Here is a 54,824-nt window from a genome sequence, read left to right on the forward strand (position 1 = left end):
TCCTCACCGTGCTCGGCCGCCAGACCCGCCATGATCCGGGCGAAGACGCCCCGATCGCTCCACCGCTTCCACCGGTTGTAGAGTGTCTTGTGGGGGCCGTACTCCCTTGGGGCGTCGCGCCACCGCAAACCGTTGCGATTGATGAAGATAATCCCGCTCAAGACACGCCGGTCGTCGACGCGGGGCTTGCCGTGCGACTTCGGAAAGTAAGGCTCCAGACGCGCCATCTGTGCGTCGCTCAACCAGAAAAGATCAGACATGATCACCGCTCGTTTTCGAACCGTGAAACATGCCAGTCAGACCAAATCAATGGGTCCTGACCCTAGGTCGCTCATGATTTTCCGTCCATGTCACACAGCGCTATTAATACCATTGAGTACATGGGTGGGCGCACAGGTTTTGCGCTGTCCATCTTGTGGATTGAATTCGCTATATAATTTTGCCTCCTGAGAGCGGCGAAAAATCAGCGATGTCACAGTGGCCATGCCCGATAGGCCCGCATCGCTCAAAGCTGTGCCAATTTGTGCCCCTCGTGTGGGCGCCAAAGGCACGGCTGGTTGGCTGTTCGACCGTGTTTGCCGAAGCGGCCTGGCATGCCACATTCAGGCCGCTGTTTGCCCTCACGGTTGGCCCGAATGCTCTTCGCTGCGGTGCGCCCGAACGGCTGCTACTATTCTTTGCCGCGCCCGTCATGCCGCGCAGTCATCCGGCCGCTCACCGCCCCCCCCTGTGTAGGTCGTGCCACATCAAAGGGCGCGATCCTAGCTGAATGTCCGCTTCCACGTACTGACAAGGTTCGTTCGCGCTTGCGACTAACTTCCGGAAACCGCCCTTTCCGGCAGTGCTTGGAAAGATGCTGCGCTGCGGAAACTTCAGTGCTTCGATACATGCCGGACGATCAGCGAATGTTCGATTTCCGTTCCATCTCAGCGAACGCGACTCCGGTCGAAGTGCTCAGGCCGCCCTTCCGGAAAGTTATTTGGTTACAGTGCCTTGCAAAGAATTCACCAAATCAGCGCAGTCATCGGGTCCGGAGAAAATCCGGCTCAGAGAACGGATTTTGGGTCAACAGACGGCGCGGCAGTGTTTAGCCTGTCCGACAAACCCCTTTGAAAACACGGGAAAATTCGACCGCCGCCGTATCAAGAGAACGCTTTCGCGAGGGCAAGTGGCGGAGACGAAGGGATTCGAACCCTCGAGACGGTTTCCCGCCTACTCCCTTAGCAGGGGAGCGCCTTCGACCACTCGGCCACGTCTCCGCCGCCGTGTCTATGCGCGCGAAACGGTGGAAACAAGTCGAAATTGACAGCCAGACGACAAAACCCGCCGGTCTTCATTCCGGGCGACAGATCTCTCCGCGCGTCATGCCAAGAAGTGTCCGCCCCACGAGGCCCGTCACGATCACCACCAGCAGCACCAGAAGTCCCGCGCCCATCGCTCCATGCAGGCCTGAGCCGGAAAGCTGTGCGTAGCGCAGACAGGAGATCGTCAGGGCCGCAACCGGAAAGCTCAGCGCCCACCACGACAGGGCAAAGGGCGGGCGCATCGCCTGTGCCAGAAGAACCGTCGCAAGGGCACCGAAGGCCAGCCCGCCGTTGAACAGCACGCGCGCAAATCCGTCCAGCTCGCCGCCATTGAGCAGGAGCCAGGACAGGAAGGCCACAGAGGGGGGCGCCACGAGGATCGCCAGCGTCGGTTGCAATCGCCCCGGCAGGGCCGGTTGCGTGACCAGGCGCATCAGCAGGATCGGCAGCAACGCGGCCCAGAAGATCACGCCCGTCGCGAAAAACAGCCAGGACAGGTCCACGAAACCCAGCGGCACACCGGCCACCGGCACCACCACGTTGCCCACCGCCGGGATGAACCAGGCCGGGTTCACCTGGCCCAGACCGAAGGTCCGCGGCCCCATCCAGGCCGCGATCACCGCAAGGGCCAGCCCCGCCTGCAGGGCCGCGCCCGCCCCCCAGAGCCAGAGCGCCGCAGCAGGCAACTCGAACCTCAAGGCTGTGGCCACCAGCATCAAGGATATCGGAATGGCAGGAAAGAAGTTCAGCTTGACCGGGTGCGCCCATTCCTGCGCGATTGCCTCCGGGTGGCGCAGCGCCTTGAGCGCATAAACCAGCGTCACCGCGACAAGATCCGCCGCAGCCACCGCCAAGGCGAACCGTGACAGCCCCTGCCCCAATCCGAAATACCCCGCCGCCGCATGCAGCGCCAGCGCGAGGCCGGACAGGCCCATCACGCTGGCAAAGAGGGTGATCGGGAAATGTGCCAACCACTGCTCGGGCATGGATGCGGCGTGAGGGGTGGATTGATCGGTCATCGCGGGCCTCCGGGAACACATGGCCCTATTGGAATGTCTGATCCGGCTTCGCGTTGACCTGCATCAAATCCGCCCAAGCTCAGCGCCATGACAGCACAAAGGCCCCCTGCCCGGCGGGGCAGAGGGCCTTGGCATCACGTCCAGCCGACCAGGACAGGTCAGGTGTTGAAAAGGAAATGCAGGACGTCGCCGTCCTTGACCTCGTAGGCCTTGCCCTCGGCGCGCATCTTGCCCGAGTCCTTGGCCCCGGCTTCGCCATTGCAGGAAACATAGTCGTCAAAGGCGATGGTTTCAGCCCGGATGAAGCCTTTTTCGAAATCGCCGTGAATCACACCCGCCGCCTGCGGCGCCAGCGTACCGCGCTTGATCGTCCAGGCGCGGGCCTCTTTCGGGCCGACGGTGAAATAGGTCTGCAGGCCCAGCAACTCGTAGCCCGCCTTGATGAGGCGGTCGAGGCCCGCTTCTTCCAGCCCCAGTTCCTGCAGGAACTCGGCGGCTTCCTCGGCGTCCAGCTGGCTGATCTCTTCCTCGATCTTGGCGGAAATCACCACGTGCGAATTGCCCTGGGCCGCCGCCATCTCGCCGACCTTGGCGGACAGGCTGTTGCCCTCGGCCGCGTCGCCCTCGTCAACGTTGCAGACATAAAGCACCGGCTTGGAGGTCAGGAGCTGCAACATCCGCCAGGCCTTGGCGTCCTCGTCGTCCACCTCGACCACGCGGGCGGGCTTGCCCTCTTCCAACGCGGCCAGCGCCAGTTTCATCAGGCGTTCCTGCTGAACCGCCTCCTTGTCGCCGCCGCGCACCTTGCGCACGATGTTCTGCAGGCGCTTCTCGATGCTTTCCATGTCGGCGATGATAAGCTCTGTCTCGATGGTCTCGGCATCGGCGACCGGATCGACACGCCCGTCGACATGGGTCACGTCGTCATCCTCGAAACAGCGCAGGACATGGGCGATGGCGTCGACCTCGCGGATGTTGGCCAGGAATTGGTTGCCCAGGCCTTCGCCCTTGGAGGCGCCTTTGACCAGGCCCGCGATGTCGACAAAGGTCATGCGCGTCGGGATGATCTGGCCCGACTTGGCGATCCCCGCCAGCTGCGTCAGCCGCGGGTCCGGCACCGCCACGTCGCCCACGTTGGGCTCGATGGTGCAGAAGGGGAAGTTCGCCGCCTGCGCCGCGGCCGTCTTGGTCAGCGCATTGAACAGCGTCGACTTGCCCACGTTGGGCAGCCCCACGATTCCCATCCGAAAGCCCATCAGGCACACTCCATCTTGAATGACGGGCCGCTTCTAGTCGGGCAACCCCCTGCGTGCAAGCGGCGAGGCGCCCCCTGAGACGCAAAACCCCTCTTCCCGGGGGAAGAGGGGTGCGTGCGTGCCTTGAACTGACGAGGGGATCAGCCGAAGCGGTTCGGACCCGGGGTTGGCTTCTGGATGAAGAAGTAGATCAGCACGAAGAACCCGATGACCGGGATCAGGCCGATCAGCAGCCACCAGCCGGACTTGTCGATGTCGTGCAGGCGGCGGACGCCGATCGCGATGCCCGGGATCAGGGTCGCCAGCGAAAAGATGGTGCCCAGCACCATGATGCCCAGCATGCCGTCGATAAGGCCCAGAACGAAGGAGATGATGATGATGGCCAGGAAGGCCCACCAGTATTCACCGCGGTTCGAACGCCCTTCGAACTTGATGTAATTGGTAAAGAAAAGCTTGACCGCTTCTCCCATCCCGACCTGGCGGTCATAACCGCCGGCGCCTGCGTCCATTGTATGGGCCATAATCTGTGTCTCCTGAAAACTGTCCGTGGTCCCTGAGTGGCCCGGATGGTGTCCCCGATCCGGTAGGCGCAATTAACCACCGGACATGCACTCCCTCAATGGTGGAATACCCCCAGTCACCCGAAAAGCGTGCCAGATCAGGTGTCTGCCGTTTGCCGCGTCAGAATCGCGGGGCTGTGCATCCAGAACCGCCACATCAGCAGCCCCGCCGCCGCCGCAAGGCCCACGACCAGCCCGAACCAGATGCCCTCGCCGCCCCAGCCCAGGCCAATACCGAAAGCCCAGGCGCAGGGCATCCCGATGCCCCAATAGGCGATCCCCGCCATAATCATCGGCACGCGCGTGTCCTGCAGTCCGCGCAACAGGCCGATGTGGATCACTTGGGTCGCGTCGACGACCTGGAACAGCGCGGCCATCAGCAACAGCCCCCGCCCCGTGGCGATGATCGCGTCCCGCTGGGGATCGTGCGGATCGACAAAGAGGCTCATCAGCGTTTCGGGCAACGCGACAAAGACCGTCACGGTCAGCGCCGCCGCCACCGCGCCCAGCACCGCAACCACCCGCGCCCCGCGCAGCATGTGTTCCAGGTCACCCCGGCCCAGCGCGTTGCCCGCGCGCACCGTGGCGGCATTGGACAGGCCCAGCTGCACCATGAAGGCCGCCGTCGAGATCTGCAGCGCCACGCCATGCGCCGCCAGCGGAATCGTGCCCAGCCACCCCATCAGGACGGCGGTGGCCGCAAACAGCGCGACCTCGGCCAGGGTCGTCAGCCCGATGGGCCAGCCAAGGTGAAAGACCTGGGCGAACATCTCCCAGTCCGGGCGCCAGAAGCGCACCATCAGTTCATGTTCCGGCAGCTTGATCAGCGCATAGGCCGCCACCAGCACCAGCGAGATCACATGCACCGTGACAGAGGCGATGGCCGCCCCGGAAATCCCCAGTTCGGGCGCCCCCCAGTTGCCAAAGATCAGCGCGTAGTTGGCCAGCGCATTGGCGCCCGCGGCGGCCAGCGTGATCCAGAGCACCACGCGCGTATGTTCCAATCCGGCCAGGTAGTTCTTGAACACCATGACGCCAAGCGCCGGCAAAAGCCCGATGGACGCGATGCGCAGGTAGGTCTGCGCCAGCGCCGCCACCTCGGACGTCTGGCCCATGCCGCGCAGGAGCGGTCCCGAGAACCAGAACAACGGCAGAGTGACGAAGAAATAAAGGATCGACAGCCACAACGCCATGCGCGTCGCCCGCCGCACCAGCACCTCGTCCTCCTGCGCGGCATAGCGCGCCACCATCGGCATGATCGCCCAGGCAAAGCCCGACCCGAACAGGAAGACCGTGAAGAAGAACGATCCCGCCAAGGTCAGCGCCGCCAGTTCCGGCACGCCGTACCAGCCGATCATGATCGTGTCGGTCAGGCCGATGGCATATTGCGCCAGGTGCCCGCCGATCAGCGGCAGGCCAAGGCGCAGGATGGCGCGCCTGTGCTCGGTGTAGGACATGGGCTTGGTCATGCTCCGCCCATAGTGCCGGCCTCCGCCGGAGGCAAGGGCGCGGGGTGCGCAACTTGCCGACCTGTGCTAGGCTGTTCACAGGCGCCTTGATGGAGCTTTCCAATGGCCGACCCCGTTGATCTTGACCGGCTTTTGCCGGACGCTCGTGCATTCCTTTCGGAACTTGCGGACAACAATGACCGTGACTGGTTCCGGGACAACAAGGCGCGCTACGACAGCCAGCTCAAGCGTCCGTCGGAAAAATTGCTTGCGCGGATTTCTGCCTGGCTGGGAGAGACCCGGGGCACACCGCCCCGGACCAAGCTGTTCCGCCCGCACCGCGACGTGCGCTTTTCCGAGGACAAGACCCCCTATCACACCCATCTGCACATGATGTGGTCCCTGCCGGACGGGCGGGTCTGGATGCTGGGGATCTCGCCAGACTATGCCACGCTGGGCGCCGGGCTGATGCAATTCGAACCCGCCCAGCTTGACCGCTGGCGCGAGGCGGTGGCCTCGGACCGGGGGACGGACCTGGCCGCGCTGGTGGCGGAGGCAGGATGGCGCGTCGATCCGCCGTCGTTGCAGCGGGTCCCCGCCCCCTACCCCGCCGATCACCCGCGCGAGGACATGCTGCGGTGCAAGGGCTACGTCGCCTGGCGCGACGACCTCGACGAGGCGCTGGCCGCGGATCCCGCCGCCAGCATCAGGGAGGTCATCACCGAGTTCGCCCCGCTGATGGACTGGCTGGGCGAGATCGCCTGAGCCTCAGGTCCGGCGCGTGTCCGGGTGCAGCATCTTGCCAAGGATGTGATCCGACCGATGGATCACATGCCCGGCTCCGCCCACGATCAGCGGATCGGGCGCGCGGACGATCCTGTGATCCTTGTCCGGGTAATCCAGCGTCGACAGGAAATGCCGCATGCAGTTCAGCCGCGCGCGCTTCTTGTCGTCCGACTTGATCACCGTCCAGGGCGCATCGGCGGTATCGGTGTAAAAGAACATCGCCTCCTTGGCCTCGGTGTAATCGTCCCACTTGTCCAGGCTGGCCTTGTCGATGGGCGACAGCTTCCACTGTTTCAGAGGATCGGTCTCGCGGCTCTGGAACCGGGCCAGCTGCTCTTCCTGCGTGACCGAGAACCAGTACTTGTACATCCGGATGCCCGACCGCACCAGCATCTGCTCGAGATCCGGGGTCTGGCGCATGAATTCCAGGTAGTCGTTCGGCTCGCAAAAGCCCATGACCCGCTCGACGCCCGCGCGGTTGTACCAGGACCGGTCATACAGAACGATCTCGCCAGCGGTGGGCAGGTGCTCGATGTAGCGCTGGAAATACCACTGGCCGCGCTCCTGCTCCGTCGGCTTGTTCAGCGCCACGACACGCGCGCTGCGCGGGTTCAGGTGTTCGGTGAACCGCTTGATCGTCCCGCCCTTGCCGGCAGCGTCGCGGCCCTCGAACAGCAGCACGAATTTCTGCCCGGTCTCCTGCGCCCAGAGCTGCACCTTCAGCAATTCGGCCTGCAGACGCGCCTTGTCCCGCTCATAGGCGCGGCGCGACACCTTCTTGTCATAGGGATATTCGCCGGTCTCGAAGGCGCGGCGGATTTCATCCGGGGTCGGATGATGGCGCTCTGCCCGCGCGGGCAGCGGCACGGCGACCGGTTCGGCGGCGGGAACTTCGGCTTCGACGACAGGCTCGGGCTCGGGCGCGGCAACGGCATCGACGGCATCGGCAACAATCTGGTCTTCGGCGGGAGCGGTCTGGGATGGCGGCATGGGGTCTCCTTTACGTCATGGCCCCATCATCGCATGACCCCGACCAACCCGCCTTGCGACACGTCAAGAAACCGTCACGAAAGCTTCACCTTTTTCCATTTTCCGGGCGCCATTGATTTTCCCCCGCACATCCGGCAAGAGGCAAAAGCCTTGCAGGGAGTGAGCCATGACACGCATCGATTCCACCTTCGCCCGGTTGCAAGCCGAGGGACGGAAAGCCTTTGTCGCCTATATCATGGCGGGCGATCCCGACATCGAGACATCGCTGGCGGTGATGAAAGGCCTGCCATCGGCAGGTGTCGACGTGATCGAACTGGGCCTGCCCTTTACCGATCCGATGGCCGATGGCCCGACGATCCAGCTTGCCGGTCAGCGTGCGCTGGAAGGCGGGATGACGCTGGACAAGACCCTGCAGATGGTGCGCGACTTCCGCGCCGGGGACAATGACACCCCGATCGTGCTGATGGGCTATTACAACCCGATCTACTCGCGCGGGGTCGACACCTTCCTGGCGCAGGCCAATGAGGCCGGGATCGACGGGCTGATCATCGTCGACCTGCCGCCCGAGGAAGATGACGAGCTCTGCATTCCCGCGCAGAAGGCCGGGCTGAACTTCATCCGCCTGGCCACGCCCACCACCGATGACCGGCGCCTGCCCAAGGTGCTGCAGAACACCAGTGGCTTTGTCTACTACGTCTCGATCACCGGGATCACCGGCGCGGCGGCAGCCGAGGCCACGGATGTCGGCCCCGAGGTCGCGCGCATCAAGGCCAAGACGGACCTGCCGGTGATCGTCGGCTTCGGCATCCGCACGCCCGAGACCAGCCAGGCCATCGCCTCGGTCGCGGACGGCTGTGTCGTGGGCTCGGCCATCGTGGGCGAACTGGCCTCCGGCAAGCCGGTCGAAGAGGTCCTGTCCTTCGTGTCGGGCCTCGCCGGCGGCGCTCACTCTGCCTGAGCCAGCAACAGCCGGGCCATGACCGCGATCAGCTCTTCGCGGCGGACCGGCTTGGCCACATGGGCATCCACCCCCTGCCGCAGGTAGCTGGACACTTGGTGCGTCATGGCATTGGCGGTCAGGGCGATGATCGGCACGGTGCGCAGCTCGCGCGCCGCCTCGACTTCGCGGATCATGGCCGCCGCCTCCAGCCCGTTCATGACCGGCATGTTCACATCCATCAGGATCAGGTCATAGCCTTCGGCAAAATGTGCCTCGACCGCCTCTGCCCCGTCGTCCACCATGTCGATCCGCAGCGGGTAGCGCCGCAGAAGCAGGCGCAACACGCGCTGGTTGGTTTCGCTGTCCTCGGCCACCAGCACGCGCCAGTCCCGCGCCATCAGCACCGCCTCCGCCGCCGACGACGAGGTATCGACAGAGCGTGACCGCGGCCGCGCGTCGCGCACGGTCACCCGCGCGATGAAACACGCCCCGCCCCCGGGGGCGGGCTCATACAGCAGGTCACCGCCGAGCAGCCGGCAGATGCGCCTCGAAATCGTAAGGCCCAGCCCGGTGCCACCGAACTTGCGCGTGATCGAGGCGTCCGTTTGGGTAAATGCCTCGAACAGGCGGTCGCGCTTTTCGGGCGGCACGCCGGGGCCGGTGTCGCGCACCGCTATCTCAAGCACCTCGCCCTTGCGTCGCAGGTCGATATAGATCCCGCCCGTGGCGGTGAACTTGAGCGCATTGGACACCAGGTTGTTGATCACCTGACGCAGGCGCGTCGGGTCGCTGCTGAACCAGCCCCGCGCCCGCGCATCCTGGCGCACCCGCAATTGCAGATCCTTGGCTTCGGCGCGTGGCTCGTGGACCTGCCGGACCTCGTGGCACAGCGCATCCAGGTCGAAATCGCGCTCTTCCATCTCCATCTTGTCGGCTTCGATCTTGGACAGGTCCAGCAGATCGTTCAGCAGTTCCAGCAATGACAGCCCGCAGGACTGGATGATCTCCGCCATCTCGCGCTGTTCACCCTGCAGTTCCTCGCTTTCCACGAGGGCCGTGGCCATGCCGAGAACGCCGTTCAGGGGGGTTCGGATCTCGTGGCTGATCATGGCCAGGAACCCGCTCTTGGCGGCGCTGGCGCTTTCCGCCGCGGTCTTGGCCTGTTCCAGTTCCCGGGTCCGGTCCTGAACCGCCTCTTCCAGCGCGGCGGCCTGGGCCTGCAGTGCCGCGTTGGCCTCGAACAGGGCGCGGCTCTTGCCTTCCAGCAGGCGCTCGGCCTCCTTGCGCGCGGCGCGTTCGCGGTCATAGCGCCGGCGCAGGACCCTGCCGTCATCCGGCGCGCTGATTGCAGGAGAGCCCATGCCTCATGTCTCCAGCCGCACGTCAAAGACCGCCTCGCGCGGCGAGACGCGTTCCAGCCCGATCTGCGCGCCCTGCCCGAAGTGATCTACGCAGGCCTCTATCAGGCCGTGGCAAAAGGCGACCAGCGGGCGTTCGGACCGATAGGTCATCCGCAGGTGATCCGGGCCGATCCAGGCCGTGTCGAAACGCGGCAGCTCCGCGTCGGAATAAAGCTTGCGCACCTCGACATGCACCTCGCTCTCGATCGCGGCCAGCATGTCCAGCACCGTGGTCTTGTCCGCGAAGAACTGCGGATAGGTCTGCACGAAACGGCCATGCATCCAGGCACCGAACTTGCGTTGCAGGTCGTCTGTGGGGATGCCGGTCAGGTCGCTGACGGCCCCGACGATACGCATCAGTTCCGCGCAGGGGTAGTTCCCGACCGAGGTATAGGCGGCGCCGGAGTCCAGGTCGAGCTGGTCCAGGATGTCATCCACAGCCTCTTCGCCGATGGCCTGTTCCGCCATTTCCAGCAGTTCCGTGAACACGATGCCCTTCATCGGCCTGTCTCCTTGACCTGTTTGATCTTGCGTAGCGCAGGTCGATGAAGAGGGTCTTAAGAGTCGCATTGCATGAATGTCCCGGCATTGGTAATCGCTTCTTACCAATTCCCACGAAAGCGCCCTGCCATGCCCGTCATTACCGAAATCGAGGATCTCAAACGCATCTATCGGCGCCGGGTCCCGAAAATGTTCTATGATTACTGCGAGTCCGGCAGCTGGACCGAGCAGACCTTTCGCGAGAATTCTTCGGATTTCGACGACATCTACCTGCGTCAGCGGGTGGCGGTGGACATGGCGGGCCGGTCGACAAAGACGCAGATGATCGGCCAGGACGTCTCGATGCCCGTGGCCCTGGCGCCGGTCGGCCTGACAGGGATGCAACACGCCGACGGCGAGATCCTCGCCGCCAAGGCGGCCGAGAAGTTCGGCGTGCCCTTCTGCCTGTCCACCATGTCGATCTGCTCGATCGAGGACGTGGCCTCGAACACCTCGGCGCCGTTCTGGATGCAGGTCTACACGCTACGCGACGACGAATTCATGCAGAACCTCTTTGACCGCGCGAAAGAGGCGAAATGTTCCGCCGCCGTGATCACGGTGGACCTGCAGTTGCTGGGACAACGCCACAAGGACCTGAAAAACGGTCTCTCGGCCCCGCCCAAGCTGACGCCGAAATCCGTGGCCAACATGATGACCAAGGTCGGCTGGGGCCTGAACATGCTGCAGACGAAACGGCGGTTCTTCGGCAATATCGTGGGCCATGCCAAGGGCGTGACCGACCCCTCGTCGCTGGTCACCTGGACGGCGGAAAGCTTTGACCAATCGCTGAACTGGGACCGCATCCGCGAGTTCCGCAAGATGTGGGACGGCCCGCTGATCATCAAGGGCATCATCGACCCGCGCGACGCGCTCGAGGCCTGCAATGTCGGTGCGGATGCCATCGTGGTGTCCAACCACGGCGGGCGGCAGCTGGACGGGGCGCTGTCCTCGATCCGCGCGCTGGAACCGATCGTCGAGGCCGTGGGCGACAAGATCGAGGTCCACATGGACAGCGGCGTGCGGTCAGGGCAGGACGTGCTCAAGGCGCGCGCGCTGGGGGCCAAGGGCGCCTGGATCGGCCGCGCCTTCGTCTATGGCCTTGGCGCGATGGGCGAGGCCGGCGTGACCCGCGCGCTGGAGGTCATCCACAAGGAGCTGGATCATTCGATGGCGCTATGCGGACACACCGACATCGAGACGGTGAACCGCGATATCCTGATGGTGCCCCGGGGCTTTTCCGGCGACTGGGCCTGACGGATTAACCCACTGTTAATGAATGAAAATGTTTCGCGCGCGAAACAGGGCCCCGGCGGATCATTCCGCCGGGGTCAATGCGGTTGACGTCGCCCGGCGGACCATCGGCACCAGGACCAGCGGGATCACCAGCATCAGGCCCCCGACCACCGCGAAGGAGGCGCCAAGGCCAAAGCCCTCGGCCAGGCCACCCATCAGCGGCGGGCCGACGAAGAACCCGGCATAGCCCAGCACCGCGACCCGGCTGATCGCCAGCGCCTTGAACTCGGTCGAGACCAACCGCCCGCACCAGGAAAAGGCCATCGGCGCCACCACCGAAACACCCAGCCCCAGCACCGCGAAACCGGCGTAGGCCACGGCCAGCCCCGGCGCAAAGGCCGCCGTCACGGCGCCCGCACAGGTCAGCACGGCCGCCAGCCGGATAACCGCCGCCTCGCTCACGCGCTGCGCCACCACCTGGCCAGAGAAGCGCCCCAGCGCCATCGTCACACCCAGGATCGCCGGCCCCAGCGCACCCTGCGCCGCCCCTGCCCCCAGCGTGCGTTCGAGGTGCAGAGCCGACCAGCCCTCGGTCCCCTGTTCCGCCAGGAAACCCAGCAGGACGATGGCCCCCAGCGGCGCCAGCACCCACCAGGACAGCGGCGCGGCGGGCGGTGCGCCGTCCTCGGGCGGGGTCTCTCGCACCGGGGCCAGCGCCATCTGCAGGCAAAGCGCAACCACCGGCAGCGCCAGCGCGGCGAAGACGGCAAAAGGCGACCAGCCCGCTTCGCGCGCCAGCCCCGTCATCAGGGCCGACACCGCGTAAGAGGCAGAATAGATCCCGTGGTTGAGGTTCATCAGCGACCGCCGGCTTTGCCCCTCCAGCATGGACAGGCGGGCGTTCATCGACACGTCCAGCGTGCCAGAGGCCATCGCCGCCGCCATCATCGCCAGGGCAAAGCCGACCCCGCCGCCGGCCAGCCCCGGCAACAGGAAGGCCAGCGCCATCAGCAGGCCGGAAACCGGCAGATCGCCGCTGCCCAGCCGCCGCTGCGCCAGGGGCGCCAGCCACATGGCCAGCACCGCGCCCGCGGCAGAGACCAGCATGGCCAGGCCGAACCCGCCATCGGACAGGCCCACCTGCGGCTTGAGATCGGGCACCAGCGCCGCGAAGGCGCCCCAATACAGACCCACGGCCACGAAACCCGCCGCTGGCCCCCGGCTGATGATAAGATCGCGCAACATGGGGATCGCCTGCCACGGTCCGCCGCCCTCGTCCAGCGCGAAACAGACCGGGCCAGGGGCGAATCCGCTTGCCAATCGGGACGATCCGGTTTACCGGCACGGCTTCACGCGGGGTGACAGCCTTGGAGGCACCCTGCCTTTTTAGATGGAGATACAATATGGCTGGTGAGATTCCTGATCTCAACGCCCTGGAACGGACGGGGACGGGCAAGGGCGCCGCTCGTCAGGCACGCCGCGATGGCATGGTTCCGGGCATCGTTTTTGGTGGCGACAAAGAACCGCTGCCGATCAATCTGCCGTTCAACGCCCTGCTCAAGCGCCTGAAAGACGGCCGCTTCAAGGCGACGCTTTTCAACCTCAAGGTCGATGGCCACGAGGACGTGCGCGTGATCTGCCGCGACGTGCAGCGCGACGTGGTCAAGGACCTGCCGACCCACGTCGATTTCCTGCGCCTGCGCCGCACCACCAAGATCAATCTGTACATCCCGGTTGAATTCGTGGGCGAAGACGTGGCCCCCGGCATCAAGAAGGGCGGCGTTCTGACCGTCGTTCGCCCGGAAGTCGAACTGATCGTGACCGCGGGTGACATCCCCGAGAAGATCACCGTCGACCTGTCGACCCTGAAAATCGGCGACATCGTCCACATCTCGGACGTGACCCTGCCGGAAGGCACCAAGCCGACGATCGACCGCGACTTCGTGATCGCGAACATCTCGGCACCGTCGGGCCTGGCCGCACAGGAAGCCGAGGAGGCCGAAGAGGCCGCCGCGGCAGCCGCCGAAGAAGCGACCACCGAAGAAGCCTGACAGGCCCTTCGCTGAAACGATTTCGAACCCCCGCCCCTTCGGCGGGGGTTTTGCTTTGCCGGACCGGGGCTCAGGCAGGTTTGCGCGCCGCGTGACAGGCAAAGAGGATCGCACCGTAAAAGCGTCCAGCCTCTACCCGCGCATCGGTTTCGTCGCGAAACCCCTGCGCCAGCGCCTCGGAACAGTCCCCGGCCACCGCGGCCGCGGTGACACCGCGCGCCATCAGCGACTGGATATAGGCGGGCCGCCCGGTCTGAACGAAACCGTAGGCCCGGCTCTCGGGTGCCTCGAAGCCTGCCTCGCGCATCATCCTTGGCAGGTGCCGCATGATATAGGGGTCATGGATCAGGTTCCGTTGCGTCGAGACCATCGCCGCTTGCAGCGGGTCACCCTCGAAGAGCGCCACGGTATTGGTGGCGTAGTCACCGTCGAAGACCGCCAGAATGCCGCCGGGCCGCAACAGGCGCCGGGCCTCGGCCAGGGCAGCCGCCGGATCGGCAAGGTGGGAATAGACCGTGTGGGCCACGACCACGTCGGCCCCCTCTCCCGGCAGTCCCGTCTGGACCGCATTCCCGGACGCAAAGCTCAGCTCGTCGCGCGCTGCGAACCTCTTGCGGGCGCGGGCCAACAGCCCCTCTGCCGGGTCGATCCCGACCAGCCGCCCGGGCCGGAGATGGCGCAGGATCATTTCCGTGCTGGACCCGTTGCCGCAGCCGATTTCGACCACCTCGGCGCCCGGGCCCGGCAATCGCCCCAGGTAATCGGCGCAGATCTCCTGCATGGCCGGATCCGAGATCCTGTCCTCCATCGACGCCGCGATGGCCTCGAGGACGCTGTCGGGCTGGTCGGCAATCTGCAGGTAGAGATCGGGCATCGGATGTCCTTTCCTTGCCCTATCCTACATCAAAACGGCTGTTTCTCCGACGCCGTTCAGGCGGTCAGCACCTGCACCGCCTCGAAGATCTCCAGCTCGGGCGGTTCCAGGTACATATGGGCCGAACTCTTGGCCCCGCCGTGTGCTGCGCGAAACGCCTCTGATCTGGTCCAGTTCGTGAAGCTGGCCTCGTCCTCCCACAAGGTGTGCGAGGCATAGAGGACGTGATCCTCCCGCTCAGGGCCCTTCATCAGGGCAAAGCTGCGAAACCCGGGCACGCTTTTCAGATGGCTGTCGCGGCTCTTCCAGAGAGTTTCAAAGGCCTCGACTTCGGATTTGACCACCTTGAACCGGTTCATGGTCAGGTACATTCCGCTCTCCCGTTGTGATCCATGCCGCCTCTGGCCTACATAGGGCGCAGGCGATCTCGGAGGGCACAGTGCAGATATTCGTTGGTCTCGGCAATCCCGGCACGAAATACGCCGGCAACCGGCACAACATCGGCTTCATGGCGCTGGACCGGATCGCAGAGGATCACGGGTTCGGCCCCTGGAAGGCCAAGTTCCAGGGCCAACTGGCCGAGGGGCGGCTGGGCAGCGAAAAGGTGCTGCTGCTGAAGCCCGAGACCTTCATGAACCTTTCCGGCCAGTCGGTCGGCGAGGCGATGCGCTTTTACAAGCTGGAACCGGGCGACGTGACCGTGTTCCACGACGAGCTGGACCTGGCCCCGGGCAAGTGCAAGGTCAAGACGGGCGGCGGTCACGCGGGCCATAACGGGCTGCGCTCGATCCATGCCCATATCGGCGAGGCCTATCGCCGGGTGCGGCTGGGCATCGGCCATCCGGGCCGCAAGGAGTTGGTCGCAGCCTACGTCCTGCATGATTTCCACAAGGCCGACCAGGACTGGCTGGACGACCTGCTGCGCGGGCTGTCGGACGGCGCGCCGCAGCTTGCGGCGGGCGACACGGCCAAGTTTTCCAATGCTGTCGCGCTGCGAACGACCCCGCCCCGGTCCTCGAAAACACCGGAGAAACCCAAGCCCCCGCCTGCCGCGAAAACCGCCCCGCCCGAGGATACGGTCGGCGGCGAAGAGGCCCGCAACCCGCTGCAACGGCTGGTGGACAAATTCCGATGAAGGGCAAGCGCATAGCCGCCATCGGTCTTGTCGTCCTGATGGGACTGGGCGCTGCGGGCTTTGGGTATCGCGACGAGCTGGGGCGCCTGCGGGCCACCATGACGCTGTTCGACGAGGGCGAAATCGTCGACAACTTCAGCCACATGGACCGGCTGTTCGAGACGGTCCCGATCCCGGTCACGACGCGTGCGGAACCGCTGCCCGAAGGCCCGGCGATGGAGATGCCCGCCGAGTGGCAGGACTGGCTGGACCGGCGTGCCGTCACCGGGGCGATTGTCCTGCGTAATGGAGAGGTTGTTCACGAGAGCTATCACCTGGGCACTGGCTCCGAAGACCTGCGCATCTCGTGGTCTGTGGCCAAATCCTATTTGTCCGCGCTTTTCGGGATCTTGGTGGCGCAGGGTCATGTGGACAGCCTGGACGACCCGGTGGTGAAATACGCCCCCCAACTAAAGGGCAGCGCCTATGAGGGCGCCACGATCCGCAATGTCCTGCAGATGTCCACAGGAGTCGTTTTCGACGAGGACTACCTGGATTTCTGGAGCGACATCAACAAGATGGGTCGCATCCTTGCGCTTGGCGGGTCGATGGACGGTTTCGCCGCAGGACTGACCGAAACCGATCAGCCGCCCGGCGAGCGCTGGCGCTATGTTTCGATCGACACGCATGTCCTGTCGATGGTTGCGCGGGGCGCCACCGGAAAGCAGCTGCCCGACCTCTTGGCCGAGAACCTTCTGGACCCGATGGGGACATATGGGAAACCCTATTACCTGTCAGATGGTTACGACGTGGCCTTCGCACTTGGCGGGCTGAACCTGATGCTGCGCGACTATGCACGGCTGGGCGAGATGTTCCGCGATGGCGGGCGCCTGCAGGGCAAGCAGATCGTGCCCGAGGACTGGGTGATCGAAAGCACGACTCCCTCGGCCCGCACCGCGCCGGGACGGTTGCAATACGGCTATCAATGGTGGATGCCGTCCGACGCGCGCGACGGCGAGTTCATGGCGCGTGGAATCTATGGTCAGTACGTCTATGTCGACCGGCAAAGCGGCACGGTGGTGGCCGTCACGAGCGCAGATCGCCGCTTTCGCGAGGCCGGGGCCTTTGACGACGCGCTGCAAATGTTCCGCCGCCTCGCCGGCTTGTAAGGGAGAGAGGAAATCATGGAGAAAGACCCTTCTTTCAATGTCCTCGGCGGCCCTCTTGAGTCCTGCTCTCAAGACCCGCTGACCGGGTTCTTTCGCGACGGGCACTGCAACACCTGCGTCGAGGACCGGGGAAGTCACACCGTTTGCGCGGTCATGACGGCAGAGTTCCTGGCCTATTCGAAATACGTCGGAAACGACCTGTCGACCCCGCGTCCGGAATTCCATTTTCCGGGTCTGACCCCCGGTGATCACTGGTGTCTCTGTGCCGGGCGTTTCTTGCAGGCCCATGACGAGGGTTGCGCGCCGCTGGTGAACCTGGCCGCGACCCATCGGGGCGCCCTGGACATCGTGCCGCTGCGGATCCTGGAGACCTATAGCTGGACCAACCAGGGCTGAGACGCGCCAGGCCGCGGGCCAACAAATTCTTTGCGCTAGGTTGCGCGCTTAACCCGCCCTTAACCATTGACCGATCACGATGGTTTCAGGGGCTGGTTGCCCGAAATCTCCTGTTTGCTTTCAGGAAAGCGATCTGTCCCCAGACCCCTCCGATCTGGTGGGCAGATCGCGAAACTGCCGCCCCGGCGCGACCGGAGCGGCTTTTCTTTTGGAACGGATCAGTCGCGCAGGCGCGCGATCTCCTGCATGAGGCCCTTGGTGCCGTTGTGCACCGTGAGGTGATCCACCTTGGCGGCAATCGCCTCCAGCGCCTCCAGTTCCTTGAGACGGAGCATCACCGGGTTGTCCTCCATGACCTTGGCGGTGTTCAGAAGCGCACGCATCGCGTTCGTTTCCTCGCGCCGCAGGATCACGTTGGCCTCGGCCTCCTTCTCGGCCTCGACCACGCGGTTCAGGATCTCGCGGATCTCACCCGGCAGGATCACGTCCTTGAGGGCGATCTCCTTCAGCTCGATCCCGATCCCGGCCATTTCGGCCCGCAGGCTGTCCCCCGCCTCGACGTCGATGGCGCCTTTCTCGGCCAGAAGCTGGTCCAGCGTCAGCGCGCCAAGGCGCCGGCGAAAGACCAGCTGCACCGCCCGATGCAGCGTTTCCTCGAAGTCGCTGACCGCGCTTACGGCCCGCTCCGGGTCCGTCACGCGGAAGATCGCGGTCAGGTTGACCCGGATCGTGACCCGGTCCTTGGTCAGGATCTCCTGGCCCGCGACCTCATGGGCCCGGGTGCGCATGTCCACCAGCCGCGCCGTGATGCGGGGGCCGACCGCCCAGAAGCTGTGGACGCCCGGCGGCAGACGGCGGACAAGAACCCCGTCGAAATGCAACATCCCGACATGGCCTTCGGCCACCGTCACCGTGGTCAGCGCCCGGCCAAGGCTGGCACGATCAAGGCGCCGCGCCAGAGCGGCATCGACACCGGGATCGCTGGCCAGGTCGAAACGGTCCACCGTGAAGGGGCCCGCATCGGTCCAGAAGACCTCGCGCTCTTCGGGAAAGAGCACCTGTACGGGCCGCCCGTCGCGCAGGACGACGGCGATCTCCTCGGGGCCGGTCCGCACTTCCGTCAGGTGGCCTTCGGCAAGGTCGGGGCGGCTGCGGAACAGCGCCCGGTCAAAGGCAGTGATGAACCGGAGACGGTCGATGCTGTGGATCTCGCGCACGCAGTTGTCGCGCGGGACAAGGTGTTCGCCCGGGCCGAGCAGCGCGTCGAAGCGCCCGTTGACCAGGACAAGCATCCGCTGGGTCTCTGTCAGGGTGACACGTTCGCGCCCGGTAAGGGCATGTATCATTCGGGTCAGCACATGGGTCATCTTTCGTCTCCTTTTCCTCGTGCCTATCGTCGTCGCAAAGCGATGTTCCTTTGTTTTCAGTGGGCTGGAGGCGAAATGCCCCGCAGGTGTCAAAGGGGTGGATCCGGACCGCCCCCATGCCGCGACCGCGGGCGGGGGCCCGGAGAGAGGGGCGCGGAGTACCGGCGCGCCCAGGGTCGTCAGACCCGTGGCGGACCGGCACCCGGCGGAACCGTCATCCGATGCCCCGGCCCTGGGCCGGAGCAGGCGAAACCTCTGCCGCCCCCATCGCGTTGCCGCGCAGAGTTTGGCGCGGGTCGCCTGCAAGAGACGCCCCGGATCCTGTGAGGTGGACCACTCTCGTGGACCGGCACCCGAAGCCGGTGCCCTCCATCAAGGGCGTTTTGGAGCAAAAGGCAGGAATCGAACCTGCTACACTTCGATTAAAGGTCGAATGCTCTACCCATGAGCTACATTTGCATGGCGACACAGGTGGGATTTGAACCCACGCCGAACGGAAGAAGATCCGCTGCTCTGACCTGGCTGAGCTACAGTGTCCGTTCCAGACCACCCGTCCCCGCCCTGGCATACAGTCTCGGCAGCGCCGCCTGCACCGGGGGAGAGATCACCTCCGCCCGCTAGGGTCAGTTCCGGAATGTCCGGAGGTGTTGAATAGCCGCGCGGGGCCGAGTCGCTCTACAAAAGTTTTTCGGCCCGATTATCGCCGTGGCGTAAGCGCAACATTATTTCAAGGTTGCGCAACTTTTGAAAAGACCGACGAGCAGAGATGCGCAAATCGACCGGCCAAAGCGGTTCGGAATTTGCAGGGAATCACGAGGCTGCGGCGGTCGAGGAAGGTTCGGGCGGGTCCGCTGCGATCAGGTCGTCGATGAAAAGGCTCAGCAGCTGTGGCCGCCCCGTGACCTGGGCCTTGCGGTAGATGGCATTGGTCTGCGCCTTGACCGTACCTTCGGAGGTCTTGCGCACCTCCGCGATCTCGGCGGTGGACAGGCCCTTGATCGCCATCAGCGCCACGTCGCGTTCGGCGGGCGTGAGGCTCCACTCGTCGAAATGTTCGTCCAGCACTTCCATGAAGGCGCCCCGTGCCAGACGCAGGCTGTCCTCGGCCTGGGCCCGGGCGCGCAGGCTGCGCGCCAGCAGGGTGGCGGTGACGCCAAGCCCCAAGATGAGCCCGATGGCGGCGCTGATCTGAATCAGTTCGTAGATCGCCCAGGGAATGGGGACGCTGCGCAGGCCAAGGCGTGTCGACAGGATGTCGTTCAGAAAGAACCCGGCACAGCAGAGCTGGAAGGAAAACAGCATACCGATTCCGATGCGGGTCTTCACGCCAGAAGGCTCCATTGGCGAGACGGCATGACCGCAAGGATCATGCCGGATTGCAGGGTTGGGGATGGTTACGCGTCTCGGGACAAGAATGCACCCGCAGCGACCGGACAGGCAAGCCCGGGAGGTGGCGGGAAACCGCCTAGTTGAGGCCTGGCGCCCCGTCGCGGCCCGGAGGATCTGCCCCGGGCTTGTCGTCGGACCGTCCGGGGGGATCGCCCTTGTCGCCCTGGCCCGGAGGGCCGTCCTTGTCCGCCTGGCCCGGAGGGCCGTCCTTGTCCTGCTGTCCCGGGGCGCCTTCGTTGGGCGGGGCGGTATCGGGTTGGGCATCGGGCGGAGCCGTGGTGCCCGCATCCGCCGCCTCTGGCGGCGTTGAACCGGCAGGCGGTGTACTGCCGCGCGCCAGCGGCGCACTGCCAGAGCGGGGCGTCTCGGAGGTGTAGAGATAGTCGCGCAGGATCGCCCCCGTCGAGGGGTTCAGCACCACCTCGCGCCGGCCATCGGGACCGAGCGCGATGATCTGGTCATAGCCCAGCCAGGTGCGGCGGACGCGGAAATTGGAAAAGCCCTGGTCGGTCAGGCTCTGTATCACGCGGTCGCGGTAGGACTGCGCCATCGCGGGAGGCGTGCAGAGCAGGCTGACGAACAGTCCGATGCAGATGAGGAATAGACGCATGGCGCAGCTACACAGCCACGAACCAGGCACCCGTGCTTGTCTTGCGCGTCGTCTCCATGTCGCTGGTCTGGCGCGGGCGGCGGTGCTTGGTCATGAGCTTGAGCTTGGTTGTGGGCGTGACGAGGGTGGTCATCGTCATCATGAGGGTGGTTGTCGGGGTCATGGCCATGACAGTCTGGGTTCGTGTGATCCGGGTCTTCATCATGACATTCATTCGCTCCGGGGTCATCCCCTGCGGGGAGACAGTGGAAAATGTGTCGGCCACCTGCCGAGGCCTTACACCGATGACCGCGTTCCGTGAGTGTGCCTTGACCCGGTACGGGGAACCGGACGGGGGCGGTCGGGGACCGGTGTGGGACATCAGGCGACGGCAGGTGACCGACGAGTTTGACCGATCAAGTCGGCAACCTCGGACAATCTGCCCGCAGCGCACCGGGGGTGGAACTCAACAGGGGTTTATCAAACACCCCCTAAACCACATGCAGACGCCCATAAACCGAAGTTTATGGGCGCCAAGCCATTGATTCAAAAGGATGTGTCCGGAAGGGCCCCGAAAACGCCGGATCAGCCCGCACTGCGCCCCTCGGTGCCGGACATGTCGACACCCAGATGCTTGGCGACGGTGAAGATGTCCTTGTCGCCCCGTCCGCACATGTTCATGCAGATGATGTGATCGCGGGGCAGCTCGGGCGCGATCTTGGCGACATGGGCCAGGGCGTGGCAGGGTTCCAGCGCCGGGATGATGCCCTCGGTCTCGCAGCAGAGCTTGAAGGCTTCGAGCGCCTCCTTGTCGGTGATCGAGACATATTTCGCGCGGCCCACGTCATGCAGCCAGCTGTGTTCCGGGCCGATGCCGGGATAGTCGAGACCCGCCGAGATCGAGAAGCCTTCGAGGATCTGGCCGTCGTCGTCCTGCAGCAGGTAGGTGCGGTTGCCATGCAGCACGCCCGGGCGCCCACCGGTGAGAGAGGCGCAGTGCTCCATCTTCTCGTCGACACCCTTGCCGCCAGCCTCGACGCCGATGATGTTCACCTCCTTGTCGTCGAGGAAGGGGAAGAACAGGCCCATCGCGTTCGAGCCTCCGCCGATGGCGGCGATGATCGTGTCGGGGTTGCGGCCCTCGGCCTCGTGCATCTGTTCCTTGGCTTCCTTGCCGATGATCGACTGGAAGTCACGGACCATCGCCGGGTACGGGTGCGGGCCCGCGACGGTGCCGATGCAGTAGAAAGTATCGCGCACGTTGGTCACCCAGTCGCGCAGCGCGTCGTTCATCGCGTCCTTGAGCGTGCCGCGTCCGGAAGTGACGGGCACGACCTCGGCGCCCAGCAGTTTCATCCGGAAGACGTTGGGCTGCTGGCGCTCGACGTCGTGGGCGCCCATATAGACGACGCATTTCAGGCCGAACTTGGCGCAGACGGTCGCAGTGGCCACACCGTGCTGGCCGGCGCCGGTTTCGGCGATGATCCGGGTCTTGCCCATGCGGCGGGCCAGGATGATCTGGCCCAGGACGTTGTTGATCTTGTGCGCGCCGGTGTGGTTCAGCTCGTCGCGCTTCATGTAGACCTTGGCGCCGCCCAGGCGTTCGGTCAGCCGTTCCGCGAAATAGAGCGGGCTGGGCCGTCCGACGTAGTGCTTCCAGAGGAAGTCCATCTCGTCCCAGAAGCTCTGGTCGGTCTTGGCCTTTTCGTACTCGGCCTCGAGATCGAGGATCAGCGGCATCAGCGTCTCGGACACGAAGCGCCCGCCATAGATGCCGAAACGGCCCTTTTCATCGGGTCCGGTCATGAAGCTGTTCACGAGATCGTCCATAACACCTCTCCTCTGTCTGGCCGCCTGAATAGGGCATTTGGGGCGGAAAAGGCCAGAGGCAAAAGCAGGTGGCGCGTGGCGGGGGGCCAGCGGCAAGGCGGTTCGAAGCGCCTTGGACAAGCGTGTTCGAACGCGCTTGGGCAAAGCCATTGGAATGGCGTTGTCAAAGGGCCTTCGAAGGCCCCTTCAGCGCACGCGGCGGATCGGCTGTCCGTTGCAGAAAATGACGAAGTAGCGGTGGTTCTCCACCACCTGAAAGCCGCGCCGGGCCGCCGCCGAGACGAAGGCGTCGCGCCCCACCAGCCGTTCGACATCGCGGATCTTGCGCTTGACCACGCCGCCACGCATCGCCACTTGGGAGGCGAAGATCTGTGCCAGCCAGCGGTCGGGCGTGATGTGAGCGGGCAAAATGGCCATGAGTGCCATCTCACCGCATCGCGGTTAGCACCGCGTTAAGCTGCCAGCGTCGCCCGTTCCAGCGCCGGATAGCGCAGCGCAAGGGTGACCGCGCGGGTGACATAGGCAATCATCAGCGAGGCCCAGAGCCCATGCGCACCCCAGAGCGGGATCAGCACTGAAACGGCAATGAAATAGACCACCACGGACACCGCCATCATGTTGCGCATGTCGCGGGTGCGGGTCGCCCCGATGAAGATCCCGTCCAGCATCCAGGCCGGCAGGCCCAGCACCGGCGCCGCCACGATCCAGGGCAAAAAATTGCGCGCCATCTGCTGCACCTCCGGGTCCTTCGTCATCGCGTCGATGATCGTGCCCCCCAACAGGGCAAAGCCCAGCGCGAAGACCAGGTTGGACAGGAAGCCCCAGAGGCTGGTCAGCCGGACCGCCCGGCGCAGCCTGCCCAGCGCGCGTGCGCCAAAGGCCTGGCCCACCAGCGCCTCGGCGGCAAAGGCGAAGCCGTCCAGCGCATAGGCCATGATCTCGATGAAATGCAGCAGCACCTGGCTGGCGGCCAGGGTCACCACGCCGAACCCCGCGCTGTAGTAGAAGATGAAGGAGAGCATGATCGCTTCGAACAGCAGCGAGCGGATCAGGATATCGGTGTTCACGGCCGCCATGTGGCGCAGGCGTTCGCGGTCGAAGACCCGAGGCCAGTCGCGCCAGGCCGGGTTGGCGAAGGTGGACCGGCACAGCCAGAGACCCAGCACGAGCCCGCTCCAGTCGGCGACGAAGGTCGCCCAGGCCACCCCCTCGACCCCCAGGTCCATGCCGACGACGAAGAGCACGTTCAGCCCGACGTTCACCGTCACCAGCCAGAGTTGCAGCACCAGCATCGCACGGGTCCGCTCCTGCGCGCCGAGCCAGCCGTTGATGCCATAGATCGCGATGGCGGCGGGTGCCGACAGGATGCGGATGTCCATGTAACCCTGCGCCAGCGCCTTGACCTCGTCCGTGGCGGGCGACAGGTCAAAACCGAAGGCCGCGATCGGCCCGAAGAGCGGGATCAGCAACAGCCCCCCTGCCCCGCCGACCATCAGAGCCCGGGTCAGCAGGGCCGCGACCTCGGCCCGGTTGCCCACCCCCTGTGCCTGCGCGGTCATGCCCGCCGTTCCCATGCGCAAAAAGCCGAAGATCCAGAGAATGGCGGTGATCAACGCGGCGCCCACGGCGACGGCGGCGATGGGCGTGGCATCGGGGATCTGGCCGATGATGGCAGTGTCCGCGATGCCCTGAAGCGGTACGGTCATGTTGGAAATGACGATCGGCACGGCAATCGTCAGGACACGGGCATGGGTGATGGGCTGGGACGCGGTCATGGCTTGTCGGGGATCGGGGACTGGGAATTCCCCCGGGATATGGGCGCCCCGCGGAAACGGCAAGGGCGGGTCGCCCCTTTACGTTGGGTCAGCCGAGGCGCGCGGCCCGCTCAGCCGTCCTTGCGCGGCATCAGGAAATGCGCATTGGCCTGGGCAAAGGGTCGGTCGCGGTTGTCCTGCCAGGCCTCGGCCTGGACGCTGGCATAGCGTCGCCCGGAACGGGTGACGCGGGCGCGCCCATAGGCGTCGCGCGGCAGGCCCGAGCGCAGGTAGTCGACGGTAAAGTCGATGGTCTTGGGCAGGCGCGGCAGTGCCCCCCGGGTCATGCTGTCGGGGTCCAGCGCGCCGGATTCGATGTCCTGCCAGAGATAGCTCCAGTTCAGGGTGACCATCGCGGTGATTTCCAGGAAGGCCGCCGTCACTCCGCCGTGGATCGCGGGCAGCATCGGGTTGCCGATCAGCTTGTCATCGAAGGGCAAGAGGGCCGTCAGCTCGTCCCCGCGCCGGTCGAAACGGACGTCGAGGTACTGCATGTAGGGCACGCCGGAGACCAGCGCCGACAGAGCCGCGTCACGGCGTTGCTTGATGACCTGGACGGGTTCGGGCGCGGGACGCTGCATCATTCGCTCTCCACGGTGAAGGTGCCGGTGGCGGTGGCGACCGGGCGGTCGGTGTCGTCGTCCATGGCGGTGGCGCGCACGAAGGCAACCGAGCGGGTGATATGGTGGCAGACCGCCCGCGCGGTGATCGCCTGGCCCGGCGTCGCGGGGCGCATGTAGTCGATGCGCAGGTCGATGGTGGCGGTGCCGGCAGGCGACTTCGGATGGCTCATCACCGCTGCCCCGCTGCAGGTATCCATCAGGGCCGAAACGGCGCCGCCGTGGATCACGCCGGTTTCCGGATCGCCGATGAACCGCGCGTCATAGGGCATCCGGATCACCGCGATGCCGTCGCCAAGCTCGGCGATCTCCATGCCCAGCGCCTTGCAGTGCGGGATGGAATCGATGAACTGGCGGGCGATGTCGGCCTTGTCTGCACTCATGCGGGATCTCCTTGGGGCCTTTATGGGCACGGGATCGCGGCGCTGCAAGCGGGGCGTTCCGCCGGCTGGGGCGAGGCGGCTTGTCACCCCGGCGGGCTGGGCTTAGATTTCGCCCCAGGCGGATGGGGAGACAAGCGATGGACGAGACGCGTCTGACCTTCAAGGAAATGTGCGCGAAGTTCGACGTGACGCCGCGGACCCTGCGGTACTACGAATACATCGAGCTGATCTCGCCCCAGCGCGAGGGACGCGCACGCCATTACGGCGCGCGCGAGATCGCCCGCATGACCCTGATCCTGCGCGGTCGCCGGTTCGGATTCCAGCTCGAGGAAATCCGCCAGTGGCTAATGATCTACGAGGAAGAAGGCACCGAGGCCCAGATGCAGGCCTGGCTGGAGATGGCGGACCGGCAACTGAAACAGTTGGCCGAGGAACGCAGGCAGCTGGAAGAGGCGATGACCGAGCTAAAGGCCCTGCGCGACCAGACCGCCGACTCACTGGGGCACTCTGCCTGACGTGAGACGCCCCTGCGTCAAGCAGGGTCCGGAATTCCTTACCCCGGAAATTTTTACCACTTGGTATAAAATTGCGCGGATGGCGGCTTGACCTTGCCTTATCTTACGTCAAGCATAAAGTGACGCAGCGTATGAGTTACGTCACCCGGTTTTCCCATTGTATGAAGGCCCGGAAAGACGCACCTCGGTTGTCGTGACGGAACTGTGACGGTCGGAGACCCGAGGATGCGAGACATGACAGACGAGCAACTTATGACGATCCGGGAGATGTGCGACGCCTTCGAAGTGACCCCGAGGACGCTGCGCTTTTACGAGCAGAAGGAGCTGCTCTTCCCGATCCGCGAAGGCCAGAAGCGGCTGTTCACCCGGCGCGACCGGGCACGGCTGAAACTGATCCTGCGCGGCAAGCGTTTCGGCTTCAGCCTCGAGGAAATCCGGCAACTGCTGGATCTCTACGATGTGGGCGACCAGCAGCGCACGCAGCTGGCGGCGGCCTATGACGTGGCCCAGGACCGCCTGGCGGAGCTGATCCGGCAGCGTGACGAGCTGAACGCGGCGATCGGAGAGTTGCAGGACCAGATGAAATGGGGCGAGCGGATGCTGGCCTCGATGGACCAAAAGCGCGCGGCCGAATAAGCGCGGCCGCGGGCAGGACTTTCAGGGAGAGAGAGACATGCCCATCTACACGGCGCCGACCAAGGACCAGGTGTTCCTCCTGGACGACGTGCTGCAACTCAGCACGCAGGACATTCCCGGCTATGCCGACCTCGACCGCGAGACGCTGGACGCGATCCTGGGCGAGGCGGCGAAGCTGGCGGAAAACGTCCTGGCCCCGCTGAACCCGGTTGGTGACGAAGAGGGCTGTTCCCTTGAAAATGGCGTTGTGCGCACGCCCAAGGGCTTCAAGGACGCTTTCGACCAGATGCGCGAAGGCGGCTGGACGGCGCTGGATTGCGATCCCGAGTATGGCGGCCAGGGCCTGCCCTATGTCGTGGCGACCGCGGTGGGTGAGATGTTCTCTTCGGCCAACATGGCCTTCAACATGTACCAGGGCCTGACGCATGGCGCCTACAATGCCATTCATGCGCATGGTTCGGACGAGCAGAAGGCGATGTACCTGCCCAAGATGGTCAGCTGCGAATGGGGCGGCACCATGAACCTGACCGAGCCGCATTGCGGCACGGACCTGGGTCTCATCCGCACCAAGGCGGTGCCGAATGACGACGGCAGCTATGCCATCACCGGTCAGAAGATCTGGATCAGCGCCGGCGAACACGACATGGTGGACAACATCATCCACCTGGTGCTGGCCAAGCTGCCCGACGCGCCGGAAGGCGTGAAGGGGATCAGCCTCTTCATCGTGCCCAAGTTCATGGTCAACGAGGATGGCAGCCTGGGGGATCGCAACGCGGTCTCCTGCGGCGGGCTGGAATCCAAGATGGGCATTCACGGCAACGCCACCTGCGTCATGAACTACGACGGCGCCAAAGGGTTCCTCGTGGGCGAGCCGCACAAGGGCATGCGCGCCATGTTTACCATGATGAACGAGGCCCGGCTGGGTGTCGGCCTGCAGGGCTATGCCCAGGGCGCGGTTTCCTACCAGAACGCGGTGGCCTTTGCCAAGGACCGCGTTCAGGGCCGCGATGTGACCGGCGTCAAGAACCCCGACGGCCCCGCCGACCCGATCATCGTGCACCCGGACGTGCGCCGCAACCTGATGGACCAGAAGGCCTTTACCGAGGGTGCCCGCGCCTTCGTCCTCTGGGGCGCCTCGATGATCGACCGCGCGCACCGCAACGAGGATGCGCAGGCCGAGGGGCTCATTTCGCTGCTGACGCCGGTCATCAAGGGGTTCCTGACCGACAAGGGCTTCGAGACCACGGTGCTGGCGCAGCAGACGCTGGGCGGATCGGGGTTCACCCGCGAATGGGGGCTGGAACAGTTCGTCCGCGACGCCCGGATCACCATGATCTACGAAGGCACCAATGGCATCCAGTCGTTGGACCTTGTGGGCCGCAAGCTGGGCCAGGACGGCGGCAAACACGTCATGGGCTTCTTCGAGATGGTCAAGGGCTTCATCGCCGACCACAAGGGTCAGGACGAAGCGTTCGACACGCAATTCCTCGACCCGCTCAAGGCGGCCTCCAAGGATTTGCAGGCGGCGGGAATGTACTTCATGCAGCACGGCATGAAGAACCCGAACAACGCGCTCTCCGGGTCTTACGACTTCATGCATCTCTTCGGCCATGTCTGCCTTGGCCTGATGTGGGCGCGCATGGCCTGGACGGCCAAAGGCAAGCTGGCGGCCGGTGACGGCGATGCCGAGTACCTGACCACCAAGATCGCCACCGGGCGCTATTACATGGCAAGACAACTGCCGATGACGGCGACGCACCTGAAACGCATCGAATCCGGCGCCGACCCCGTGATGGCGCTTGAGGCAGAGGCCTTCTGAGACGAAGCTGTGGCGGCGGGGATCCCCCCGCCCTGCGCCCGTGGCGGATCACACCGCCCGGCGCCCCTGACTTCGGAGGACCCATGCCCAAACGCTTTCGCCTGACCCGCCGCTTTCCGGTCGCCATGACCGAGGACGGCTATCGCAAGCTGAAATCCTTTGCCCACGAGGCCGGGCTGGACGAGGGCGAGGCGCTTTCCTTCCTCTTCGAACATTTCGAGAGCGTGACCGACAGCGAGGCGCTGGCCCATCGGCTGCGCCTGTTCAACGCCGACCTCGACGAACGCAAGAAATAGGAACCCCGATGCCGCGCGACTGGATGACAGACGAACATGCCATGCTGGCCGAGATGACCGCGAAGTTCATCGAGGCCGAATGGATGCCGCTCTACGACAAGTGGCGCAAGCAGGGCCAGATGGACCCGGAGACCTGGCAACAGGCCGGGGAGCTGGGCCTGCTCTGCCCCTCTGTCCCCGAAGAATACGGCGGCGCCGGCGGCGATTTCGGGCATGAGGCGGTGATCCTGATGGAAGCCGCCCGCGCCAACCTCGCCTCCTGGGGGCATGGCATCCACTCGGGCATCGTGGCGCACTACATCCTGGCCTACGGCACCGAAGAGCAGAAAAAACGCTGGCTGCCGAAGATGGTTTCCGGCGAGATCGTGGGCGCCCTGGCAATGACCGAACCCTCGGGCGGGTCGGATGTGCAGGGCATCCGCACGCGGGCCATCCGCGACGGCAACGCCTATCGGCTGACCGGGCAAAAGACCTTCATCACCAATGGCCAGCACGCAAACCTGGTGATCGTGGCGGCCAAGACCGACCCGGCCGAGGGTGCGAAAGGCGTCTCTTTGGTGGTGGTCGAAACCGAGGGCGCCGAGGGGTTTTCACGGGGCCGCAATTTGGAAAAGATCGGCTGCCACGCGGCGGACACCTCCGAGCTATTCTTCGACAATGTCGAGATCGCCCCGGAAAACCTGTTGGGCGGGGCAGAAGGCCGCGGCTTCTACCAGATGATGCAACAGCTGCCGCAGGAACGTCTGATCATCGGCTGCGGCGCCGTGGGCGCGATGGAAGGCGCGGTGGCGCGCACGATCGCCTATTGCAAGGAACGCGAGGCCTTCGGCGGCCCACTGATGCAATTCCAGAACACGCGCTTCAAGCTGGCGGAATGCCAGACCAAGACGACCGTGGCCCGCGCCTTTCTCGACGCCTGCATCGCCGAACACCTGGAAGGCAAACTGGCTGTCGAAAAGGCGGCGATGGCAAAGTACTGGCTGAGCGACACGCAGGGCGAGGTCCTGGACGACTGCCTGCAACTGCACGGCGGTTACGGCTTCATGCAGGAATATGCCGTGGCCGAGATGTGGACGGATGCAAGGGTGCAGCGGATCTACGGCGGCACCAACGAGATCATGAAGGAACTGATCGCGCGGTCGCTCTGAACGAGGCGCGAACGGATATGGAGGATTGGGGTATTTTGACCAAGAAGAAACAGGAAGGTCGCACATCGGACCCGCACGTCCGGGCAGCAGTCGACCTTCCTGCAGTGCCCGCGCCTTTGGCTAGGTACGGGGCTTCTCCTTGGGCGGTCAACGGATATGGAGGATTGGGGTATTTTGACCAAGAAGAAACAGGAAGGTCGCACATCGGACCCGCACGTCCGGGCAGCAGTCGACCTTCCTGCAGTGCCCGCGCCTTTGGCTAGGTACGGGGCTTCTCCTTGGGCGGTCATCGGCTCCCCAGCCTGTACCGCAACACGAGATTAGGCGCGTTAACCTTAACGCGCGGTTATCCGGGAAGGGCCTGTGTGCTTCTTCTTGGGAAAAATACTCCCACGGGGGTGCGGGGGTGTGAAACCCCCGCGGCGAAACGGACGACAAAAAGCGCAACGGGAGGCGCGGCGCATGACGATGAAACTCTACTGCTTTGGCGAGTCGGGACATTCCTACAAGGCGGCACTGGCGCTCCAACTCGCCGGGCTGGACTGGCAGCCAGTGCAGGTCGATTTCTTCAACGGTGAAACGCGGAGCGAAACATATCGCGCCGAGGTGAACGAAATGGGCGAATGCCCGGTGCTGGTCGACGGCGAAACCCGGCTGACACAATCCGGCGTCATCCAGCAGTACCTGAGCGAGACCTACGGGCATTTCGGCGGCACGACACCCGAGGAAAGGCGCGAAGTGCTGCGCTGGGTGCTCTGGGACAACCACAAACTCAGCTCGATGGCCGGGATGACCCGCTTCCTGATGAACTTCCTGCCCGAAGACAAGCGGCCGGCCGAGGTGATCGCCTTCAATCAGGGGCGCCTCAAGTCCGCCTACCAGATCCTGGATGCCCACCTGGAGGGGCGCGACTGGATCGTGGGCGATGCCCTGACCAATGCTGATCTGACCTGTTGCGGTTATCTCTTCTACCCGGAACCCTTCGGCTTCGACCGCAGCGCCTGGCCGGCCGTCGACCGCTGGCTGACGAACATCCAGGGCCTTCCCGGTTGGAAGGCCCCTTATGACCTGATGCCCGGCTCCCCCGCGGACCGGGCCTGATGAAGAAGGACCCAAGATGACCGACGCATTTATCTATGACGCCGTCCGCACCCCGCGCGGCAAGGGCCGCAAGGATGGCGCGCTGCACGAAGTGACCTCGCTGCGCTTGTCGGCGCAGGTGCTGAACGCCGTCAAGGACCGCAACGGGCTCGACGGCCACGCGGTCGAGGACGTGATCTGGGGCAATGTCACCCAGGTCGGCGAACAGGGCGGCTGCCTGGCGCGTTCGGCGGTGCTGGCAAGCGATCTTGACGAATCCATCCCCGGTCTGGCGATCAACCGCTTTTGCGCCTCGGGGCTGGAAGCGGTGAACCTGGCCGCCAATCAGGTCCGCGGCGGCGCGGGCATGGGCTATATCGCCGGCGGCGTGGAGATGATGGGCCGCGTCGCCATGGGCAGCGACGGGGCGGCCATTGCCGTCGATCCCAGCCTGGCGATGGAAAGCTATTTCGTCCCGCAGGGCATCAGCGCCGACATCATCGCCACCGAATACGGATTTTCCCGCGATGACGCCGATGCCCTGGCGGTCGAAAGCCAGCGCCGGGCGGCTTTGGCCTGGGAAGACAAGCGGTTCGAGAAATCCATCGTCACCGTGCGCGACGTGAACGGCCTGCCGATCCTCGATCACGACGAGTACATGCGGCCCGGCACCGACATGCAGACACTGGGCGCGCTGAAACCCTCGTTCAAGGACATGGGCGAGGTCATGCCCGGTTTCGACAAGGTCGCGTTGATGAAGTACCCGCACCTGGAACGGATCGAACATGTCCATCACGCGGGCAACAGCTCGGGCATCGTGGACGGCTCTGCCGCGATGCTGATCGGCAACAAGGAATTCGGTGAGAAATACGGGTTGAAACCCCGGGCCCGCATCCGTGCCACGGCCAAGATTGGCACCGACCCCACGATCATGCTGACCGGCCCGGTGCCCGCGACCGAGAAGATCCTGAAGGACAGCGGCATGTCGATTTCCGACATCGACCTCTTCGAGGTGAACGAGGCCTTTGCCTCGGTGGTGCTGCGCTTCATGCAGGCCTTTGACGTGGACGACAGCAAGGTCAACGTCAACGGCGGCTCGATCGCGATGGGCCACCCGCTGGGCGCCACCGGGGCAATCATCCTGGGCACCCTGCTGGACGAGTTGGAACGTACCGGCAAGGGCACCGGCCTGGCCACGCTCTGCATCGCCTCCGGCATGGGCGCCGCCACCATCATCGAGCGGGTCTGAGGCCCGCCCATGAACCTGTCGCCGGATACCGCGCACGACGTGGCCGCCAGCCTTCTGGCGGCCACGGGCGATGCGCTGACCACCGGCGATTTCGAGCTGTTCCGCAGAAATTTCCGACTGCCGCAGGCCATTGCGACAATCGGCGGAACCCGCACCCTGCGCAGCGACGAGGACCTGCGCCGGACCTTCGATCAGATCCAGGCGCATTACGCAGAAATCGGGCTGCACCGTCTGGACCGCTGGATCGAGGTCGCCCTGTTCGACGGCCCGGACGAGATACGCAGCTGCCATGTCACGCATATGCTGTCCAAATCGGGCAAGCTGCTGAACACGCCGATCCTGACCATGTCGCGCCTCCTGCGCGAGGGCGAGCGGTGGCTGATCGGTGGGACGCAATACACGATTTCCGCGGAAAGCGCCCACGGGCAGGCTCTGCTGAGCGGTGGTGGTCCCTATCGGGCGCAGGGCGCCGGTGGCGCGGCCGAAGCGATCTTTCAGAACCACCTGGACCGGGTGACGCGGGCCTACATGGAAGACAGGTTCGACCTGCTGATGGCAGCGGTCCAGTTGCCACTGTTCCTGCAGGCCAGCGAAGGTGCCATGCTGATCTCGGACATCCAGCAGATGCAGGAGGATTTCAGCCGCTCGGTCACGCGGCTGCGGGTGCAATCGGTCAGTGACATCGTGCGCCGCGTCCAGTCCGCCGAGATCATCGGCGAAAAACGGATCCACGGCACCTATCGGACCCATATCCTGAGCGCGGAACAACTGGTCATCCCCGCCTACAAGAGCGCCATGAGCATCGAGATGGGCACCGACCTCAACTGGCGCATGACCTCGGTCATGCATCCGATCGGTCACATGACCCTGCCGGACGGACCGGGGGACGCGAAAGGTTACGGTCCGGGAGAACGGGTATGACGGTGCAAAGTGCTGCGGAAATCTACCAGGCAAACCTGGACGTGGGCAGCCGGATGTTCTTTGCCGGCGACCTCGACAGGATCGGCTGTCTCTTCGCGGAGCCCTGCGCGGTTCACACCCAGGACAGTTCGCAACGTATCGAGCGGTTGGAAGACCTGCTGGTCATGCTGCGCGAACAACCTGACAGTCTCCGGCGGCTGGGAACGACCGAATATCACCGCATCTGCATCAAGGCAGAGTTCACCGACCCGATCGGCCAGCGCATCCGGGGACAACACAGGACCTACCTGCTGCGCGGCGGCTCTTACCTGATGGAGCGCTCCCCCTGCGAGCAGCTGATCGAACTGCAGGGGGACGACTGGATGGCGCTGGACCTGAACTGCCAGATGCGGAACAGCGACCTGACGATGGTCGGCCCGCAGTTGATGGAACATCTGCGGCGCCGCGAGGCCCAGCCCGACAAGGGAGAGAGCTGATGCCGAAAATCGACCTTTTCACCGTGCCTGTGAGGACAGGCTCATCCTACCCGCCTCCGCACGACGCGGCGATGGCGGGCCGCAGCCAGCAAAGGCTGGGCGATGCCGCCGGGCTGACCCAGTTCGGCGCGAACCTGGTGCGGCTGGCGCCCGGGGCCATGTCCTCTCTGCGGCACTGGCACGAACGACAGGATGAATTCCTGGTCGTCACCCAGGGCGCGCTGACGCTGGTGGACGATCACGGTGAGACCCCGCTTGCGCCCGGCGATTGCTGTGCCTTTCCGGCAGGCGATCCGAACGGGCACCACATCGTCAACCGGTCGGAGGCCGATGGCGCCTTCGTGGTGGTGGGCACCCGGACAGAGCGGGAAACCGGCTGGTACCCGGACCACGACCTGAAGGTCGAGGTCGCGGACGGCGACATGCGTTTTCTGCGCCGGGACGGTGGCGAGGTGACAGATCCATGATCTCTGCCCTATTCACCGACAGCGATTTCGCCGAGTTCATTGACGATATCTCTGCGCCCTTCATGAGCGGGCAGATTGCAAGATGGCGGGCGCGCATTCGCCTGCCGTTCAGCATGGTGACCGGCGCTGGCCCGGTCACGCTGAAATCCGACGGCGACATCGTCCGGAACTTTCGCCTCTACCTGGAGGCGGTCAAGGCGATGGGCCTGAATTTCGTCCATCGCGAACCGCTGGGTGTCGAACACTGCGAGGACGGCACCGTCCTTGCAACCTATCGCACGCACCTGATGCGTAACGGCACCCGCATGGTCGATCCCTACACGTCGACGGCGCTTTTGCATCCCGATCCCGAAGGATGGCGCATGTCGGCAATCCTCAACGCCCGTGGCCACCACGACTGGACCGGGCGCCCCCCGAAAGACACTGGAGAGTGAGCATGACTGATTTCACGATGGAAACCGGCGCCGATGGCGTGGCCGTCATCACCTGGGACTGCCCCGGCAAGTCGATGAACGTGATGACGCTGGAGGCCTGGGACGAACTGGACCAGCTGATTGACGCCGCGCTGGCCGACGATGCGGTCAAGGGTGTCGTCATCACCTCGGGCAAGGACAGCTTTGCCGGGGGGATGGACCTCAAGGTCATCGCCAGGATGAAGGACATGGCGGGCGACGATCCGGCCAGGGGCCTGTTCGACGGGATCATGAATGCCCACCGCATCATGCGCAAGATCGAGCGCGCGGGCATGGACCCCAAGACCCTGAAGGGCGGCAAGCCCATTGCCACCGCCCTGCCCGGCACCGCCTTGGGCATCGGACTGGAAATCCCGCTGTCGACGCACCGGATCTTTTGCGCGGACAACCCCAAGGCCAAGATCGGTCTGCCCGAGATCATGGTCGGCATCTTTCCGGGCGCGGGCGGCACAACGCGGCTGGTGCGCAAGATGGGCGCGATGGCGGCCTCTCCGCTGCTGCTGGAGGGCAAGCTGAACGACCCGAAAAAGGCCAAGGCGGCCGGTGTCATCGACGAGGTTGTCGAGGATCCGCTGGCGGCGGCGAAGGAATGGGTGCTTCAGGCCACGGACAAGGACATCGTGAAACCTTGGGACGCCAAGGGCTACAAGATGCCCGGCGGCGCGCCCTACCATCCGGCGGGCTTCATGACCTTTGTTGGCGCCTCCGCGATGGTGAACGGCAAGACCAAGGGCGTGTACCCGGCGGCCAAGGCGCTGTTGTCGGCGGTCTACGAGGGCGCGCTGGTGCCCTTTGACACCGCGCTCAAGATCGAGGCGCGCTGGTTCACCAACGTGCTGATGAACCCCTCTTCGGGGGCCATGATCCGCTCGCTCTTCATCAACAAGGAGGCGCTGGAGAAAGGCGCCGTGCGGCCCGCCGATGTGCCCGACCAGAAGGTCAGGAAACTGGGCGTTCTGGGCGCGGGCATGATGGGCGCAGGGATCGCGCTGGTCAGCGCGCAGGCGGGGATCGAGGTGGTGCTGCTAGACCAGAAGCAGGAGGCCGCCGACAAGGGCAAGGCCTATAGCGCCGACTACGCCGCCAAGGGGGTGCAGAAAAAGAAGATCACCCAGGAGAAGGCCGACGAGATGGTGGGCCGGATCACGGCAACCACCGATTACGACGCGCTCAAGGGCTGCGACCTCGTGATCGAGGCGGTTTTTGAAGATCCCAAGATCAAGGCCGAAGTGACGAGGGCCGTAGACGCGGTGACAGATGCGGACTGCATCTTTGCCACCAATACCTCGACCCTGCCGATTTCCGAGCTGGCCAAGGCATCGAAGAACGCAGAGCAGTTCATCGGCATCCACTTCTTTTCACCCGTCGAAAAGATGATGCTGGTCGAGATCATCAAGGGCAAGGAAACCGGCGACCGCGCGGTGGCCAAGGCGCTGGATTTCGTGCGCCAGATCCGCAAGACACCCATCGTCGTCAACGACGCGCGGTTCTTCTACGCCAACCGCTGCATCATCCCCTACATCAACGAAGGCATCCGCATGGTCAAGGAAGGGGTGTCCCCCGCCCTGATCGAGAATGCCGCCAAGATGGTGGGGATGCCACTGGGGCCACTGCAACTGGTGGATGAGACCTCGATCGACCTAGGCGCCAAGATCGCCCGCGCGACAAAGGCGGGCATGGGTGATGCCTATCCCGACGGCGAGGTCGACGAGGTGATCTTCTGGATGGAAGGCGAGGGCCGGCTGGGTCGCAAGGCCAAGGCCGGGTTCTATGACTACGACGAGAAGGGCAAGCGTACCGGCCTGTCCGAGGTGGTCAAGGCGCGCTATCCGCAAGCCGAAGAGCAGCCCGACCTGATCGAGGTGCAGCACCGCCTGCTTTTCGTGCAGTCTCTGGAGGCGGTGCGCGCGCTGGAGGAAGGCGTGCTGGAGGACATCCGCGAGGGCGACGTGGGCGCGATCCTGGGCTGGGGCTTTGCCCCCTGGTCGGGTGGCCCGCTGAGCTGGCTGGACATGATCGGTGCGCCCTATGCGGCCGAACGCTGTGACCAATTGGCCGAGGCGCATGGACCCCGGTTCACCTGCCCTGCCCTGCTGCGCGAAATGGCCGAAAAGACCCAGAGCTTTTACGGACGGTTCGCCCCGGACAGCGCCGCAGCGGCCTGATCCCAGACCCGGGCCCGGCGCCGCGATGGCGCCGGGCCCCATTCCGCCTCAGGGCTCGTCGATTTCCAGAACATAGGCGCCCGGATCGATCCGGTTGCCGATCGCCTCGACGATCTCGCGCCGCAGCGCCGGGTCGTCGGGATGGAACAGCCCGGTCTGGCGCATGGCCCGGGGCACGCTGATGTCGGTCCCGAGAAATTCCAGCGCCACGCGCGAGGCGCCTGGCTTGCGCCCGCGCCGTGTTGGCCCGCCGGTCTGGATGCCCAGCAGGTAATCCAAACGGCTGCGGTAGCTGGGATAGAGCGTCATCTGCGTGACAGAGTTCATCTCCATCGTCTCGTACTCGAACAACTGGATGCGGTCCGCCAGCTGAAACAGCACGCCCTGATACTTGTTGGTCCGGATCCATCGGCGGCTATCCGGATCGCGCAGGACCTCGACGTTCTTGAAATAGCCGCGCCCGTCGCGGACCACGATCCGCGCCAAAGACCGGATGATGCTGCCCTTGTTCCCGAAGGAATAGAAGTAGCGGAAATAATAGCCTTCGTAGCGATCCACGGGGCTGCTTCGGGCCAACAGCGTTTCCAGGTGAAACATCGGTAATTCCAGCTGCGGCTTGTCCAGTGGCTGGCGGCGCAACCCGATCACCTGGGCAAAGCGGCTTTCGTCCATCAGCATCTCGGATTCCGTCACGCCGATGAAATCGCAGATCCGCCGCATGTTGTGCCGCGACGGGTGAACCTGCCCGTTCAGGTACTTGTTGAATTGCTGCCGGTTGATGCCTATCCGGCGGCAGACCTCGGAAATGGAGCGGTGATAGCTGCAGGCGAGCGTGAGATTGGAGCTGAAGCTGGACATGCCCCTATCGCATACTGACGCAACCACAGTGTCAAGTCGCGTAAGGTAGCGAAATTGCCTTGCGCGGGGCACTCGCTCATCCTTCGCGTCACAAAAGAGTTGCAAAGACCGTCGGAGCATCGCCCGAAACCGCATGCCCGGCGTTGGGACCCCAACAGGAGCGATCATCTTGACACTCAGCAAAACGACGCGACGCACCTTCATGACCTCTGCCGCGGCCCTTGGCGCGGCGGGGATCTTTCCCGGTGGCGTGGGCATGTTGCGCGCCCAGGAAGGGCGCGTGCTGAACCTGCGGCTGGACGGCGACAACTCGATCCTCGACCCCGGCTACATGGTCGGCGGCACCGAGATCGAGGCGCAGAAACAGTGCCTGCCCTTCCTGGCCGAATACGTCCGCGACGGCGACACCTTCAGCTGGCAGCCGACGGCGCATGTGACACGGCTGGAATATGTCGACGACACGCATATCGAGTTCGAGCTGGCACCCGGGCTGGTCTGGTCCGGCGGGCACGGCACGCTCAAGGCCTCGGACGTGGCCTATTCCTATGCCCGCATGAAGGACAGCGAATGGTCGGGCTATTTCGACGCACTGGAAACCGTCGAGGTCACGGGGGAACTGACCGGGACGCTGGTGCTGAACAAGCCTTTTGCGCCCTTCATCATGGTCACGCTGTGCCACGGCCCTGGCGCAATCGTCTGCGAGGCGGCGACAGAGGCGGCGGGCGGGCGTTTCACCACGGAATTCCCGGCGGTCTGCGGCCCCTACACCTACAGCGCGACCCCCGGTCAGCGCGCGGTGTTCGACCGCAACCCGGAATGGACCGGCACGCCCCCGGGCTTTGACCGCGTGGTCTGCCATGTCATCACCGAGGTACAGGCCGCCGAACTGGCCTACGAGGCAGGCGAGATCGACTGCACCGAACTGGGCCCCGATAGCCTGGCGCGGTATTCGCGGGAAATGCCGGACAACACGGCGATCACCACCGCCGGCCAGCTGCAATACATGTGGATGGGCATGAACACCCAGCACCCCAAGCTGCAGGACCTCAAGGTGCGGCAGGCGATCCAGCATGCGGTGGACGTGGACAGCATCCTGGCCGGCGCCTTCGCGGGCACCTCGGCGCCGTCGCACGGCATCGTCTGCCCCGGTCTTCTGGGCGCGCGGTCAGAGCACGGCTACAGCTATGACCCGGCCAGGGCGCGCGAACTTCTGGCAGAGGCCGGTGTTTCCGGCCTGCAACTGACCCTGCGGACGCTGAACTGGCAGGAACGCCTGCTGACCGCGCAGATCATCCAGGCAAACCTGGCCGCGGTCGGTATCACGGTCAAGATTCTGCCTATGGAAAGCGGCCCGTTCTGGGAAATGGGCATGGAAGAGGCCGGAGACACCTGGGAAGAGCTGGAACTCTGGCTGATGCGCTTTGCCACCGTGCCTGACCCGTATGAAGCCACCCAGTGGTTCATCTCGGAACAGGTCGGCGTCTGGAACTGGGAACGCTGGACCAACGAGGAATTCGACCGCCTCTATGACGAAGGCCTGTCCGAGACCGACACCGCAAAGCGCGAGGCGATCTATTTCCGCATGCAGGAAATCATGGACGAAACGGGCGCCTATGTCTGGATCAACCACGAGCCCGAGACCTATGCCCACCGCACCGACATCGAGGTCGTGGCGGCCCCCTCGGGTGAGCTGAACTACCATCGGTTCCGGCAGGTCTGATCCCGCCCCTTCCATCGTCCCGCGCCGCGCCCATGTGCGGCGCGGGACACCCGACCGGCCCCAATACCGGAGCGCCTTTCAGCCGTGTTCACCTATCTTCTCAAGCGTCTGGGCCTTGCGGCACTTGTCGTCATGGCGGTGCTTCTGCTGCTGTTTTCCATGCTGCACATGATCCCGGGCAACCCGGCGATCCTGGCCCTGGGCACCCGCGCCTCGCCAGAGGCTATCGCGGAATACTCGGCGCGGATGCACCTGGACAAACCGGTGCTGACGCAGTTCGTCTATTTCCTCGGCAATGCGGTGCAGGGCGACCTGGGGCAGGACGTCTTCTCCAACCGGGCCGTGACCTCGGTGATCGGGGAACGCATCGGCTTTTCGCTGGCGCTGATCTGCACCGGCATGGGCTGGGCCGTGCTGCTGGGGGTGCCGCTGGGCTGCCTTGCCGCGGTGCGCCCGGGGTCCTGGCTGGACCGGGTGACGGGCGTCTTTTCCGTCGGCATGATCGCCGTGCCCTCTTTCCTGGTGTCGATCTGGGCGCTGCTTCTTTTCTCGCTCGAACTGCGTTGGCTGCCCGCCATCGGTGCCGGAGAGCCGGGTGACCTGGCGGACCAACTGAGCCACCTTGTGCTGCCCGCCTTCGCCATTGGCCTGGGCTGGGTCGGCTACCTGGCCCGGATGGTGCGCGCCTCGATGCTGGAAGTGATGGGAGAGCCCTACATCCGGTCCGCCCGCGCCTTTGGGCTGAAGCCGCGCCGCGTGGTGCTGGGCTATGCGCTGCGGGTGGCGATCCTGCCGACCATCACGCTGATCGGCATGGGCTTTGGCGGGCTGATTTCCTCTGCCGTCTTCGCCGAGATCATCTTTGCCCGGCCCGGCGTCGGCAAGATGATCTTTGACGCGGTCTCTGATCGCAACTTTCCCATCGTGCAGGGGGGCGTGCTGGTGGCCACTGGCTTTTACATCCTCGTCGTCCTGATTTCTGACCTTCTCATTGCCTGGCTTGATCCCCGTGTCCGCTCCTCTCTCTGACCCCGCCGCCCCCGCCGAAACCCGTGAAAGCGCCAGCCGCGAGCGGCGCGAAAAGCTGTGGCGCTTCCTGAGCGACTGGCAGGCGATGGTCGGTCTTGTGCTGGTGGTGCTGTTCTTTGCCAGCGCGCTTTTCGCGCCCTGGCTGGCGCCCTACGATCCCAACGCGATGGACATTCCGGCGCGGATGTCCGGGCCGACCTGGCCGCATATCGCGGGCACCGACCAACTGGGACGCGATACCTTCTCGCGCATCCTGCACGGCGGACGCGTGGCGCTGTACATCTCGGCCATCGGCGTCTCGGCCTCGCTGAGCATCGGCCTGGTTCTGGGCATGATCGCGGGCTACGGACCGCGCTGGCTGGACAACCTGATGCTGCTGATGTTCGACGCGGTGCGCTCCTTTCCGGCGGTGATCCTGGCACTGGCCACCGTGGCGCTGACCGGACCCAGCCTGACCGTCGTGCTGGCCATCGTGATCCTGACCACGATCCCCAGCTATGGCCGCGTCGCCCGCACCGCGACTCTGGCGCTGCGCCATACGGAATTCATCCTGGCGGAACGCTCGCTGGGGGCCTCGACGCCGCGCATCCTGTTCCAGCACATCATGCCCAACGTGATCGGCCCGCTGTTGATCCTGGCGGCGATGGAGGTGCCGGTGGTGGTGTCCATCGAGGCGGGGCTGAGCTTTCTGGGCATCGGCGTCCTGCCACCCCAGGCCAGCTGGGGCACCATCCTGAACGAAGGCTACCTGGTGATCCGCGACGCGCCCTGGATGGTGATCGCCGGGGGCATCCCGCTGATCCTGACGACGCTGGGCTTTACCTTCCTGGGCGAGGCGCTGCGCGACGTCTTTGACCCCCGCATGGGCCGTGGCCGGTGAGGGACCAAGACAGATGACCAACGACATTCTTTTGAACATCGAGGGGCTGACGCTCGACTTCCGCACCAACCGGGGCCGGGTCAAGGCGCTGCGCGACATCAGCTTTCCGGTGCGCAGGGGCCGCATCCTGGGCATCGTCGGCGAAAGCGGATCGGGCAAGAGCACGATCCTGTGGTCCATCCTGGGCCTGTTGGCGGGCAATGCCGAGGTGACGGCGGGCCGTGTCGAATATGGCGCCCGCGACCTGCTGACACTGAATGCCGAGGGGCTGCGCGCCATCCGGGGCGAAGAGATCAGCGTGGTCTTTCAGGATCCGATGACTTCGCAGATCCCCGTGCTGCCCTACGCGCGACAGATGTCCGACATCCTCTATCGCCGGTCCATGTCCGAGGCGGACAAGCGCAAGGCCGCGGTCGACATGCTGCGCCGCGTGGGCATCCCCGATCCGGACAGCCGCGTCGATGCCTACCCGCACCAGTTTTCCGGAGGTATGCGGCAGCGCGCGGGCATCGCCATGTCGATGCTGACCGGGCCGAACCTGCTGCTGGCGGATGAGCCGACCACGGCGCTGGACGTCACGATGGAAGCGCAGATGATCGGGCTGATGCGAGGCCTGCGCGACGATTTCGATACCACCATCGTCGTCGTGTCTCACAACCTCGGGCTCATTGCCGAGATGTGTGACGACGTGGTGGTGATGTACGCGGGCGAAGTGGTCGAGACCGGCGAGGTCCACGACATCTTTCACAACGCGCGTCACCCTTACACGCGGGCGCTGCTGGAATGCGACCCGGCGCGGATCGCCGAGGTCTCGCGCAAGCTGCCTGTGATCCCGGGTGACATTCCCGACCTGACCCGCCCGCTGCCGGGCTGCATCTTTGCCGACCGCTGCCAGAAGGCGATGCCGGATTGCGCCAGGGTCGCCCCGCCGCAGGTGGCGCGTGGCGGTGGCATGGCGCGCTGTCACTTGCTGGAGGGGCCTCTTGCCGATGCCTCCTGGCCACCGCCCGCCGATGTTGTCACGGTCGGCCGCGATCTTGGCGGGCTTGCCCCGGCCAAGGTGCGCAACGACGCGCCACCGCTGTTGGACGTTCATGACCTCAATGTCCGCTTTCGCACGATGGGGCCGCTCAAGGCGCGGATGAACGGTGTTTCCGATCCCTTCGTCGACGCGGTGCTGGACGTCAGCCTGGACCTGCAGCCCGGCGAGACGCTGGCCCTTGTGGGTGAAAGCGGTTCCGGCAAAACGACACTGGGGCGCACGATCCTCAATCTGCAGAGCGCCTCCGGCGGGTCCGTGCGGTTCGACGGGCAAGAGATCGCCGGCATGGCCGAAGCGCGGTTCAAGCCGCTGCGCCGGGACATGGCGATGATGTTCCAGGACCCTGTCGGCTCATTGTCGCCGCGGAAATCCGTGCGGGCGCTGATCACCGAACCGCTGGTGATCCACGGCGCCCAAGGGCGCGACCTGGATGCCGAGGCCGAACGGCTGGCCGATATGGTGCGCCTGCCGCGCAGTTTCCTGTCGCGATACCCGCACGAACTGTCGGGCGGACAGGCCCGGCGGGTGGGCGTGGCCCGCGCGCTGGCGCTGAACCCGCGCCTGATCGTGGCCGACGAACCGACGGCAGGGCTGGACGTCTCGGTGCAGGGCGAAATCCTGAACCTGATGGCCGACCTGCAGGCGGAACACGGGCTGAGTTACCTCATCATCACGCACAACCTGCCGGTGGTGCGCCACATCGCCGACCGCATTGCCATCATGTACCTTGGCCGCATCGTCGAGGACGGCCCGGCGGCCGAGGTTTTTGCCCGGCCCGCGCATCCCTATACCCGCGCCCTGGTCGAGGGTGTCCCGCAACCCGATCCGGACCGCAGGCGCCCGCCCTCGGCCACGATCGAGGGCGAGGTGCCCAGCCTGTTGCGCCGCCCCAAGGGCTGTGATTTCGCCTCCCGCTGCCCGCTGGCGCAGGAGGCCTGCCGCCGGGCGAAACCTGAACACATTCATATCGCGCCGGACCACAGGCATGCCTGCCTGTTTCCCCTGAGCACAACTTCTGACCTGACGGAGACCGCATGAGTTACGGGATCTACATCGGCCGCAACCTGACGGCCGACGGACATGCATGGCTGGCCGGATACGGTGACGAGCCCTCCAGCCACTGGCTGGAAATCGTGGACCGCGCAGACCATGCGCCGGGCAGCAGCATCACCGTGGGGGTCGGCCCGGACAGCGACATGCCGGGCCACCGGACACAGATCCCGCAGGCCCCGCAGACCGCCCGCCACCTGCGCGTCAGCTACAGCTATTACCTGGGCGTACCCGCGCCGATCACCAACGGCGGGCTGAACGAACACGGTGTGGCGGTGCGCGACATCTGGTCGACCTCCTGCGATGCGCTGATCGAGATGACGCCGCAGGACCAGACCGGCCCAAACTATTCCGACCTCGCCCGCATCGTGATCGAACGCGCCCGCACCGCCCGTGAAGGGGTCGAGATCATGGCGGCGCTGATCGCCGAGCACGGCTATTCCTGCTACGGCGGCAATTCGCATATCATCGCCGACCCGGAGGAGGCCTGGGTGGTGATCCAGTTCTCGGGCGGCAAGGGGCTCTGGGTGGCGGAGCGGCTGGGGGCAGACGACATCCGTGCCTCTCGCCCCGGCTATGTCGGCGTGGTGCCATTGCAGCCGGACGAGACATTTCTCTACCCGGATCACTTCATCCGGACTGCTGTCGACCTGGGCTGGTACGATCCGGCCTCCGGCGCACCCTTTGACGTCAACGCCATCTACGGCGACGGCAAGGGTCCGTGGGAGGGCGTGGCCTGGGTCGAGGCCGAGATGCGCAAGCGGGCAGAGGCCGGGCCGATCACCTTCGCGGATGTCTGCTGGGCGATCCAGACAGAAGTCCTGACCGGCGATACGGCGGGCTATGGGCAGGTGGTGCCGCTGGTCCACCCTGCGCATCCGGACTTGCGGATGATGTGGCATGCGCCGGTCGGCCCGGTGACGGCACCGCTGGTGCCGGTCTTCCTTGGCCAGACAGAGGTGCCAGACGAATACGCCCAGCATCGCTACCTGACCACGGGCGAGGCGCACCGCTTTCTCGACCGCCGCAAGGAGGACAAGGACCCCGATACCGTCAGCCATGTGCCGCAGGGGATCGAGGTTGCCGACAGCGCGGTCTACCAGTTCAAGCGCCTGATGCACCTTGCCTTCCAGGACGAAGCATTGCTGCGCGAGGTCTGGGATCACTGGCGCCTGATGGAGGCGCGACTGGCGGAGCAGCTGCCGGAGGTGCTGCGCAGTGCCGAGATCCTGCTGGACGCGGGCGAAGCCGGCCTTGCCCGCCGGGTGCTGACGCGGGAAAGCGCCGCCTGGCTGGCTGCCGGGCTGGAGAATTGCCGCGCGCTTGTCGCTGCTGGCCACGCAAGGCTGCGGATGCGCGACGCCCTGAACCGCAACGGCAAGCCGCTGGCCCCTGCGCAGCTCTGGTAACAATCGGCGTGGGTCAGTCCTCGTGCAGGGACGCGAAGCGTTCCATCCGGTCGATCTGTGGCGCCATCGTGCACCACCTTTCCCCGACCGCGACCCAATGGGCCTCGCGGTCGGTTGCATTGACGACATAACGTCCGGGGCTGCTTTCGATGATCTGCGGGGCAAGCAGGTTGAGGAACAGGGCCAGAGCTTCGGCGGTCAGGCACATGGGAGGACTCCTTCGCATTTGTGCGGTTGGTCTCCTCCCCCTTGGTGGCCCCACACTGCCACAGGCCCGGCGCAGCACGCATCACATCCAAGCTGCATCGCAGCATGGCGGACGCAATTGCCCGCCAAACGGGCAAGGCGCCTGCAAAAAAGCCCTGCCTGGAAACGACGGATCACGACACCGGGCGAGTTTCGCAGATCAAATGCTCTCACGATGCCATAAGACTGCATGGGCGCGGAAAATCCGGCGGTCAACATGAGGATAACCGTTCCCAAGGCATCTCCCCCCGGCAAGGGCCCGCCCGGGCGGCGTGTGATCTCGCCGATCTCTGTCGCCAGCGTGCAGCCCCCCTTTGCAAACATCGTGGGCGTGTAGCTTTCCGTCGAAGCGGTGCCGTCAATCGCCGTCCCCACGGCCAGCGCGGGCGCCAGAAACGGCGGGGTGAAGCGAAAGAACACCCGCAGATGCGACGCTTCAAGATCCAGCGCCGCCTCTTCCAGATCCCGGGTTTCGGATGTCATCGCAAGCCGTTCGGGCTGTATCAAGGCCGCGAAGTTACGGATGGTCAGGCCGGGGGGCTTCCTCGATAGCTGGATGGCTGCTGACCTGCACTGGCGCAGACGCCAGCGACCGGTCCAGCAAGGTCAGCTGCAGCGCCTCAATGAGCCGTCCCACCCAGACGGTCACGACAGGGGCCCAGAGGGGCGTCAGGGCTGGGCCGACGCCGCGCAGCAGGCTTTTCATTCCGCCGCAATCCCGTGTCCGGCGTCAAAGAGTTCTCCCGCCGGCAGGATCAGCGCGGCCGTGGGATCGAAACCGAGGCTGGCACTGCCCCCCATCGGCAAGGCGGTTTCGCCGGGAGTGCTCTGACAGACCGAGAGACATTGACCGCCGGCCTGAAAATGCAGGGTCACGAAAGGGCCTTCGAGGTCCCGGCGAACAAGAACGGCGCTGACCGCGTTGTCATTGCGGTTCAGCTCCATCGCCTCGGGGCGGACAAAGAGGATCCCCCGCGCGCCCGCATCCAGTTGCGAGGGGTTGCGGGCGCGGAACCGGCCCAGCCCGGTCTCGATCGTGGCAAGCCCTGCGGCAGCATCGGTCACGCGGCCCGGCAGCCGGTTTGCCTCGCCCACGAAACTGGCGGCGAAGGCTGTCTTGGGGTTGGAATAGATGGCGTCCGACGATCCCACCTGCTCGATCCGCCCCCGGTTCATCACCGAGATACGATCGGACATAACCAATGCATCGCCCGGGTCACGGGTGGCATAGATGAAGGTGATGCCGGTCCGTTTCTGGGTCTCGCGCAACTCGGCCCGCATGTCGCGGCGCAGCGTGCGATCCAGTCCCGAAAGAGGTTCGTCCAGCAACATCACCGCGGGCTCGACGGCCAGGGCGCGGGCGATGGCGACGCGCAGAGGTTGGCTTCCGGACAATTCGGCAGGTTTCTTGTCCGCCTTGTCATCCAACCCCATCAGGTGCAGCAGATCCTCGGCCCGGGCATGACGCTTGCGGCGCGGCATCCCTCGCGCTTCCAGCCCGAAGGCCACGTTGTCGCGCAGGCTCATTCCTGGAAACAGCGCGAGGGTCTGAAAGATCAGGGCCGTGGGCCGGTCACCGGGGCTTTGCCGTCCCATGTCCTCTCCCCCGATCAGGACACGACCGGCGCCTGGGGCCACGAGCCCGGCGATGGTGCGCAGAATCGTCGTCTTGCCACAGCCCGAGGGGCCGAGAATCGAAAAGAACTCGCCGGCTTCGATGGACATATCGGTAGGCTGCACCGCCGTGATCCCGTTCGGAAAGGTGATTGAGACGCTTTCAAGGTGCACATCCTTGCCGTGCATTCATGGCCTCCTGCTCGCCCTGTAACCCCGGCATAGCGGGGCAATGTGACAACCGCGTGCAAGTTGCATCGCCCACCATTGCAGGCGAAGATTTCGGCAGGGGACGCGGACTTGGCCCCGGCAATGGGGCACAAGCCGCGGCAAGCCCCGCCATTGGAGGACGCTGGATGGCCACGTCACGCAGATCGGATTGTCAACAGCACCCCTCGCTGGAGGAAAGCGCCGCCTGGGCCGGGCATTGGCACGCAACGCAGCAGGACAAGGCCGGCCAGCCCTACGTCGGACACCTCGTCCGGGTGTCGCGCCATCTGCTGCGGCTGTTCCCGGATGCCAGCACCGTCGAGCGCCATGCCGCCTGGCTGCATGATGTGCTTGAGGACACGGAGGTCACCGCGGCGGATCTTGCCGCGCGAGGCTATGCGCCCGAGGTGATCGGCACGGTCCAGGCGGTGACGAAATCGCCGGACCCGGGGATGACCTATGCACAGCGGATCGAGCGATTGGCGCGCGAAGGCACTGTCTCGGCCATCCGGGTCAAACTGGCCGATCTGAGCGATAATTCCGATCCCGACCGGCTGGCACAATTGCCGGGAAACAAGGCCGCCAGCCTGGGTGCGCGCTATCTTGCCGCGAAACAGCGCCTGTTCGAGGAACTGGACCGGCGTTCAGGCGATCAGGATGCCAACGGATCGAGCCAGCCGGAATAGGCGATCAGCCGCGTACCCAGAACCGGCAGCCTGATGTCGATCTCGAACCGATAGAGCCCGCTTTCGGCCCATTCCCGCGCCTGCATCCCCGGCCAGAAGAAGCGCGGCAATCGCAGGCCCAGAAATCGCACCCAAGCGGTTTCCAGGCGCAGCCCCGCACCATCGGGCACCAGCCTGGCCGCCAATGTCACCGGGCCAAGCTGTTCGGCCAATGTGCCATCCGGCATGGCGCGCTGTTGTGACATCATGCACTGAGGCCCGATCCTGCGTGTCCAACAAGCCCCTTTTTCGGTGGGCGCTGTTTCCAGCACCAAAGGGGCATCGGGGGTCGCCGCGGGCAGCCCCATCAGCCGCGCAAGCATACGCAATACCAGAAACGGCCCCGGCTCTACGGTGATCCGCCCTTCGAAACGGCCGAATGCACGGTGCAAAGCCTGGCAGGGCGTTGGCAGACGGTCCAGGTCCGCCCCCAGCACTTGCGCATAGGGCGTCACCCGATCAGCTTTCGGCGCAGGGCCTCGTCCGGCAAGGCACAGACCTGTCCGCGGCCGAAAATGCGATACCGATTGCGGGCAACACGGGCATAGAGCCAATCGCGCAGCGGCGCGGGCAGCAGGCGCAGGGCCTTGAGCGGCGCATAGCCCGCATGAAGCTGCGGGAACAACTGTATCGCCCCGTCCAAACCGGCCCGGGCCCGACCGTCTTGCACCATGAGCCAGCTATCGGGGTTGTCCGGATCAAGGCCGAAATGGCGCATCAGCCCCTGCCCCAGCGTGGTCTGGGTCGTACAGATGCGGACCCGGTCCGCCTTGTCGAGCCGCGCTATGCGCCGCGCGGTCGCCGAGCAGAGCCCGCAGTCCCCGTCCATCACCACAAGGATACGGGTCTCGTCAAAGACCGGAACACGCGGATCGGCGCGCCAGGAATAGGGGGGCAGACTGGCAAGACGCATCTGGGGCCTCCTTTGGACCGTTACAAGGTGCCTCGCGGCGCGGCAAAACAAAAGACCCCGGCGCCCTATACGGGGGCAAGGGCCTGACGCGCTTTGACTGGCCGGGACTACATGGCCGGGCCATGTGCAAAACGGGTCGACGTCGAACAGCGGGCGGATGGCTCGAATTGTCGGCTTTAAGGCGACGCAGGGGATCGGCCACGATCTAGTTGTGGGTGCCAATTTTCTTTTTTCATTTCAATCAGTTGCCTTCCTCATCCATGAAATTGCACGGTCCTGCGTCGCGTCGACCCGATGGTCGCGCGGCCTCCACGGGAGATTGGAACCCTTTGTTAAGGCAGCATCCTTATTCCTGCCGAGTGTCAGATGTGCCGTTTCAAGGCCCACACCCGTGCCACGAAGGATGCATACCCGCGATGTCAGACATCAGTTTCCACGCCCTCGGTCCGGCCCGGGCCCGCTCCGGTGAAGACCCTCTTGTCGCCTTTCTGCTGAACGCCCGGCGCATGCCGGTCACGATATCGGCCCGCGAGGTCAACCGGCTCGACTCTCACCGGCTGCAACTGCTGCTGGTCGCGCGGAAACAATGGGAAACGGACGGCATCCCGTTCGACATCACCGACATGGCGCCAAGCTTTCGCGAGGGACTCGAAAGGCTCGGTCTCTCTCCCGACCATTTCGACAAGGAACCGCTGCAATGACGACCAAAGTCCTGGCAATCGACGACTCGCGAACGATCCGCAATCTTCTGCGCGTCTCTCTCGAAGGCGCGGGGTTCGAGTTTCACTCTGCCTGTGACGGCCAGGAGGGTGTCGACATCTTCCCCGACGTGGATCCGGACGTGGTCATCACGGATATCAACATGCCCAAGATGGACGGGTTCGGCGTGATCGACAGCCTGCGCGGCGGCCCCAACCGGACCAACGTGCCGATCCTGGTCCTGACCACCGAAAGCTCGGACGAGCTGAAGTCCCGCGCCCGCAACGCCGGGGCGACCGGTTGGATCGTGAAACCCTTCGACGACGCCTCTCTGGTGTCCGTCCTGCGGCGCTTGACGGGGCATGTGAGCTGAGATGTCTGGAAATTCGATCAGAGATACATTCTTCGAGGAATGCGAAGAACTGCTGGAGGCCCTTGTCGAAGGGCTGTCCCAGATGGAACAGGCCCCCGACGACATGGAGGTGGTGAACGCCGTTTTCCGGTCCGTGCATTCGATCAAGGGGGGCGCAGGGGCCTTTGCTCTCGACCGGCTGGTGTCATTCGCCCACTCCTTTGAAACGGTGATGGACAAGGTCCGCGACCGCGATCTGGCGGTCGACGAAAAGCTGATGAGCCTGTTTCACCGCGCGGGCGACCATCTTTCCGACCTCGTCGAATCCGCACGTGACGAAACCCATCTGGACGACGAGGCCGAGTCCGGCCTGATCGGAGAGCTCGACAGTTACCTCGGTGACGAGGCTGCGGCCGAAGAGTTCAGCTTTGACGCCGTCACGCTGGATTTCGACGGCCCCGCGATCGAATTGCCCTCCGAGGACGACAGCAGTGCCATGCGGGTCTTCGATATCCGTTTCGAACCAAGCCGCGCGCTCTACGAGAACGGCCATGAACCCCTGCTGATCCTCGACGCCCTGGCCGACCTGGGCGAACTGACGGTCGAGGCCGACATCAGCCGCATCCCCGAGTTCGATGCCTTCGATCCCGCGGACGCTTTCCTATCCTGGCACATGCGGCTGGCCAGCAGCGAACCGGAAACCACGCTGCACGAGGTTTTCGAATTTGTCGAAGGTCTGTGCGATCTGGATATTTCCGTCACGACCGGGCCCGAGGAGGGGCCTTTGACCGCCCCTTTGGATCCGGAGCCGTCGACCGGCACCGAAGAGCCCATAGCTGAAATCGAGGCAGCGGAACCGCAAGACGAGGACCCTCCCTATGAAGGTCCGCCCCGTGAGCGACGCAAGGAACCGCGCGGACCCAAACCCACCCTCAGGGTCGACCTGGACCGGGTCGACCGACTGATCAACACCGTGGGGGAACTGATCATCAACCAGGCGATGATCTCTCAGAGGATCGAGGAACTGGACCTGCCGACAGTCGCGCATCTGACCAACGAACTGGAGGCCTACAAACTGTTGGCCCGCGACATCCAGGAAGGCGTCATGGCCATCCGCGCGCAACCGGTCAAACCACTGTTCCAACGCATGTCGCGCATCGTGCGCGAGGCCTCGGACGCCACCGGCAAGAAAGCCAAGATGGTGACCGTGGGCGACTCGACCGAGGTCGACAAGACCGTGATCGAACGCCTGGCCGATCCACTGACCCACATGGTCCGCAACGCGGTCGACCACGGGCTGGAAAAACCCGATGGCAGGGACTCCGCCGGAAAGGACCCGGTGGGCACAATTCGCCTTTCGGCCTCGCACCGATCAGGCAGCGTCTTAATCGAGATCTCTGACGATGGTGCCGGGCTGAACCGCGAGCGGATCCTGGCCAAGGCCATCGAGAAAGGCCTTGTGCCCCCGGACGTGGAGCTTTCGGACCCGGAAATCGACAACCTTCTGTTCCTGCCCGGGTTTTCCACCGCTGGCGAGGTCTCGGCCCTTTCAGGGCGCGGCGTCGGCATGGACGTGGTCAAGAACGCGGTACATGCGCTTGGCGGGCGGGTTTCGATCACTTCGACCCCGGGCAAAGGCACGACCTTTGCCATCGTCCTGCCGTTGACGCTGGCCGTGATGGACGGTTTCGTGATCTCGGTGGCCGATCAGACGATGGTCATCCCGATTTCCTCGATCCTCGAGACCATAAGGCCAAACCCACGCGACATCCACGTCGTCGGCACTGACAGCCAGGTGGTCAGCGTGCGCGGCTCGTATGTTCCGATCGTGGACGTGGCCGACAACCTCGGCCTCTCACGACATGACGACACCGCCGGCGCCGGTATTCTCCTTCTGGTCAGCACCGAACTGCAGGGATTGACCGCCCTGAGGGTGACCGCGATCCACGACCAGCGCCAGGTGGTGATCAAGAGCCTGGAAAGCAACTATGCCGCCATCCGGGGCGTCTCGGCGGCAACCATCCTGGGCGATGGCAAGATCGCCCTGATCCTCGATCCCGAAGAGCTGATCAATCTCGCACATGCCTCGGGCAACGATCCCTTTGCACAGCACAGCAGAATGGAGCTTCGTCATGGCTGAGACCGCGGAAGCGCATGCGGATACGCAGTTCGAATTCATCACCTTCTCGGCAGGCGGACAAAGCTACTGCCTAGAGATCACGCAGATCCGTGAAATCCGCCGATGGACCCCGGTGACCGCCCTGCCCCACACACCGGCCGATGTGCTGGGCGTGATGAACCTGCGCGGCGCCGTGATCCCGATCTTCGACCTCTCCGCGCGTTTCGGCCTGGGCGCCACACCGGCGAACGAACGCAACGTCGTAATCGTGGCCGCCGTCGACGGCGCGACCATCGGCCTGCAGGTCGAGTCGGTGTCCGAGATCCTGTCGGTCGACAAGAGCGAGATCCAGGAAACCCCGGATATCAAGTCCGAAGCGACGCGCAACAGCATCCAGGGCATGATCTCGGTCGACGATACGATGGTGCGCGTTGTCAACCTTGGCGCGGTTGTCGAAAGCGGCAAGGGACTGCCTGCATGACAAGCTCTCCGCCGGGCGCCTTCACGCGCGACATCCCCTTCAGTGATGCGGATTTCCGCGCCATCGCGCAGCTTGCCCAGCAACGGTTCGGCCTCAGCCTTGCCGAGAGCAAGAAGCCGCTGGTCTACTCGCGGCTGTCGCGGCGCCTCAAGTCCCGGCAAGTCGGGAGCTTCACCGACTACCTGGCGCTGCTCGAACGCAGCGAGGAAGAGGCCGAACGCCTAGAACTGATCTCGGCCCTGACCACCAATGTCACCAGTTTCTTCCGCGAGAAACACCACTTCGATACGCTGACACAGCGGCTGGCAGAGGGTTTGGCAGAGCGCGCAAGCTCCGGTCAAAGGGTGCGGATCTGGTCTGCCGGCTGCTCCTCTGGCCAAGAGCCCTATTCCATCGCCATGACCGTGCTCGAGGCCGTGCCGGAGGCCGCGCGCAAGGATCTGCGTATCCTTGCGACCGATATCGACCCAAAGATCGTGCACAAGGCCCGGGACGGGGTCTACTCGGCCGAGGATGTCGCCGGAATACCCGCGCCGATGCGCGGCAAATGGACAAAGGCAACCGATGCGAGCGGCAAGACATACGGCGTGACGCAGGCTTTGAAAGACCTGATCACCTTCAACGAGTTGAACCTCATGGTGGAGTGGCCCTTCCGTGGCCCATTCGACGCGATCTTCTGCCGCAATGTCGCGATCTATTTCGACCAGGAGACGCAAAGGCGCCTCTGGCAACGCTTCAGCGCCATGCTGAACCCCGATGGGCTCTTGTTCATCGGACATTCCGAACGGGTGACAGGCCAGGCCCTGAAGACCCTCACCGGGTTCGGGATCACGAGTTACCGCAAAGCACGCACCAACGTGCCTCCCGCGCTGCAATAGGAGAGCAAGATGGGAATGAAGGATTCTCTCAGGGTCATGGTCGTCGACGACATGGCGACAAGCCGCGGCCTGATCACCCAGGCCCTCGATGACATCGGGGTAAAAAACTACATCACCGAAAACGACGGGCGTGCTGCCCTCGAACGCATGGCGGCCAGCCCGGTGCACCTGGTGCTGTCGGACTACAACATGCCCGGGTTGGATGGCCTTGGGCTGCTCAAGGCGGTGCGCGGCCATCAGGCGCTGAAGAAGATGGGCTTCATCCTCGTCACCGGCCGCCCGACGCCCGAGATCGTGGCAGAAGCCAAGCGGCTGGGTCTCAACAACATGATCAAGAAACCCTTTACCTCGGCCTCGATGAAACAGTGCATCGAAAGCGTGGTCGGTCGCCTATGAGCAGGGGAAAGGACACCGTGCTGCCCCTGAGACTCGCCACCCGGCGAGCCTCGGACGAATTGGAGGGCCTGCACGCACGCCTGGAACGGCTCGAACACGGGCTGGACGCGGTGATAAGCCATTCCACACACGCGTTCGATACGAAGTCGATCGGCATGCTCCAGGAACTGGACATGTTGCGACAGTCGATCGGCGCGCTTGCGGACTACCTCGACCAGATTTCGACCGCGACCGACGCCAATGGCATGGTAAATGTCAGCGAAGCCCTGACCGCAATCCCCTTGCGCGACATGGCCTGCCGGCTGGGCGGTCAGGTAAATTCCGCCGCAAACGGCGGCCACGCGGAACTGTTCTGATGAAACGGGCCGCGTGTCGCTGGCGGCATTGGCCCCGTATGGACTGGGTCTGAACCATGTCGGTCAAGAGTGTCGTCATCGCCACGCCGGACGCCGCACAGCGCAAGCGGCTGGGCCTTGTCGTGGATCGTATGAGCGAGTTCGAGGTCATCGCCCAAACCGGCGACCTCATGAACACCTATAATGTGGTCGAGGAACGGTTGCCGAAGGCCGTTCTCATCGCGGATGTCCTGGCCGGCCTTGCCGAGTTCGAAGTGATGCGCGCGCTGTTCTCGACGCTGGATATCCGTTGGCTGGTGGTAACGGTGCCCAACCGGAGACTGCGCGGACCCGCCGTGGGCGGCAGTCCTCGATCCGATCTGTTTTCGATCCCGACAGATGCGCCTGACGAGGTTTATGAGCGACAACTCCGTGCCCTGACGCGCACCGGGTTGAACCCCCGACCAGCTGCCAAACCCAATCCGCCTCGTCCGACCGAAACTCCCCACAGCCATCTCGCCTGCGGCGCGCCGACGACCAATGCGACAAGGCCCCTGATCACCACGGTCAAGGTACAAGACCATCTGACGCGCACGTCCAGGGCGCCCCAAGCAGATCCACGCCCCCCCCTGGGTAGCGATCCCATCATCCTGATTGGAGCCAGCACCGGGGGGGTCGATGCACTGCTGGCCGTATTGACCCGCTTTCCCCAGGATTGCCCACCCACGCTGGTCGTCCAGCACACAGGGTCAGGTTTTGGCGAAAGCCTGGCCAGCCTTCTGGACCGCCAGTGCCTGCCGAATGTCCTTCTGGCGAATGGCCCCATGCCCCTGAGGCAGGGACAGATTCTGGTCGGCGCCGGAATACGGGCGCACCTGGTTCTGGATGGGCGCGCCGCGACCCGGGTCACGACCGTCGCCGACGGGCCCGTGGCCGGACATGTTCCCTCTGTCGACCGGCTGTTCCTGTCGGCCCTGCCGGTGGCGCCAAGGGTCTCCGCCGCTTTGCTGACGGGCATGGGCCGCGACGGCGCGGATGGAATGAAGGCCCTTCGACTTGCCGGCGCGCATACGCTCGCACAGGACGAGGCCAGTTGCGTGGTCTACGGTATGCCCCGTGCCGCCGTCGAGCTGGGTGGAGTGGATCGTGTCCTTCCGCTGAAAAAAATCGCCGAGGCGTTGTTGGCCCGTCGCAAGACAAATGTCGGCCCAGGCAGGGAAGCACAGAAATGACGCCACAAACCGAGAAGCTGGTAAATGTCATCCAGGGAGAGTTCGAGATCTCGGACAGCCCCCAGGTTGTCCTGACGACCGTGCTGGGGTCCTGTATCGCGGTCTGCATGTTCGATCCCCAACGCAAGGTCGGCGGGCTCAACCATTTTCTCCTGCCAAAGCGGGACGGGGGCGAAGGCGCGAATGTCCGCTATGGCGCCTATGCGATGGAACTGCTGATCAACGGGCTGTTGCGACGCGGGGCTGACCGTGCCCGGCTACAGGCCAAGGTCTTTGGCGGGGCCAGCATGATGGGCAACCTGCGCGACATCGGCGCGTC

General features: G+C 64.8%; 60 protein-coding genes and 3 tRNA genes (1 of these 63 running past the window's edge). 34 read left to right on the top strand and 29 right to left on the bottom strand.

Translation table 11 applies throughout. From position 1 onward, the window contains the following. The 6 genes from BLQ71_RS23765 to BLQ71_RS23790 form a co-directional block, all read right to left on the bottom strand. Positions 1 to 260: IS5/IS1182 family transposase (locus BLQ71_RS23765; RefSeq protein WP_074623506.1), on the bottom strand; the 260-nt coding region annotated here is incomplete at its 3' end. A 909-nt stretch (positions 261 to 1,169) separates the two neighbouring features. After that, positions 1,170 to 1,259, bottom strand: a tRNA-Ser gene (locus BLQ71_RS23770). A gap of 74 nt (positions 1,260 to 1,333) precedes the next feature. Further along, positions 1,334 to 2,323 (bottom strand): SLAC1 anion channel family protein, encoded by a 990-nt coding sequence (locus BLQ71_RS23775; protein ID WP_074623507.1) that lies wholly within the window; start codon positions 2,321 to 2,323, stop codon positions 1,334 to 1,336. Between the two features lie 158 nt (positions 2,324 to 2,481). Next, on the bottom strand, positions 2,482 to 3,579 hold the full coding sequence (ychF, locus tag BLQ71_RS23780) for a redox-regulated ATPase YchF (RefSeq protein WP_074623508.1): 1,098 nt from the start codon (positions 3,577 to 3,579) through the stop codon (positions 2,482 to 2,484). A gap of 140 nt (positions 3,580 to 3,719) precedes the next feature. After that, a complete protein-coding gene (locus BLQ71_RS23785; RefSeq protein WP_082024777.1) occupies positions 3,720 to 4,100 on the bottom strand; it encodes a DUF805 domain-containing protein in 381 nt (126 codons plus the stop codon). Positions 4,101 to 4,237: 137 nt separating this feature from the next. Beyond that, positions 4,238 to 5,608, bottom strand: coding sequence for an MATE family efflux transporter (locus BLQ71_RS23790; RefSeq protein WP_074623509.1), 1,371 nt, complete (start codon positions 5,606 to 5,608; stop codon positions 4,238 to 4,240). A gap of 102 nt (positions 5,609 to 5,710) precedes the next feature. On the opposite strand from BLQ71_RS23790, the gene BLQ71_RS23795 reads away from it, so the two are divergent. After that, on the top strand, positions 5,711 to 6,352 hold the full coding sequence (locus tag BLQ71_RS23795) for a TIGR02453 family protein (protein WP_074623510.1): 642 nt from the start codon (positions 5,711 to 5,713) through the stop codon (positions 6,350 to 6,352). 3 nt (positions 6,353 to 6,355) lie between these two features. Here the strand turns inward: BLQ71_RS23795 and ppk2 are convergent, their stop codons facing one another. Continuing rightward, positions 6,356 to 7,363 carry a polyphosphate kinase 2 gene (ppk2, locus tag BLQ71_RS23800; RefSeq protein ID WP_083342353.1) on the bottom strand — a complete coding sequence of 336 codons (1,008 nt, stop codon included), beginning with the start codon at positions 7,361 to 7,363 and terminating at the stop codon, positions 6,356 to 6,358. 166 nt (positions 7,364 to 7,529) lie between these two features. On the opposite strand from ppk2, the gene trpA reads away from it, so the two are divergent. Then, entirely contained in the window at positions 7,530 to 8,321 is a 792-nt protein-coding gene (gene trpA, locus BLQ71_RS23805; protein ID WP_069209691.1) for a tryptophan synthase subunit alpha, read from the top strand. Here trpA and BLQ71_RS23810 read toward each other — a convergent pair. Next, positions 8,309 to 9,664, bottom strand: a complete 1,356-nt coding sequence (locus tag BLQ71_RS23810) for an ATP-binding protein (protein ID WP_074623511.1) — start codon at positions 9,662 to 9,664, stop codon at positions 8,309 to 8,311. The genes trpA and BLQ71_RS23810 overlap by 13 nt on opposite strands. A gap of 3 nt (positions 9,665 to 9,667) precedes the next feature. After that, positions 9,668 to 10,204 carry a heme NO-binding domain-containing protein gene (locus BLQ71_RS23815; protein ID WP_074623512.1) on the bottom strand — a complete coding sequence of 179 codons (537 nt, stop codon included), beginning with the start codon at positions 10,202 to 10,204 and terminating at the stop codon, positions 9,668 to 9,670. A gap of 129 nt (positions 10,205 to 10,333) precedes the next feature. Between BLQ71_RS23815 and BLQ71_RS23820 the strand changes: the two genes are divergently transcribed. Next, entirely contained in the window at positions 10,334 to 11,497 is a 1,164-nt protein-coding gene (locus BLQ71_RS23820) for an alpha-hydroxy acid oxidase (RefSeq protein ID WP_074623513.1), read from the top strand. Positions 11,498 to 11,557: 60 nt separating this feature from the next. Here BLQ71_RS23820 and BLQ71_RS23825 read toward each other — a convergent pair whose 3' ends face one another. Next, positions 11,558 to 12,721, bottom strand: a complete 1,164-nt coding sequence (locus tag BLQ71_RS23825; protein WP_074623556.1) for an MFS transporter — start codon at positions 12,719 to 12,721, stop codon at positions 11,558 to 11,560. Positions 12,722 to 12,879: 158 nt separating this feature from the next. Here BLQ71_RS23825 and BLQ71_RS23830 point away from each other — a divergent pair, with 158 nt between their 5' ends. Continuing rightward, positions 12,880 to 13,527, top strand: a complete 648-nt coding sequence (locus BLQ71_RS23830) for a 50S ribosomal protein L25/general stress protein Ctc (protein ID WP_074623514.1) — start codon at positions 12,880 to 12,882, stop codon at positions 13,525 to 13,527. Between the two features lie 70 nt (positions 13,528 to 13,597). Here the strand turns inward: BLQ71_RS23830 and BLQ71_RS23835 are convergent, their stop codons facing one another. Both BLQ71_RS23835 and hmuQ read right to left on the bottom strand, forming a co-directional pair. Further along, positions 13,598 to 14,401, bottom strand: a complete 804-nt coding sequence (locus BLQ71_RS23835; protein ID WP_074623515.1) for a methyltransferase — start codon at positions 14,399 to 14,401, stop codon at positions 13,598 to 13,600. Between the two features lie 56 nt (positions 14,402 to 14,457). Further along, a complete protein-coding gene (hmuQ, locus tag BLQ71_RS23840; protein WP_043146141.1) occupies positions 14,458 to 14,772 on the bottom strand; it encodes a heme-degrading protein HmuQ in 315 nt (104 codons plus the stop codon). Positions 14,773 to 14,840: 68 nt separating this feature from the next. On the opposite strand from hmuQ, the gene pth reads away from it, so the two are divergent. From pth to BLQ71_RS23855, 3 genes are read left to right on the top strand one after another with little or no spacing between them, the layout of a single operon-like run. Then, on the top strand, positions 14,841 to 15,536 hold the full coding sequence (gene pth, locus BLQ71_RS23845) for an aminoacyl-tRNA hydrolase (RefSeq protein WP_074623516.1): 696 nt from the start codon (positions 14,841 to 14,843) through the stop codon (positions 15,534 to 15,536). Further along, complete coding sequence (locus BLQ71_RS23850; RefSeq protein WP_083342354.1) at positions 15,533 to 16,684, top strand: serine hydrolase domain-containing protein; 1,152 nt, start codon at positions 15,533 to 15,535, stop codon at positions 16,682 to 16,684. The genes pth and BLQ71_RS23850 overlap by 4 nt, the downstream gene beginning before the upstream one ends. A gap of 15 nt (positions 16,685 to 16,699) precedes the next feature. After that, positions 16,700 to 17,080, top strand: coding sequence for a DUF2237 family protein (locus tag BLQ71_RS23855; protein WP_074623517.1), 381 nt, complete (start codon positions 16,700 to 16,702; stop codon positions 17,078 to 17,080). A gap of 218 nt (positions 17,081 to 17,298) precedes the next feature. Here the strand turns inward: BLQ71_RS23855 and BLQ71_RS23860 are convergent, their stop codons facing one another. From BLQ71_RS23860 to BLQ71_RS23910, 11 genes are all read right to left on the bottom strand, one after another. Further along, a complete protein-coding gene (locus tag BLQ71_RS23860; RefSeq protein WP_074623518.1) occupies positions 17,299 to 18,447 on the bottom strand; it encodes a slipin family protein in 1,149 nt (382 codons plus the stop codon). 384 nt (positions 18,448 to 18,831) lie between these two features. Further along, positions 18,832 to 18,906 (bottom strand) — tRNA-Lys (locus BLQ71_RS23865). A 1-nt stretch (position 18,907) separates the two neighbouring features. Continuing rightward, a tRNA-OTHER gene (locus BLQ71_RS23870) sits at positions 18,908 to 18,984 on the bottom strand. Positions 18,985 to 19,257: 273 nt separating this feature from the next. Next, positions 19,258 to 19,773, bottom strand: coding sequence for a helix-turn-helix transcriptional regulator (locus tag BLQ71_RS23875; RefSeq protein ID WP_223306307.1), 516 nt, complete (start codon positions 19,771 to 19,773; stop codon positions 19,258 to 19,260). 139 nt (positions 19,774 to 19,912) lie between these two features. Then, positions 19,913 to 20,446: an ICP22 family protein gene (locus tag BLQ71_RS23880; RefSeq protein WP_074623519.1), complete on the bottom strand. Its 534-nt coding sequence runs from the start codon at positions 20,444 to 20,446 to the stop codon at positions 19,913 to 19,915. Between the two features lie 7 nt (positions 20,447 to 20,453). Then, positions 20,454 to 20,651 (bottom strand): hypothetical protein, encoded by a 198-nt coding sequence (locus BLQ71_RS23885; protein ID WP_088671736.1) that lies wholly within the window; start codon positions 20,649 to 20,651, stop codon positions 20,454 to 20,456. A gap of 359 nt (positions 20,652 to 21,010) precedes the next feature. Further along, a complete protein-coding gene (gene trpB, locus BLQ71_RS23890) occupies positions 21,011 to 22,255 on the bottom strand; it encodes a tryptophan synthase subunit beta (RefSeq protein WP_043146130.1) in 1,245 nt (414 codons plus the stop codon). A gap of 186 nt (positions 22,256 to 22,441) precedes the next feature. Beyond that, positions 22,442 to 22,672, bottom strand: a complete 231-nt coding sequence (locus tag BLQ71_RS23895) for an N-(5'-phosphoribosyl)anthranilate isomerase (RefSeq protein WP_074623520.1) — start codon at positions 22,670 to 22,672, stop codon at positions 22,442 to 22,444. A 35-nt stretch (positions 22,673 to 22,707) separates the two neighbouring features. Next, complete coding sequence (locus BLQ71_RS23900; protein ID WP_074623521.1) at positions 22,708 to 24,030, bottom strand: MATE family efflux transporter; 1,323 nt, start codon at positions 24,028 to 24,030, stop codon at positions 22,708 to 22,710. Between the two features lie 110 nt (positions 24,031 to 24,140). Beyond that, entirely contained in the window at positions 24,141 to 24,650 is a 510-nt protein-coding gene (locus tag BLQ71_RS23905; protein WP_074623522.1) for a PaaI family thioesterase, read from the bottom strand. Next, positions 24,650 to 25,072, bottom strand: a complete 423-nt coding sequence (locus tag BLQ71_RS23910; RefSeq protein ID WP_043146123.1) for a PaaI family thioesterase — start codon at positions 25,070 to 25,072, stop codon at positions 24,650 to 24,652. The genes BLQ71_RS23905 and BLQ71_RS23910 overlap by 1 nt, the downstream gene beginning before the upstream one ends. Before the next feature lie 137 nt (positions 25,073 to 25,209). Here BLQ71_RS23910 and BLQ71_RS23915 point away from each other — a divergent pair, with 137 nt between their 5' ends. From BLQ71_RS23915 to BLQ71_RS23970, 12 genes are all read left to right on the top strand, one after another. Next, positions 25,210 to 25,587, top strand: coding sequence for a MerR family transcriptional regulator (locus BLQ71_RS23915; RefSeq protein WP_043146120.1), 378 nt, complete (start codon positions 25,210 to 25,212; stop codon positions 25,585 to 25,587). 234 nt (positions 25,588 to 25,821) lie between these two features. Then, positions 25,822 to 26,223 (top strand): MerR family transcriptional regulator, encoded by a 402-nt coding sequence (locus tag BLQ71_RS23920; RefSeq protein ID WP_043146119.1) that lies wholly within the window; start codon positions 25,822 to 25,824, stop codon positions 26,221 to 26,223. 37 nt (positions 26,224 to 26,260) lie between these two features. Beyond that, positions 26,261 to 28,042: an acyl-CoA dehydrogenase C-terminal domain-containing protein gene (locus BLQ71_RS23925; protein ID WP_074623523.1), complete on the top strand. Its 1,782-nt coding sequence runs from the start codon at positions 26,261 to 26,263 to the stop codon at positions 28,040 to 28,042. An 83-nt stretch (positions 28,043 to 28,125) separates the two neighbouring features. Further along, positions 28,126 to 28,338: a hypothetical protein gene (locus BLQ71_RS23930; RefSeq protein ID WP_069209703.1), complete on the top strand. Its 213-nt coding sequence runs from the start codon at positions 28,126 to 28,128 to the stop codon at positions 28,336 to 28,338. Positions 28,339 to 28,346: 8 nt separating this feature from the next. Then, complete coding sequence (locus BLQ71_RS23935) at positions 28,347 to 29,486, top strand: acyl-CoA dehydrogenase family protein (RefSeq protein ID WP_074623524.1); 1,140 nt, start codon at positions 28,347 to 28,349, stop codon at positions 29,484 to 29,486. Between the two features lie 462 nt (positions 29,487 to 29,948). After that, a complete protein-coding gene (locus BLQ71_RS23940; RefSeq protein ID WP_074623525.1) occupies positions 29,949 to 30,587 on the top strand; it encodes a glutathione S-transferase family protein in 639 nt (212 codons plus the stop codon). A 16-nt stretch (positions 30,588 to 30,603) separates the two neighbouring features. Continuing rightward, positions 30,604 to 31,815 carry an acetyl-CoA C-acetyltransferase gene (locus BLQ71_RS23945; protein WP_043146107.1) on the top strand — a complete coding sequence of 404 codons (1,212 nt, stop codon included), beginning with the start codon at positions 30,604 to 30,606 and terminating at the stop codon, positions 31,813 to 31,815. A 9-nt stretch (positions 31,816 to 31,824) separates the two neighbouring features. Then, complete coding sequence (locus BLQ71_RS23950) at positions 31,825 to 32,736, top strand: hypothetical protein (RefSeq protein ID WP_069209706.1); 912 nt, start codon at positions 31,825 to 31,827, stop codon at positions 32,734 to 32,736. Further along, a complete protein-coding gene (locus BLQ71_RS23955; protein WP_074623526.1) occupies positions 32,733 to 33,212 on the top strand; it encodes a hypothetical protein in 480 nt (159 codons plus the stop codon). The genes BLQ71_RS23950 and BLQ71_RS23955 overlap by 4 nt, the downstream gene beginning before the upstream one ends. Further along, on the top strand, positions 33,212 to 33,679 hold the full coding sequence (locus tag BLQ71_RS23960; RefSeq protein WP_074623527.1) for a cupin domain-containing protein: 468 nt from the start codon (positions 33,212 to 33,214) through the stop codon (positions 33,677 to 33,679). The genes BLQ71_RS23955 and BLQ71_RS23960 overlap by 1 nt, the downstream gene beginning before the upstream one ends. Next, positions 33,676 to 34,113: a hypothetical protein gene (locus tag BLQ71_RS23965; protein ID WP_074623528.1), complete on the top strand. Its 438-nt coding sequence runs from the start codon at positions 33,676 to 33,678 to the stop codon at positions 34,111 to 34,113. Before BLQ71_RS23960 ends, BLQ71_RS23965 begins: the two co-directional genes overlap by 4 nt. A 2-nt stretch (positions 34,114 to 34,115) precedes the next feature. Next, on the top strand, positions 34,116 to 36,317 hold the full coding sequence (locus BLQ71_RS23970; protein WP_074623529.1) for a 3-hydroxyacyl-CoA dehydrogenase NAD-binding domain-containing protein: 2,202 nt from the start codon (positions 34,116 to 34,118) through the stop codon (positions 36,315 to 36,317). Between the two features lie 48 nt (positions 36,318 to 36,365). Here the strand turns inward: BLQ71_RS23970 and BLQ71_RS23975 are convergent, their stop codons facing one another. Then, positions 36,366 to 37,175, bottom strand: coding sequence for a helix-turn-helix domain-containing protein (locus BLQ71_RS23975; protein ID WP_074623530.1), 810 nt, complete (start codon positions 37,173 to 37,175; stop codon positions 36,366 to 36,368). 169 nt (positions 37,176 to 37,344) lie between these two features. Here BLQ71_RS23975 and BLQ71_RS23980 point away from each other — a divergent pair, with 169 nt between their 5' ends. From BLQ71_RS23980 to BLQ71_RS24000, 5 genes are all read left to right on the top strand, one after another. After that, the gene (locus tag BLQ71_RS23980) at positions 37,345 to 38,895 is read left to right on the top strand and encodes an ABC transporter substrate-binding protein (protein ID WP_157923342.1); all 1,551 of its coding nucleotides are present in this window, start codon (positions 37,345 to 37,347) and stop codon (positions 38,893 to 38,895) included. An 84-nt stretch (positions 38,896 to 38,979) separates the two neighbouring features. Beyond that, on the top strand, positions 38,980 to 39,924 hold the full coding sequence (locus BLQ71_RS23985) for an ABC transporter permease (RefSeq protein WP_043146099.1): 945 nt from the start codon (positions 38,980 to 38,982) through the stop codon (positions 39,922 to 39,924). Then, entirely contained in the window at positions 39,905 to 40,804 is a 900-nt protein-coding gene (locus BLQ71_RS23990) for an ABC transporter permease (protein WP_074623558.1), read from the top strand. The genes BLQ71_RS23985 and BLQ71_RS23990 overlap by 20 nt, the downstream gene beginning before the upstream one ends. A 13-nt stretch (positions 40,805 to 40,817) precedes the next feature. Continuing rightward, entirely contained in the window at positions 40,818 to 42,884 is a 2,067-nt protein-coding gene (locus BLQ71_RS23995; protein ID WP_074623532.1) for a dipeptide ABC transporter ATP-binding protein, read from the top strand. Then, a complete protein-coding gene (locus BLQ71_RS24000; RefSeq protein ID WP_074623533.1) occupies positions 42,881 to 44,305 on the top strand; it encodes a C69 family dipeptidase in 1,425 nt (474 codons plus the stop codon). Before BLQ71_RS23995 ends, BLQ71_RS24000 begins: the two co-directional genes overlap by 4 nt. A gap of 13 nt (positions 44,306 to 44,318) precedes the next feature. On the opposite strand, the gene BLQ71_RS24005 is transcribed toward BLQ71_RS24000, so the two are convergent. The 3 genes from BLQ71_RS24005 to BLQ71_RS24020 form a co-directional block, all read right to left on the bottom strand. After that, a complete protein-coding gene (locus tag BLQ71_RS24005) occupies positions 44,319 to 44,513 on the bottom strand; it encodes a hypothetical protein (protein ID WP_074623534.1) in 195 nt (64 codons plus the stop codon). Continuing rightward, a complete protein-coding gene (locus tag BLQ71_RS24010) occupies positions 44,504 to 45,034 on the bottom strand; it encodes an ABC transporter permease subunit (RefSeq protein ID WP_074623535.1) in 531 nt (176 codons plus the stop codon). Before BLQ71_RS24010 ends, BLQ71_RS24005 begins: the two co-directional genes overlap by 10 nt. Before the next feature lie 219 nt (positions 45,035 to 45,253). Beyond that, positions 45,254 to 46,354 (bottom strand): ABC transporter ATP-binding protein, encoded by a 1,101-nt coding sequence (locus BLQ71_RS24020; RefSeq protein WP_074623537.1) that lies wholly within the window; start codon positions 46,352 to 46,354, stop codon positions 45,254 to 45,256. A gap of 167 nt (positions 46,355 to 46,521) precedes the next feature. Between BLQ71_RS24020 and BLQ71_RS24025 the strand changes: the two genes are divergently transcribed. Continuing rightward, entirely contained in the window at positions 46,522 to 47,061 is a 540-nt protein-coding gene (locus BLQ71_RS24025; protein ID WP_074623538.1) for an HD domain-containing protein, read from the top strand. Here the strand turns inward: BLQ71_RS24025 and BLQ71_RS24030 are convergent. Together BLQ71_RS24030 and BLQ71_RS24035 are read right to left on the bottom strand one after the other, a co-directional pair. Next, on the bottom strand, positions 47,028 to 47,555 hold the full coding sequence (locus BLQ71_RS24030; protein WP_074623539.1) for a DUF4166 domain-containing protein: 528 nt from the start codon (positions 47,553 to 47,555) through the stop codon (positions 47,028 to 47,030). The genes BLQ71_RS24025 and BLQ71_RS24030 overlap by 34 nt on opposite strands. After that, the gene (locus BLQ71_RS24035; RefSeq protein ID WP_074623540.1) at positions 47,552 to 48,013 is read right to left on the bottom strand and encodes a thiol-disulfide oxidoreductase DCC family protein; all 462 of its coding nucleotides are present in this window, start codon (positions 48,011 to 48,013) and stop codon (positions 47,552 to 47,554) included. Before BLQ71_RS24035 ends, BLQ71_RS24030 begins: the two co-directional genes overlap by 4 nt. A gap of 416 nt (positions 48,014 to 48,429) precedes the next feature. On the opposite strand from BLQ71_RS24035, the gene BLQ71_RS24040 reads away from it, so the two are divergent. The 9 genes in view from BLQ71_RS24040 to BLQ71_RS24080 are tightly spaced (at most 56 nt apart) and all read left to right on the top strand, a layout consistent with a single transcriptional unit that may run on beyond the window. Continuing rightward, the gene (locus BLQ71_RS24040) at positions 48,430 to 48,714 is read left to right on the top strand and encodes an STAS domain-containing protein (protein WP_043146084.1); all 285 of its coding nucleotides are present in this window, start codon (positions 48,430 to 48,432) and stop codon (positions 48,712 to 48,714) included. Further along, positions 48,711 to 49,085, top strand: a complete 375-nt coding sequence (locus BLQ71_RS24045; protein WP_043146082.1) for a response regulator — start codon at positions 48,711 to 48,713, stop codon at positions 49,083 to 49,085. The genes BLQ71_RS24040 and BLQ71_RS24045 overlap by 4 nt, the downstream gene beginning before the upstream one ends. A gap of 1 nt (position 49,086) precedes the next feature. After that, entirely contained in the window at positions 49,087 to 51,204 is a 2,118-nt protein-coding gene (locus BLQ71_RS24050) for a chemotaxis protein CheA (protein WP_074623541.1), read from the top strand. Next, a complete protein-coding gene (locus BLQ71_RS24055; RefSeq protein ID WP_074623542.1) occupies positions 51,197 to 51,664 on the top strand; it encodes a chemotaxis protein CheW in 468 nt (155 codons plus the stop codon). The genes BLQ71_RS24050 and BLQ71_RS24055 overlap by 8 nt, the downstream gene beginning before the upstream one ends. Next, the gene (locus BLQ71_RS24060) at positions 51,661 to 52,542 is read left to right on the top strand and encodes a CheR family methyltransferase (RefSeq protein ID WP_074623543.1); all 882 of its coding nucleotides are present in this window, start codon (positions 51,661 to 51,663) and stop codon (positions 52,540 to 52,542) included. Before BLQ71_RS24055 ends, BLQ71_RS24060 begins: the two co-directional genes overlap by 4 nt. A gap of 9 nt (positions 52,543 to 52,551) precedes the next feature. After that, the gene (locus BLQ71_RS24065) at positions 52,552 to 52,938 is read left to right on the top strand and encodes a response regulator (protein ID WP_043146077.1); all 387 of its coding nucleotides are present in this window, start codon (positions 52,552 to 52,554) and stop codon (positions 52,936 to 52,938) included. A gap of 17 nt (positions 52,939 to 52,955) precedes the next feature. Continuing rightward, positions 52,956 to 53,294, top strand: coding sequence for a DUF8776 family protein (locus BLQ71_RS24070; RefSeq protein ID WP_052244827.1), 339 nt, complete (start codon positions 52,956 to 52,958; stop codon positions 53,292 to 53,294). Between the two features lie 56 nt (positions 53,295 to 53,350). Further along, positions 53,351 to 54,505, top strand: a complete 1,155-nt coding sequence (locus tag BLQ71_RS24075) for a CheB methylesterase domain-containing protein (RefSeq protein ID WP_074623544.1) — start codon at positions 53,351 to 53,353, stop codon at positions 54,503 to 54,505. Next, positions 54,502 to 54,824, top strand: the 5' portion of a protein-coding gene (locus BLQ71_RS24080) for a chemotaxis protein CheD (RefSeq protein WP_074623545.1). 211 nt of this gene lie beyond the right edge of the window; only the first 323 of its 534 coding nucleotides appear in the window; it begins with the start codon at positions 54,502 to 54,504; its stop codon lies beyond the right edge, outside the window. Before BLQ71_RS24075 ends, BLQ71_RS24080 begins: the two co-directional genes overlap by 4 nt.

This window comes from Antarctobacter albus (genome assembly GCF_900101505.1).
Taxonomy (GTDB): domain Bacteria; phylum Pseudomonadota; class Alphaproteobacteria; order Rhodobacterales; family Rhodobacteraceae; genus Antarctobacter; species Antarctobacter albus.

Bases quoted from the DNA above. Each gene is read 5' to 3' on its own strand.
- BLQ71_RS23950 (WP_069209706.1), top strand. From the start codon at position 31,825: ATGAACCTGTCGCCGGATACCGCGCACGACGTGGCCGCCAGCCTTCTG.
- BLQ71_RS24010 (WP_074623535.1), bottom strand. From the start codon at position 45,034: ATGACATCCGAAACCCGGGATCTGGAAGAGGCGGCGCTGGATCTTGAA.
- BLQ71_RS23900 (WP_074623521.1), bottom strand. From the start codon at position 24,030: ATGACCGCGTCCCAGCCCATCACCCATGCCCGTGTCCTGACGATTGCC.
- ppk2 (WP_083342353.1), bottom strand. From the start codon at position 7,363: ATGCCGCCATCCCAGACCGCTCCCGCCGAAGACCAGATTGTTGCCGAT.
- trpA (WP_069209691.1), top strand. From the start codon at position 7,530: ATGACACGCATCGATTCCACCTTCGCCCGGTTGCAAGCCGAGGGACGG.
- BLQ71_RS23835 (WP_074623515.1), bottom strand. From the start codon at position 14,401: ATGCCCGATCTCTACCTGCAGATTGCCGACCAGCCCGACAGCGTCCTC.
- BLQ71_RS23945 (WP_043146107.1), top strand. From the start codon at position 30,604: ATGACCGACGCATTTATCTATGACGCCGTCCGCACCCCGCGCGGCAAG.
- BLQ71_RS23790 (WP_074623509.1), bottom strand. From the start codon at position 5,608: ATGACCAAGCCCATGTCCTACACCGAGCACAGGCGCGCCATCCTGCGC.
- BLQ71_RS23970 (WP_074623529.1), top strand. From the start codon at position 34,116: ATGACTGATTTCACGATGGAAACCGGCGCCGATGGCGTGGCCGTCATC.
- BLQ71_RS24025 (WP_074623538.1), top strand. From the start codon at position 46,522: ATGGCCACGTCACGCAGATCGGATTGTCAACAGCACCCCTCGCTGGAG.
- BLQ71_RS23925 (WP_074623523.1), top strand. From the start codon at position 26,261: ATGCCCATCTACACGGCGCCGACCAAGGACCAGGTGTTCCTCCTGGAC.
- BLQ71_RS24065 (WP_043146077.1), top strand. From the start codon at position 52,552: ATGGGAATGAAGGATTCTCTCAGGGTCATGGTCGTCGACGACATGGCG.
- hmuQ (WP_043146141.1), bottom strand. From the start codon at position 14,772: ATGTACCTGACCATGAACCGGTTCAAGGTGGTCAAATCCGAAGTCGAG.
- BLQ71_RS23860 (WP_074623518.1), bottom strand. From the start codon at position 18,447: ATGACCCATGTGCTGACCCGAATGATACATGCCCTTACCGGGCGCGAA.
- BLQ71_RS23935 (WP_074623524.1), top strand. From the start codon at position 28,347: ATGCCGCGCGACTGGATGACAGACGAACATGCCATGCTGGCCGAGATG.
- BLQ71_RS23960 (WP_074623527.1), top strand. From the start codon at position 33,212: ATGCCGAAAATCGACCTTTTCACCGTGCCTGTGAGGACAGGCTCATCC.
- BLQ71_RS24050 (WP_074623541.1), top strand. From the start codon at position 49,087: ATGTCTGGAAATTCGATCAGAGATACATTCTTCGAGGAATGCGAAGAA.
- BLQ71_RS23975 (WP_074623530.1), bottom strand. From the start codon at position 37,175: ATGTCCAGCTTCAGCTCCAATCTCACGCTCGCCTGCAGCTATCACCGC.
- BLQ71_RS23915 (WP_043146120.1), top strand. From the start codon at position 25,210: ATGGACGAGACGCGTCTGACCTTCAAGGAAATGTGCGCGAAGTTCGAC.
- trpB (WP_043146130.1), bottom strand. From the start codon at position 22,255: ATGGACGATCTCGTGAACAGCTTCATGACCGGACCCGATGAAAAGGGC.
- BLQ71_RS23940 (WP_074623525.1), top strand. From the start codon at position 29,949: ATGACGATGAAACTCTACTGCTTTGGCGAGTCGGGACATTCCTACAAG.
- BLQ71_RS23785 (WP_082024777.1), bottom strand. From the start codon at position 4,100: ATGGCCCATACAATGGACGCAGGCGCCGGCGGTTATGACCGCCAGGTC.
- BLQ71_RS23920 (WP_043146119.1), top strand. From the start codon at position 25,822: ATGACAGACGAGCAACTTATGACGATCCGGGAGATGTGCGACGCCTTC.
- ychF (WP_074623508.1), bottom strand. From the start codon at position 3,579: ATGGGCTTTCGGATGGGAATCGTGGGGCTGCCCAACGTGGGCAAGTCG.
- BLQ71_RS23885 (WP_088671736.1), bottom strand. From the start codon at position 20,651: ATGATGAAGACCCGGATCACACGAACCCAGACTGTCATGGCCATGACC.
- BLQ71_RS23850 (WP_083342354.1), top strand. From the start codon at position 15,533: ATGAAGGGCAAGCGCATAGCCGCCATCGGTCTTGTCGTCCTGATGGGA.
- BLQ71_RS24005 (WP_074623534.1), bottom strand. From the start codon at position 44,513: ATGTGCCTGACCGCCGAAGCTCTGGCCCTGTTCCTCAACCTGCTTGCC.
- BLQ71_RS23910 (WP_043146123.1), bottom strand. From the start codon at position 25,072: ATGAGTGCAGACAAGGCCGACATCGCCCGCCAGTTCATCGATTCCATC.
- BLQ71_RS23825 (WP_074623556.1), bottom strand. From the start codon at position 12,721: ATGTTGCGCGATCTTATCATCAGCCGGGGGCCAGCGGCGGGTTTCGTG.
- BLQ71_RS23965 (WP_074623528.1), top strand. From the start codon at position 33,676: ATGATCTCTGCCCTATTCACCGACAGCGATTTCGCCGAGTTCATTGAC.
- BLQ71_RS24055 (WP_074623542.1), top strand. From the start codon at position 51,197: ATGGCTGAGACCGCGGAAGCGCATGCGGATACGCAGTTCGAATTCATC.
- BLQ71_RS23955 (WP_074623526.1), top strand. From the start codon at position 32,733: ATGACGGTGCAAAGTGCTGCGGAAATCTACCAGGCAAACCTGGACGTG.
- BLQ71_RS23810 (WP_074623511.1), bottom strand. From the start codon at position 9,664: ATGGGCTCTCCTGCAATCAGCGCGCCGGATGACGGCAGGGTCCTGCGC.
- BLQ71_RS23855 (WP_074623517.1), top strand. From the start codon at position 16,700: ATGGAGAAAGACCCTTCTTTCAATGTCCTCGGCGGCCCTCTTGAGTCC.
- BLQ71_RS24075 (WP_074623544.1), top strand. From the start codon at position 53,351: ATGTCGGTCAAGAGTGTCGTCATCGCCACGCCGGACGCCGCACAGCGC.
- BLQ71_RS24000 (WP_074623533.1), top strand. From the start codon at position 42,881: ATGAGTTACGGGATCTACATCGGCCGCAACCTGACGGCCGACGGACAT.
- BLQ71_RS24040 (WP_043146084.1), top strand. From the start codon at position 48,430: ATGTCAGACATCAGTTTCCACGCCCTCGGTCCGGCCCGGGCCCGCTCC.
- BLQ71_RS23820 (WP_074623513.1), top strand. From the start codon at position 10,334: ATGCCCGTCATTACCGAAATCGAGGATCTCAAACGCATCTATCGGCGC.
- BLQ71_RS23815 (WP_074623512.1), bottom strand. From the start codon at position 10,204: ATGAAGGGCATCGTGTTCACGGAACTGCTGGAAATGGCGGAACAGGCC.
- BLQ71_RS23830 (WP_074623514.1), top strand. From the start codon at position 12,880: ATGGCTGGTGAGATTCCTGATCTCAACGCCCTGGAACGGACGGGGACG.
- BLQ71_RS23895 (WP_074623520.1), bottom strand. From the start codon at position 22,672: ATGGCCATTTTGCCCGCTCACATCACGCCCGACCGCTGGCTGGCACAG.
- BLQ71_RS24045 (WP_043146082.1), top strand. From the start codon at position 48,711: ATGACGACCAAAGTCCTGGCAATCGACGACTCGCGAACGATCCGCAAT.
- BLQ71_RS23930 (WP_069209703.1), top strand. From the start codon at position 28,126: ATGCCCAAACGCTTTCGCCTGACCCGCCGCTTTCCGGTCGCCATGACC.
- BLQ71_RS24060 (WP_074623543.1), top strand. From the start codon at position 51,661: ATGACAAGCTCTCCGCCGGGCGCCTTCACGCGCGACATCCCCTTCAGT.
- BLQ71_RS23995 (WP_074623532.1), top strand. From the start codon at position 40,818: ATGACCAACGACATTCTTTTGAACATCGAGGGGCTGACGCTCGACTTC.
- BLQ71_RS23775 (WP_074623507.1), bottom strand. From the start codon at position 2,323: ATGACCGATCAATCCACCCCTCACGCCGCATCCATGCCCGAGCAGTGG.
- BLQ71_RS24035 (WP_074623540.1), bottom strand. From the start codon at position 48,013: ATGCGTCTTGCCAGTCTGCCCCCCTATTCCTGGCGCGCCGATCCGCGT.
- BLQ71_RS23880 (WP_074623519.1), bottom strand. From the start codon at position 20,446: ATGCGTCTATTCCTCATCTGCATCGGACTGTTCGTCAGCCTGCTCTGC.
- BLQ71_RS23795 (WP_074623510.1), top strand. From the start codon at position 5,711: ATGGCCGACCCCGTTGATCTTGACCGGCTTTTGCCGGACGCTCGTGCA.
- BLQ71_RS24020 (WP_074623537.1), bottom strand. From the start codon at position 46,354: ATGCACGGCAAGGATGTGCACCTTGAAAGCGTCTCAATCACCTTTCCG.
- BLQ71_RS23905 (WP_074623522.1), bottom strand. From the start codon at position 24,650: ATGCAGCGTCCCGCGCCCGAACCCGTCCAGGTCATCAAGCAACGCCGT.